Source organism: Methanothrix soehngenii GP6 (genome assembly GCF_000204415.1).
Lineage (GTDB): Archaea > Halobacteriota > Methanosarcinia > Methanotrichales > Methanotrichaceae > Methanothrix > Methanothrix soehngenii.
The window spans coordinates 2,344,265-2,399,793 of sequence record NC_015416.1 but is presented as its reverse complement, the minus strand read 5'-3'; the positions used below and the strand labels follow the sequence as shown (position 1 = coordinate 2,399,793).

Genomic DNA, 55,529 nt, shown 5'->3' with positions numbered 1-55,529 from the left:
CCGCCTTATTGTGGAGAGGCTGAAAAATATCCTGAGATAGCTACTGCCTTGGGGCTAGACTATTTTTTAAAAAAATTTGTTGAGATCAGTATGTGCTGAGCTCTCCCCGGAAGAGCATCTGCTGCAGCTTTGGTATACTCCCCAGCCACTCGTCCAGAATCTCTGTGGCCCCATCCTGCAATGACTTTATGTCCACTCCTTCCTTGGGGACGATCTGCACGCTGGCGATATGGGGCTCGTCGATGGGCTTTCCTATCTGTGATAGGATCTTAATGTAGACCTCTTCGATTCCCTGGACCTCGGCGGCGATCTGTTTTGCTGCCTCGATGGACAGGAGGTTATAGATCTTTCCAACGTGGTTGATGGGGTTCTTTCCGCAGGTCGCCTCCAGGCTCATGGGCCGGTTGGGAGTGATGAGGCCATTGGCCCGGTTGCCCCGGCCCACTGCACCGTCGTCTCCCATCTCCGCTGAGGTTCCAGTGACTGTGATGTAGACCGATCCCTCTTCGATGTTGTCCGCCACATTCATCTGGGCAAATACCCTGCGGGAGGTGAACTGCTTGGCGAAATCAATCACATGCTCGACAATTTCCCTTTTCGTGTCTGCATACTCTTTCATGTTAGCCACATACCTGTCCACCAGGGCGCAGGCGATGGTGAGGTTGATTTCATCTCCCTGGCGCATGCCCATGACCTTGATGTCTTCGCCAATGGCGGGAATGCTCTTCTTGAGATTCATCAGTTCTCGCTCAGTGTTATAGACGATATTCTCCGTCTGGGAGAGGGGGGCATAGCCAACGCCAAAGGAGGTATCATTGGCGGAGGGGACCTTCCGACCGAAGACGTCGCGCAGATCAGAGGAGCCCATCCCTATCTTCGCATCGAGGATGACGTGGTTGTTGACATCCAAATTGGAGAGGGACTCAACAAGGAGCTTGCGCGCCGCTTTGATGGCAATGGTGTCCACCGGGATCTCCTCCTCCTTGAAGACCCTTGTGGCCCTGCCGGTGAGCAGAATATACAGCGGGCAGATGACCTCGCCGCCTCCAAATGCCGGTTTAGACCTTCCAGCCACTATCTGGGTTTTATCAGTGTTGTGGTGCAGCACCGCTCCAAATCTATCAAGGTACTCCTGGCATAGAGCCCGACTGATGGACTCTGCGAGGCCATCTGCTACGCTGTCCGGATGGCCTATTCCCTTGCGCTCTACCAGCTCTATCTCCTGCTGCTCCAAAGGCCTTTGATTGAGGCGTTCAACCTTGATGTTTCTCTTCATGTCATTTCCTCGAATGCCGTTTCATTGACAAGCTTTTAAGGCAGTTCCACAAATTAAAGAGGTGCACTGTCATATTAATGCTTTGCACTGCAGCCCAATTGGAAAATAAGCCCAAATGGCCAGATGGAGGAGGTGGCTTCCTCTCCCCTGATTCTTTGGCCTACTGAGTCAGGCCCACCTGCCACTTGAGCATTCTCTCCTCCACCACATAGCGGAAGGTACGATCTATAGCCAGGCCCAGGAGACCCAGGACGATCATGTACATGAATACCTCGTCCATCCGGTAGTGGCCATAGGAGTCCCAGATCTTGAATCCCAGGCCATTCTTGCTGACCCCGAACATCTCGGCGGCGACAAGGCACATCCAGGCAATTCCCATGGCAATCCTTATGCCTGCTGCAATGGAGGGCAGAGAGTAGGGCAGAGCAACATACCTGATCAGATCGAGATCTTTGGTTGCACCCAGAACCTTTGCTGACTCGACATACACCCGGGGAAGGCTCTTGAAGCCCATGTAGGTGTTGGTCAATATGGGAAACACAGCCCCTATGAATATGATAAATCCTGCTGCAGTATTGGTAATGCCAAACCAGATGATGGCAAATGGGATCCAGGCCAGTGGCGGTATGGGGCGCAGTATCTCCACGATTGGATCAAAAATGCTGTCCAGAAACTTAAACCATCCCATTATCATTCCAATGGGAAGGGCAATTAAAAGACCGCCCGCCATGCCGATGGCGAAATGAAGTGCGCTGACTGGCAGGTCATCCAAAAGAATAGACCGCCAGTTTTCCATAAAGGCAAAAACAACCTGGGAGAAGCTGGGCAGAATCAATCTGTCATCAATGAGAAATGCTGCCGTCTCCCAGAGAGCAATCAACATAAAAATGGAAAGGACAGGAATGCCCTGGTCTCTCAGGACACGCGAGATCCTACTCCCACTAGCTTTTCTCAGTTCAGCTCACCCTCTCGTAGAAGCTGGTATCGAAGAGATCTTCCTCTGTCAGCTCCCTTTGAGTATACTTCATCTCATAGTCGACTCTTGCATATTCTACCGTTGAGGGTATTTGCAGATTTGGATCGCTGACCCACTCGCCGTCCCAGTTCTCAATGGAATGCTCAATTTCAGTGATATTCGCATTGGTTTTTCTGGAATAGATCTCTGCGGCCTCTTTCGGATGAGTATTGATGTACTCTGTCGCCTTTATATGGGTCTTTATGATCTGCTCTACCAGTTCAGGCTGCTCTTGGATGAGCTTGTCTGTGACCACCAGACTGCAGCAGGCATGGTCAGGCCACATCTCGCCTGATGCCACCACCACCTTGCCCTTGCCGTTCAGTTCCACAATGGATGGGGCTGGATGGGGAAGGAATACTCCATCTATTCTGCCTGCGGATAGAGCGCTCATAGCAGGTCCTGGGTCCATGGCTTTGATATCCACTTCTGAGACTTCAACTCCATTATCCGTAAGCCACTTCTTCATTACAGTGTCCTGAATTGACCCGGGCGGGAATGTGCCTATGGAGAGGCCTTCCAGGGATTCCGGTCCGCTGTAGGCCAAGTCTGGCCGGACCACCAGGTCTGAACCCTTGATGTTGACTGCGGCCACTATCTTGGCCGGAAGTCCAGCAGCTATGGCTGAAATGGGCGGAGCCGTTCCGACGTAAGCAATATCCAGCTCTCCTGCGACCATGGCCTGCATCTCCGGAACTCCTGTGGGAAACTCAAACTCTTTAATCTCAGTTATGCCAAAGGGCGAAAGGTCCTCCGCCCACCAGCCCATCTCAGAGGCAACCATCTCGGCAATCTGATGGGTGCTGGGCTGGTAGCCTATGCGCAGGGTGGTAATTCCTGCGGAATTCTCTGTGAGATTAGTGCTTTCGGTCTTCTCAGGAGGGGATATGCAGCCCAAGGTTAGTACCACCACTGCTGCCAGGGTGGCTATCAACACGAATTTCCTCAATGCGATCACCTATACCTATCTAACCTGCCTAAACCGTCTATGTCTACCTATGCCTACCTAACTGTACCTTGATTATACCGACTTATGGTCATCTGGGGAAAGATCGGTATAAAGCATTTTCCGGTCATGCTACAGCAATTTCCCCATCTGGACAACTGAGTGGACATATACTACAAAATGGCCAAAGAATGAGGGGACAATCGGCAGATTGAAAGGGAAATGCGGATGATGAAATAGTATGGTATGCAAGGAACTCCGTTCGAGCATCCCAAGCGAGCAGGCCAGACAAGGAGAGCGGCAGAGCAGGTCGCGCAGGTGAAGAATGGCAAGCATAGTGGTCGGAAAAGAATTCTCCGAAATACTGGAGAGGATAGAGCGGAGCGATGCGGTTGTCCTCACCGCAGAAGAGGTATCCCGTCTGGTGGAGGATGAGGATAGGTCAAGCCTCGAAGAGGTGGACGTGGTAACCACCGCTACCCGGGCGGTGATGAGCGGGACATATGCCATTCTCTCCTTTCCGGTTGCCGAGCCGGGATCCTTCCAGAGGGCGAGGAACGTTTGGCTGAACGGCATATCAGCCCAGGTGGGTCCCTGTCCTAATGAGAACCTGGGGCTACTGGATCTGATCGTATTCGGGACCGCCTGCAGCCGCGACCGGCCGGATTACGGCGGAGGCCATCTATTTCGGGATCTGGTGGAGGGGAAGACGATTCAGGTGGAGGTCCAGACGGACGAGGGAGGATTGCTGCAGGCGGAGGCGGGGCTGGAGGATATGCCCCAGGCCCGCATGTTCGGCTCCCGCCATGCCTTCAAGAACTACTCCGCTTTTGTCAATCCCGGCTCCCGGTCGGTCAGGACCATCTTTCATGCCCGGGGCTTTGAGCCTCACTGTCAGGGGGCCACATTCTCCGGCTGCGGCCAGATCAATCCCCTGAAGTGTGACCCCCTGCTGGAGACGATTGGCATTGGGACGCGCATTCTCCTCAACGGGGCAGAGGGCTACGTCCTTGGCACAGGAACCCGCAGCAGCCGCGACAAACCAAATCTATCCGGTTTTGCTGATATGCATCATATGACCGCGGAGTACATGGGCGGATTTGTCACCGGCCTGGGGCCGGAGTGCATATGCTCGTTGGCTGTGCCCATCCCCGTGACCAGCCCCACAATACTAGAAGAGATCGCTCGCAGAGATCGGGAGATCGCCCTGCCGGTAAATGACATCAACACCCGGACGGTGATAGGCCAGGCCAATTATGGGGATGTCTGGGAGGACGTGGACCTGGAGGTGGAGTTTGATCCGCAGCGGTGCAGGGGATGCAAAAAATGTCTGGTGGAGAGGGCCTGCCCCATGAGGGCCGTCCGCTACGATCAGGAGGCGCGGGTGGCCATCCGGGATGGGTCGCTCTGCTTTCATTGCGGCCTGTGCGTGACCGAATGTCCGAACGGCGCCTTCCGCTGTCGTCTGGGAGCGTTGCGGATGAAGACCTCTTCGGGAAGCGTCCGCTCTGTGCCGGTGGTCCTGCGCCAGTCGGACAGGCTCAGAGCTGTGAAGCTATCCGGGGAGCTGAAAAGAAGGATTCTGGAAGGATCGTTCAGGATGGCTCCGCCGATAGAGCGGATCGGGTGAACCTTTCGATTATCTGCTCTGGGCCAAGGTCAATTATGGGGACGATGGCATTGCCCGCCTCCACCTTCGCCACCACCACGCCCTGCCCTTGAAGGGCCCTGGTCAAAGCTTCGGGATCATCGACCTTCTCCACCTCTCTGATCCCTGCCCCCCGGGCGACGGCGGCAAGGTCGGTGCAGTAGCAGGTGCAGGTGGGCTGCGAGCCGGTAGAGCCGTAGCAGCAGTTGTCCAGGATCACCAGCAGAAAGTTTTTCGGGCCGTGAAGGGCAATTGTGGCCAGGGTCCCCAGGTTCATGAGAACTGAGCCGTCGCCGTCAAGGACCATCACCCTTCTCTTGGGCTTTGCCAGGGCCAGGCCCAGGCCGATGGAAGAGGCCATGCCCATGGAGCCGAGCATATAGAAGTTCTCCTGCCGGTCGCAGATGGAGTACAGCTCCCGGCTGGGAAAGCCGATATTCGAGATCAATAGGGCATTTTGCCCCTGGGCGGATTCGGCTGCTAAAGCGATGGCCTCTATACGCTTCATGCTCGCCTCCAGTAGTCCAGGTCCAGGAGAACGGCTGCTGGATGACGCTTTTCCTGGGCCTCTTCCCAGGATGCCACCACAGCCTCCTCACCCTCTCCGCTTGCAGGAGCTTGGTAGGGGATATCCAGGGTCTGCAGAAGGGGGACAGTGAGCCGGCCCATGGGCACCTGGCCAACTATCGGCTCGCCCTTGCCGCCGCGGTGGCTGATGATTATGAGCAGAGGAATGCCGTAGAGCATGTCAAGCGAGGCCAGGGCATTGATGCAGTTTCCCAATCCCGAGTTCTGCATGAGCAGAGCGGGCCTTCGTCCTCCCATCCAGGCACCGGCGCACAGGCCTACCCCCTCCTCCTCCCGGGTGGCGGGAAGGTGGATGATATCCGGGTCTTCGCCCAGCAGTGTCAGGAGCTCTTGCAGGTTGACGCAGGGTACAGAGGCGGCGAAGTCTATCCCGGCACGCTTCAGGCCGCGGTAGATGGCGAGGCTGGGGGACATATTTGTTGCATTGGCGCTGATTGGGGAAAAAGGTTATTGCACAATTTATATCGTCCCATTCACTTTTTCTTGCTCTCCAGAACTTCGATAAGCTCTTTCAAGGTGTAATGATTCATTAGCTCCATGACTCTGTCCATCTCTTCATAAAACTGCCTTGTCTTGCGCATTATTGCGCTCGTCTTCTCAGCCTCCGAGCTATGAGCCGCGAGATTTTTTTCTACTTGATTGAGAGCCCGCAAGATAGAATGAATCTCCTCTCTTACAGCAGACAGGACCACCGGCCTCATCGCTTCGACGTCAGTTTCCAGAGCATAGCGATGCTGCTTGTCGTGACGCCGCTTGCCCGCCAGGTCCACTACACGATGGGCCATGCCGAGGTTTTCAAGGAAGTTCATATTGGAGCGCACTGTCGTTTTGCTGTAGCCGGTCTTCTCGGCCAGCGTATCAAGGGACATGGATTCGCTTTCCAAGAAGAGAGTTCCTCTGAGCAATCCCATAGCATCGCTCCACCCATTTTTCTGGGCGGATTTAATGCATGCATCAATAATAGGCCTCTTTAGCGCCAGCATTTCTTCATCGTTCACACCACTCAGATCAGTCACAAAGTTTAAGTATTTTATGTTTATTTGGTCTATTCGGCAAAATCCGAACAGAAGGTTTTATTGGCATGATAGGCTTGGAGCGACTCGGGGTGTGGATCACCAAGAATCCTGTAATAATCATAGCCGTAGCAGTTCTCTTGACACTGGTATCAGTTCATTATGCTCAGCAGATAGAGAGTACCGGCATGACTACAGAGAGCTTTGTGTCAAAAGATTCGTCCCTTTATCAGTTATATGACCATTTATATCAGGAAAACTTCGGCGCAGATGGCAATATAATTCTGATAGAAGGCGATAACGTGGCAAAAGCAGATGCCCTGTCGGCCAGCTTGCGCTTATCCGATCACACGAAGATGATTCCTAATGTAATCAGCGTCCAGAGCATAGCCGACATCGTTGCCGATGCTGAATATCAAAGCAGTGGCATCCGCCGTATTCCTTCTCAGGAAAGGATAGACGAGATCCTGGCTGATGCTGGCTCCTCGGTCCAGGGACTCATGCCTGACAGCAGGCATACCAGGATGATCGTGGGGATGCCCACCACAGCTACCCTGACAGAGTCACAACGTGGTGAGCTTCTTGCAGAAATAAGTAGTGCAGTTGATTTTGCAGAATTTCCCGCAGGCTATAGCACCACCGTCACGGGCGATCCCTCTTTTCAGGCCGCTATTCAAGAGGTGATGAACAACAGCAATGGCTCGGTCCTTCTCCTGTGCGGGTTGCTGATGATAGTCGCTTTGCTCCTGGTCTTCAGACATGTCAGATGGCCTCTGCTTCCTTTACCAATAGTCCTTCTGGGCATAATCTGGACCGTCGGAGCTATGGGTTTTTTTCATATACCCATGGGCATGGTCACATTTGCTGCTTTCCCCATCATGATTGGACTCGGCATAGACTATGCCATCCAGTTCCACAACCGGATAGATGAGGAGTTGATCAAAGGCAAGTCCTCTGTGGAAGCCGCCATCAGTACGGTCAACCACGTGGCCATTCCTGTGGCCATCGCCGTGACTGTAACCGAAGCAGGCTTTATCGCACTTCTCAGCTCCACCGTCCCCTCAATCAACGATTTCGGAAAGGTCTGCATGATCGGTCTTGTCATGTGCTATCTCTCCGCCCTCTTCGTGAATACAACGGTTCTTTATCTGTCAGAAAGAAAATCACCCAGAAAAAAGAAGGCAGAAGGCCATTCGGAAGATGGTTCGGCAATTGGCGCTTTCATAGAGAATGTCGCAAATTTCTGTGTCGGAAGATGGAAAGCAGTGCTGGCTGTGGCTCTGATTCTGGCCCTAGCGGGAAACTATGCCGATACGATGGTTCCCATAGAAACGGATACGAAGAACTACATTCCCCAGGACTTGTCTCCGCTGATCGATTTAAATCACATGAAAGCGTTCTTTGGCGGAACTGACTCGCTCAAATTCTTGGTTCAGGCTGACGACGTTACCGATCCGCATAATCTCAGGTGGATGGATGATTTCAGCAACTATTTGCTGACATCCAGAGAGGATAGGACTGAAAGCGTTACGAGCATAGCCACCTATGTTAAAGAGGCTGGCGGCGGGGAGATACCTGATGATAGAACCCAAATACGGGAGATAATTGCCTCCCTGCCTGAGGCCGTGCAAGATACGTACCTGAGCGGTCATAACCTGGCCATTGTGGATGTAAATATCGGCGATGCCCAGACCAACTTGGGTACGGAAGGTATGGCCCGGCTAATCAAGTCGTACGAAGACGACCTGGCCTGGATGACTCCGCCTCCTGGAGTTTCAGTTCGGATAACGGGCCAAGCAGTGCTCATGGCCACGGTTATGGATGCACTGATATCCGGTAGAGTAGAAATGTCGCTGCTGGGCCTGGTCTTGATTTTCATCCTGCTCTTAGCGATATACAGAGACCTGATCAAGGCCCTCTTGCCAGTGCTGCCCATGCTGGTAGTGATAGGCTGGATGGGATTGGTCATGTATTACGGTGGACTGAAGTACACACCCCTCACAGCCACACTGGGTGCTCTGATCTTGGGAGTAGGCTCGGAATATGCCATACTGATGATGGAGCGCTTCTATGAGGAGTTGCATAATGTTGGTGATCCTTATGAGGCGCTGAAGATCACGGCCAATCGCATAGGTTCTGCTCTGGTGGCATCGGGAGCAGCTGTCATTTTCGGATTTGCCGCTCTGATGTCATCGCCCTTCAACATCATCAGCAACTTCGGGCTGGTGACAGTGTTGTCGATTGTCTTTGCTCTCATCACCACATTCACAGTATTTGTGGTTTTAATGATTCGCATGGAAATTCACCGTGAAGTGGTGGAGAACGCTAAACAGGAACTTAAGAAAGCAATTGCGCTAATTAATGATCAATCACGGAGAAGAATCAATGGAAATTAAGTTTGCGATAGCTTTGGCTATCATGTTGACACTCCTGGCTCCGGTATTAGCCCAGAACAGCTACATACCCCTGGAGCTTGGCGGGGACAATTACTATACCATGTACGGCAGTCCGGACATATCCGCGAGCATCTCCGGCACAGATGAGTTCAAGCGGGGGGATACCGTCACCCTCTATCTTGATCTGACCAACTACGGCCGGATCATTGGCTTCAAGCAGGACCAGATGCCCCAGAATTCCAAGGAATATGCCCTTGCCAGTGCAGAGCTGGAGGAGGAGAACAAGAAGCCCACTGCTCTGGGGATTACCACTACCCTGGTCTCCCGGGCCCCTCAGATCGAGGTGAAGTCAGGCGACCAGGTGGTCGAGTCGCTCAAGTCAGGCGACAAGACCCAGTTCCCTCTCAAGTTCACCATAAAGATCGGGGAGCATGCTCCTGCCGGAGAGTATCCACTCCACTTGAACATGACTTATGACTATCAGGATAACGTCCGGGTTTATGCCTCCAAGCTAGTCACCGAGGGGGGCACGTCCACATTCTCCAACTACCGGGTCTCTTATATCTACCAGAAGGCCAACCAGACGGTTCCCGTCACCATCCGGGTCAAGAAGCAGGCGGACTTCGTCATCCAGAACACCACTGCTGAACTTATGGTCGGGGGCAAGAAGCAGGAGATCCATGCCACCTACAGGAATATCGGCGAGGACCCGGTGAGGGATGCCGTGGCCAGGCTTTCCATCTTCAAGCCCTTCTCCTCCACCGATGATCAGGCCTTCATCGGGAATTTGGAGCCGGGAAATGAGACCACTGTCCTCTTCCGGATGGATGTCGACTCCGATGCTACAACGAAGGATTACGGCATAAGCAGCGAGATCAAATATACGGACCTCAATGGCGACACAGTCATCTCGGAAAGCATGAAGATACCAGTGGTTGTCAAAGCCGCCTCCTCATCCCTGCTTCTGCCTGCGGTGATTGTTCTCATTATCATAGTCGCAGCCGGTGGATACATGTACCGAAAGAAGCAGAAAAAGGCCTAAGGAGGCCTGCTGAGCGCCAGGCCCCCCTCCGTTTTTTTGGGGGCTAAAAGATCAGGTCAAATCACGATATAAAAATGTGAAAATCTGGATACAACGAGCGGGATCAGGTTATCGAAGGGAGCTCTTATGGATGAGATAATAGTATTGTCAAGCTGGGGAGATCGTTTCTGGGCCTGGTTGATCGATGTCCTTCTTATCTGTCTTATATGGTACAAAATCATAATCGTCTTAGAGGTAGGAGTTTTCACCATTAGTGGAATATTGCTTCTATCTTCTCTGTTGTTCATTTATTGGACTTCACTGGAAGGCTACAGAGGTCAATCGGTGGGGAAGATGTTCCTTAAGATAGCTGTAACAGGACCTTATGGAGAGCAAATTCGGTTTAGAGATGCGGCTGCAGAGTCATTTGGAAAGGCATTTCTGCTTCCCGTTGACGTCCTAATGTCTTTGATTCTCTTTCAAAGGAGCAGGCAGCGCTTGTTCAATAAGATATCTAATACCATCGTCATCAACCGGACGGAAATAGAATAGACAGAACCGTGATTTAAATGGAAGGTGAGGCTTCGAATCGGGATATAAGGAGGCATATCATAAATGCCTGTATCCAGTGGGCCAGGATCAAGGGATATAGCGACTCTGCGGGTTATCTCAGGGGTTTGGCGATTTCGGCCAAAGATCCAGTGACTTTAGATGAACTGGTGCAGGACACCGGCTACAGTAAGTCAACTGTGAGTTTAAATATGAACCAATTGAAGAACCTGGGATTAGTTAAGCGTGTTGTGATACCCGGAGATAAAAGGCATCTATATGCACCGATTACTGATCCGGAAACCATCAAAACTAATATGCTGGACGCCATTACCAAAGAGGTGCAGCTCTTTTGCGAGGCCCTAAACAAGACAGAATCAGACATATTGGCTGGCAGAGATGATGCAAAGTATCTGCTGGAGAGAATTGCTTCTCTTAGGCAATCCTATGAAATGGGAAAGAAAGCGATAGACTTCCTGAGAAAGCAATCTTTGGATGAGATAAAGGAATCGTTGGAGTGATCTAAGGCAATTGAAGCTCTAAAGAAAGTTGAAGAGGCTTTAAAAGCTGCTGGGTGAGGAAATGATTGGCGGATCTGATAGACGGATGCTCCAAAGGGCCCGCAAAAGAGGAACTGAGATGAGAGTAGGTATATTTTCCTGGGAGAGTTTGTATTCAGTAAAAATCGGTGGAATAGCACCTCATGTGTCTGAGCTGTCCGAAGCACTGGTGAAAAGAGGCCACGAGGTACATATCTTTACCCGTCGCGGTGACTTCGATGTCTATGATATAATCAATGGGGTCCATTATCATAGGGTTGCCATAGAAAACTTGGGAAACATAGTTTTCCAGATGGACAAGATGTGTGATGCTCTCTTTGAGAGCTTTGAGCGTGCTCAAAAGATATTCGGAAAGTTCGATATAATCCATGGTCACGATTGGCATCCTGTTAAGGCCCTAAACCGCATAAAGAGCGACTACGGCCTTCGGTATATCCTTACTTTACATAGCAGCGAATGGGGAAGAAATGGAAACTATTTTGGCGATGACATTTCCAAGGAGATATCTCACAGAGAATGGCTCGGAGGTTACGAATCACAGCAGATGATCGTAACAACAAGGCGCATGCAAGACGAACTCATGCAGATATATTCTATTCCAGAGAGCAAGATCACCATTATACCCAACGGCATTATCAGGAGAAAGACCCCGCAAATTCTTGATGCAGGAAGGGTGAAGGAGAGATATGGCATCTCTCCAATCACGCCGATGGTATTCTTTTGTGGCCGGATGAGCATTCAGAAGGGACCGGATTTGCTAGTGGAGTCAATTCCTCTCATACTCAAGAACCGCGGTGATGTAAAGTTCATTTTCATCGGAGAGGGGAGCATGAGGACTGAATGCGAGCGCAGGGCCTGGGAGTTGGGTATCGGTGAAGCTTGCAGATTCTTGGGTTATGTCAGCGGTCCTACGAAGGAAGAAGTCTTGAATGCCTGCGATCTTGTATGTATTCCGAGCAGAAATGAACCTTTTGGAATTGTAGTTTTAGAGGCATGGGACGCCTGCAAACCAGTTGTCGCTACTGAGGCGGTCAGTATAATAAATAATTTCGAAGATGGACTGTTGGCCTACGTCCAACCTGAGTCCATAGCTTGGTGCATCAACCGCCTGCTCGATAGTCCAGATGAAATGAAAAAGCTGGCCTATGAAGGCTACAACCGGATCGACGCCGAATTCAGATGGGATAGCATCGCCTCGAAGACGGAAGATGTATACAACGAAGCCTTAAAGCGATATAATACGAGTGATCTCCAATCATCATCTAGCCGCAGAAGGCCGGAGTTATAATATGCATAATATTAAAGATGTGATTAATATACATAGTTTTCAGGAAGCTAAAGAGACAGATCCAATGAATGGCAAAACGCCCCTCATTGCCAGAACCGTCTCGTCCCTATGCCCTGTCTGCTTGGAAGTTATATCCGCTCGCATATTTCAAGAGGATGAGGCAGTCATGATCGAGAAGCATTGCGAGGAGCATGGTGATTTTAAAGATATCTACTGGTCAGATGCAGCCATTTACAGAAGGTTCATGAGCTATTGGTCCGATGGCTTAAGGATCAATAAGTCCAGCAAGACAAGTCATGGCTGTCCTCTGGATTGCGGTTTATGCGAGAATCATAAATCTGGAACTCTCTTGGGGATCATCGATGTTACCAGCAGGTGTAACCTTTCTTGTCCGATATGCTTTGCCGATGCTGGGAATGATAAGAATGAGCCTACTATAGGCCAGATAGCATCAATGATGCAGGTTCTAAGGGACCAAATACCAGTACCCTGTCCTGCAATTCAGTTCTCTGGCGGCGAGCCTACAATGAGGGTTGACCTACCTGATATTGTCTACCTGGCAAAAACGATGGGCTTCGCCCAGATCCTGTTGGCAACTAATGGACTAGTGCTTGCTTCCAGGCCAGATCTATGCCATGAGCTTATCCAAAGTGGGCTTTCTACAGTCTATCTGCAGTTTGACGGCGTCACTCCAGAGCCCTATGAAGCTATTAGGGGCGTAAACCTTCTGCCTCAAAAGCTTCGCGCCATAGAGAACCTGCGTCAGGCAGGGAATTTGAGCACAGTGCTGGTTCCTACTCTAGTCAAGGGCACAAATGACGGCCAGGCAGGAGATATAGTTAGATTTGCATCTAAAAAACTTGATATCATCAAGGGTGTAAACTTCCAACCGGTTTCCTTTGCCGGCAGGATCGATCAGGAAGAGAGGACGGCTAAGAGGATTACCATACCCGATGTTCTTGCACTCCTGGAGGATCAGACGAACAACGAGATAACTCGAGATGACTTTTATCCGATTCCCTTTGTCAAACCCATATCCCATTTAATAGAGGCTGAAACGGGCATATCTCAACCGGTTTTTATGGCCCATCCCTGTTGTGGTGCCGGCACATACATCTATTGCCAAGGCGGCCACATGATTCCCATCACCAGGTTCCTGGACGTTGAAGGACTCATGGAGAACGTCAGACAGAGGGTGGCGGACTTCGATGGATCAAGGCTTGGAAGGCTCAAGATGAAAGGATGGATACTCAAGGATGTTCCCAGGTTTATAGATGGAGCCATGGTCCCAGATAACCTGAATCTCAAGAAATTGATCCTGAATGTGTTCATAGAGGGTGCCAGAGAGGCTTTGATCGATTTCCACACTAGATTTCTCTTCATTGGGATAATGCACTTCCAGGATCTATACAACATGGATTTGGAAAGGCTTGAGAGGTGTGCCATACACTATGCTCTGCCTGATGGAAGGCTCATTCCCTTCTGTTCTTACAATTCTATTCACCGTTGTGATCCCTTAGGAGGAAAAAGTTTTGCAAAGATGTAGATTTCAAGGAGCCTATCCACTATGCATGAAACCACCGTGATGACATCGAAGGACCTTTTGATCATATCCGAGGCTCTATCCCATTACTCCATCGGCCACCTCGATAAGGCCGATAGGATCGTAGTTGGGATGATGAACGATAACTGGCCTGCCGACACTCAGACAGGCAGTTACTTCCTCCGGAAGGGACCCCTTTTTCGATACCATTTCAAAAGACTTCGAGCTGGAGCTGATAGGAAGACTCGCAGTATCGGGTTTTTCCACCCAGGATCAATTCAACATGGATTTGGGAAGTTGGAGCAGTGTGGGATTAACTATGGTCTGCCGGAAGGCAGAATAATCCCTTTTTGTTCCCATAATATAGTTCAACGCCTTCGATTAAAAATGATCAGAAGAATTAACTAAGTGATTGTTATGGAATTTTCAGTCATTGTGCCCGCACTAAATGAGGAATCTTATATAGGGGCTTGCTTAGAATCGATTTCAGAGCAAACATTTCCACGAAATGGTTATGAAATAATTGTTTCAGACGGGGGAAGTAATGACAACACGGTCAAGATTGCCGGGAAATACGCTGACAAGGTAATTGTATCAGAAAAAAGGGGGATTTGGTGGGGCCGGAATCAAGGGGCAGAGTTTGCGAAAGGCAAATATTTAGTATTTATAGACGCGGATACGAGGATTAAAGAGGACTACCTTGAGACCGTTCACAGGTACCTAGAAAGCGGCGTGGTCGGGCTGACTACGGCGTTTGAATTAGACGGAGCTGACATCAAAACAAAATTCTACGAATATATTAGCAATTGCTATCTAGGGCTAAATTCAAAAATTGACAACGTTAGTCTCATTGGGATAAATCTATGCGTGCCAAGGGACGTCTTTTACAAGGTCGGCGGCTTCAAAAATTATGCCCTCGAAGATGCTTTTTTTAGTCGAGAGCTAAGAAAAGAGGGTCGGACATATTTTCTGATCCAAAGAAAAGTGGTGACTTCACCAAGGCGACTTGAGGCATATGGAGCGATTGGACTATGCAGGTATTATTTCGAGCTTGGGATGATGGACAGCGGAAGGATTAGCAATTTGTATATATCAAAATATTTAAAATATAAAAAATATGTTCCGATACGTAACCCTGATCAAAGAGCAATAGATAGCTTGGAGAACTTTAAAGCGTTAAGCAAGTTCCTTTCTGGTATTCAGAGATACGTTTACAAATGAGTGATCTAAAATCTTCAGCTAAGGCAGTATATGCATAGATTTTCAATGAACTTCGGAAACGGACAACTCAAAATCAGGTGACTTATGAATAAATACGACGTAGTAGTGATAGGCGCAGGAATTAGCGGATTATTATCTGCCCTTGCAATTTCGGAAGAAAACAAAAGTGTATTGGTATTAGAAAAAGAAGAATATATCGGCGGTGTATGCAGATCTTATGAAGTCGATGGGTATCGTGTAGACACAGGCCCTCACACAATAACTAGGCTGGAAAGAGGACCACTAAGGGAATTAATGGATCGCTATTTTGATGTTATCCCCCAGTTCGTCCCTTTTTGGAAGTGCTATGTGAGAACTGGTGGCAAGATAAAGCCGTTTCCTTGGAGCATTAATGCCTGGATGACATTCAGTTTGCTTCCTACCACGGATAGATTATTGCTAATCGCGACTTTATTTAATATATTGTATATTCTTCCCGCAAATATCTCTGTCGCGACGAGAAGATTTTTGGACTGGATTTGTTATTTCATGGTTAGCACTTCGATTGAAAATGCCCCAGTTTTAAGATTTATTGATAATAAAACTCACAATACAAGTCCGGTTCCCTGTATTGGAGAGTTATATGACTTGCTAATATCCGATGGAGCCACAGATCAAGGATATCCAAAGGGTGGACTTCAATACATAGTTAATTCCATCCTATCATCGTTTCCTAAGAACAGAGTGAAAATAATAACGATTGCTAATGTTTTAAAGATAGGAAGCGATGAGCGAATAGAGCAAGTCTGCACTAATGACAACAATTACGGATGTGAAACAGTTATCTACTCCGGATTCGTCTCAGATTTACCAAACCTAGTCAATGGCTTGCTAAAAGAGTACATAAAAAATTTGACTTCTATTAAAAGGGCTAAATCGCTAACGATCTGGGTAGGTCTTAAAGGAGAGATCTTTACGAAATACGGTTCCGAGATGTGGATTGACTCAGAGCCATATGCCTGGTTTGTTCCTACTTCAAATTATGATTCGTCACTGGCACCTAACGGAAAGCAGCTTGTAAGTTTCGCATTTACGCGTCCCAGCGAATATAATGGGTCAATGATACGGAAAAAAGCATTCGATGAAATAATCAAAACAATTCCACACATCGAAGAAAATATGATACATTACCAAGAATTAATTCCTGAAAATGCATCTTGGGGCATTAATTCTGGTTTTGGGGATATAATTATTCCAATAAAAAATTTATATTGCGTTGGAACCGACACCGAAAAGAGATGTGTTGGGGGTTAATAGATCGGCATATTCTGTTTTAAGGTGCTTGAATATGATGAAATCAGATGGTGAATTATAATATATTCGCTTTTTAGCGTGGCCTAATCTGCATTTCGAACCAAGGAGATGAAGTATGTCTTTCAATTATAGAAAAAGTGGAGCTATGGGTGTCCTCATACCATCACTCATAAGTTTCTTCGTTATCATTATTATTCTAAAATTAACAAACACTGTTATAACTTATGATGTACTTACAAGTATTGGAGTCAAGTTTGTGCTTTTGGCCTTGTCTCTTCATTTACTCTCATGGCTTTTCGGGTCTTTGAGAATACAGCTTCTGGCATTTATCATTGGACACAAGATCAGTTTCTATTTGGCTTTCAAGACAACGCTTGCCTCAAACTTCCTCGCCTCGCTTACCCCATCATCTGTAGGTGGCGAACCAATGAGGATCAAAATGCTTGCTGATAACGGCCTTAGCTATGGCTCTGCGATGGCTATCGTATTGGCAGAGCGACTTCTCGATAGCATTCTCCTCCTATCAGCATTGGTCGTCTGCTTCTTCCTGAAAGAGTTGGTGCCGGGACTTGGGTTAAAAGTAGGAGCGGCTTTTCTTGGAATTCTAATTCTTCTAATGATCTTCCTCTGGATGCTAATCCACAACCCAGAAAGCATAAAACAACTAATAAATTGGGTTCGAGGAAAGACGAAAGGTGGAAAGACTCTAACTGCCGTGGAAAAGCAAATCTGGTTATTCCGGGAGGCGGTCATCACGCTTGCAGGAGAAAGAATCAGGATGCCAACTTTATTCGTTGTTACTATAATTCTATGGGCTTGCGAGTTTCTTATTCCGTCTGTTCTGCTCGTCGGTCTGGGCAGAAATCCCAGCTTAATTTCCTCAATCACTGCTCAGATAATAGTATCATTAATCAGTTTGGCTCCCTTAACCCCGGGAGGGAGTGGTATAGCTGAGGTCAGCATGAGCTATCTTTATTCCATGTTTGTTCCCAGTTATCTTCTTGGAGTTCTGGTAGGACTCTGGAGGCTCATAACCTATTTCACAAATCTTACCGCTGGAGCGATCTTCGTTGGAGCCGAATTCGATCGCATAGTCAAGAGATGTGATACTTTGGAGAATTCCGATTAACTTAAGGTCGATGGTCCCCATAACGAACACCGCCAATATTTTTACGCTTTCGATCTAGTTTTCTCTGTTCTTGCCTCCGGAATCTCTCATTTTCATCAGATTTTTCATACTTTTTCGATAGCTACCGCTATGCCTGCAATTTGCATTTGGCCGAGGCCAAATGATAAGCATTGAAAACGATACCTGTGATTATCATCTTGACTCTAACCCTTGGAATCGTGGTAACAGCGACATGTCCCGACTTGCAGACACATTTGATGAAAGCGTAGAACCTCTCAACAGGCGATCTTTTGCTTGAGATCCGCTTGTTGCGCATTTCATCTTTGTAATTTAAAGGATGCCCCCGCGTTGCCTTTTTCATGGCTGCATCATATCCTTTTGTCTTCGCTCCATAATATCCTTTATCAGCATATCGAACTTCGCCTTCTTCTGCTAAATCTACTTGACTATCATGGACATTGGCAGCCGTGACCTCGATCCTTCTAACCAAACCAAATTTCTCATCCATGGCATCATGCAGCTTATAGCCGAAAAAGGATTTAGTTCCTTTCTTCGCCCACGCTCCATCTTTACTTCGCCGGGTTTTGGCCTCATCGCCGCGAGGAGTATCTGCGTTCTATTGAAAGCTCCAAACATCAACGCTTGGATGACGCGGGTTTTGGCCTCATCGCCGCGAGGAGTATCTGCGTTGGCATGGCCAGGATCCGATGTTATGAAAGTGGCATCCTGCATGATTCCCTTTTGCACCTTGAGTTTCATGGCATCAAGCTGCCTTTGCATCTCAGCCCATATTTTCTGGTCTACTCCTTTCTCAGCAAGGCGTTCTCTAAATTTCCAAATCGTTGTGGAATCTGGAACAGTCTCCGTTGTCCCAAGAAACACTCTAAACGAAATGCGATCGGCAATTTCGCGTTCAAGCTACTCATCGGATAGATTGTAAAGCTGTTGAAGGAAAAGCGACTTGAGCATCACGATCACATCGAGATTCGGTCGACCGCCGCATTCGGTATTGTTTCTGTACATAGCTTCGAGCGGCGGTCTGAAGCTTTCCCAATGGACTGCACCCCTGATAATGGACAAATAGTTAAGCAATGGTATTTAAGGCAACCTCCACTTCGAACTGAACCGGAGATCTGTAATTGAGAGCTGAATGCAGCCTCTTATGGTTGTACACATTTTCAATAAAGTTGCATATGTTCCTGAATGCATCTTCAAATGTCTCATATTCATTGAGATATACCTCCTCGACCTTCAGTGTTTTTATAAAACTCTCAGCAAAAGCATTGTCATAAGGATTTCCTTTTCTCGACATGCTGATCTGGATGTCATGCGCCTTAAGACAGTCTACATAATCCTTGGACGCATACTGAACGCCTTGATCAGAATGATGAATAAGACCCTCAAGGGATTCCTTGGAACGGTTCTTCAATGCCTTTGCCAGAGCACTCATGGCCAGATCGCTTCTTATGCTCCTGCTCAGCTCCCACCCGATGCACTTTCTGCTGTAGAGATCCAGGATAACCGCGAGAAAGATATGCTCGTGCTGCAGCTGGACATAAGTGATATCAGAAGCCCATGCCTGGTTCAGTCCCGTGATTTCCCTGCCTTTTAGAAGGTTAGGATAGACCGGCAGACCATGAGTGGAATCGGTTGTTACCGGCTTGAACTTCTTCTTATAGCAAAGCAACTTCTCCTGGCGCATGAGCCTCAGCACGCGCTTATGGTTGACCGCATAGCCGCGATTTTGAAGTTCTGCTGTAATTCTCCTGTACCCGTAATAAGGAAACTCCAAAGCTATCTCTTGAATCTGGTTAACCAGATCCGAAGATTCGCTATTCTCCGCAGTGAACTTTTCGGACCGCTTCAACCACTCGTAGTAACCGCTGCGACTCACATCCAGCGCCAAGCAGGAGTGAGATATTGGCAACAGAAGGCCATCTGATTGAGCTTCCTGAATGATCATATGTCGTCCCTCAACATCGGCTTTCGTCTCTCCTCGCGGACCTTCTTCTGGGTCATGGCGAAGGCTTTTTTTAAAAGGTCAATTTCAGCATGAGCCTGGCCCAGAAGTCTCTCCAATTCTGCAATCTTCGCCTGATCTTTGTACTTGTTTCCGTTACCCATGAATGCTTTTTCGGGATTTTCAGCCAGCTCTACCTTCCATCGGCAAGGAAGACTCGGATGGATGCCATATTCGCGGGCGATCTGAGCAAGTGGCTTGCCTGCCTCAAGTTCGGCTAATACTGATATCTTGAAGTCCCGGTCGTAACGCCGCCTGGTCTTCTTCATGCACTTCCCTCCATGAGTCGGCATTGCTTAACTTTTTGTCCACTCGGAGGGGTTCACTCCACTTTTCCAGCAAGCATGATAACTCCTGGAATGGCATTTCTTCTCAGGAAAGAGAGTGTTAACGGCATCTTAGATGACGTTTGATTTTGCTCGATGCAATTTTCTTGATGTCCTGATCCTGAATATGGGAAAAAACTGGAGTGAACCTCCGAGTGGACAATGAGTTAAACTCTCATAAACAAATTGCTAATGCAAGAAGGATGAAAAACCTGAAAAGTAGCTTTTTTAACCAATTGCTTGATATGATGCAAGAATGCGTCTATAGAACGCGAATGCGAATGAGCACCCATCGAGGATTAAGTTATCCGCCCATATCTGGGCGGCACACCATCTTTTCGGGAATCGCGGGGGGCCTGCCAGATTTCGGGCCTGAATAAAGAAGATGTGATCATCGCCCTGCCCCATCGGCGAGGGAATGAGATTAATGCTATACTCCTTATATTTCACTCATTTCTTTGTCCTTTCGATCCGGACGCAACATACAGTTATAAGGCAACGGATTGGCCCTTTATAGCAATTCAATAAATTGATCAACAGATAGTCGTGCTTGCTTTAGGATATGGGAAAGGGTTGAACGGAGAATGGGATTATGTGAAGGGACGGTGAGCTTGAGAATTTCGTTATCGTTAGAGGTGTGCTTCTGGAGACGGTTATGACTTCTTTTCTGCCTAACTACAATCCAACCGTCTCTCTGCAGCGCTCGCACGACTTGGTCGTATCCAAGGCTGGGAACTTTGGTCATACCACAAGCTCCAAAAGTTCAGCTTCCGATTGCAGTACCAGGTCATCTTCCACAGGTTCAAGATACAATTCAATAGCTTCTTGAATGTTTTTCAATGCCTCTTCGCGGGTACTCCCCTCGCTAATACATCCGGGAAGGGCAGGAAACAGCACAGTAAATCCTCCTTCCTCACTTGGTTCAAGCATCACGGTCAGCTTCATTGTGCTTCTCTAAATCATTTGTTATTACTGTACTTTCCAAGTTTTTCACTTCAACCACCAACTTTATAAACTGAATTCAATTTTTACATAATTGACTAGCGATAAATATCTCTTTTGTGCTAATATTTTGCTATTTAATAACATGTGCTTTACCTCTTTACTGCATTGCGTATGCAAAATCAAAAACTTGGAAACTACAGGTTATTATATCTATTTTATCTTTCTGAATTTAAATTTTGCGACTCACCGTTCAATTAATCGATCCGGATCCAGATAATTGAAAAATTATCAGAATGCCCTCTATAAACTCCTTGCCGTTCCCAGGGTCCTCCATTGCAGGCCTCTTGGCAATTGACATCATTTCTGCGACCTCAGGATTATCATAACAAGCCAACCAACTACTCCGCCATTAGATATGACATACTATGCCAACTATTTAATCTTCCTGCTGGCTTTGCAGCCTTTACGATGTCACTGGATCCGCTCCTCGTTGTTTGTGGCAGCGAGGTCGATCTCTGCACGCTTCAGGCCGCGGTGGATGGCGAGGCTGGGGGACATATTTGTTGCATTGGCGCTAATTGGGGAAAAAGGTTATTGCAGATAGACTTGCGAAAAGGGCAGAGCTGCGAAGAAGGAGCGCGCTTTGGGCTGGGCACAGCTGGCGTAGAAATCAATTCGATCCCTCTTTGAATATTCTATTTCTCGATAATAAACTATAAATCCTAAAAATTATGCAGTACTAAAAATAGGTATATCAAAAGATATTTAGGATGATATGAATGGCATTCTTTTTGATAAAGGGGACATTTCACGTCAAGGGCTACAGCCCTGATGGCGATTCAATCCGCTTTCGAGCCAGGAATCCTGATAACTGGAAAAAGCTCTCCGGCCCGGCGGCGGAATTGAATGCTCGCGGCCATGCCCAGCTGCGCGTAGAGGGGGTGGACGCCCTAGAGACTCACTATCAGGGATACCACCAGCCCATGAAGCTGGCGAGAGCGGCCTGCCGATATCTGCTATCATATCTGGGAATCGATGAGGTGGTGTGGGATGAGAGCCAGAGCAGGGTAATCAAGGCCCAAGACGAGACCGAGGGCTATATCCTGGCCAGAAGCACCGAGGCAAACCGGCGGCCTGTGGCCTTCGTCTTTGCCGGCGGAATCGAACATAGAGACGGCTCCGAGGTCATCTTAGATGAGTCGATACTGAAGCGGAGCCTCAACTACGGCCTCATTGCTCGGGGTCTCGCCTATCCCACCTATTACAACGGCCTCTTCTCCGACCTTCGCCTTCCCCTGACCCGGGCCATGGCCCACGCCAGGTCCGAGGAACGGGGGGTATGGCCATTCGACCTGACCACAAAAGGCTTCTCTGTACCTGGCCTGGAGCCCCTTACCGAGAATGTGGTGATCCTCCCCAAGCTCTTCCGTCGCCTGGTGGACTACATGGGAGACGGAGGGATGATGGACGGATTCCGGGCTCACCTGCAGGCCCGATGCGAGCCCCTGGTCAGGGTGTCTCAGGTCCACTTCACCCGGCTGGACGCGGTAGTTGATGTGAAAGGAGATCGGGTCCGACTGACCGAGTCCCCGGAGAACCTGATATTCCTGGACAAGGTGCTCTGCAAGAAGAGTTGAGGGTAACTATCAATCGATCTTTGGACGGTGGTGTTTCGCGCGGCGGTGTTCCCGCCTCCACGCAATGCCTCATTGTATGGGCGATGTACTGCAGAAAGTTTTTCTTTGTGCCTTTGCGCCTTTGTGGTGAGGCCCAAGCATCCCGATTTTACTAGAGAGACAAATAGGCACAAAGAAGATAGAGGCTCCTCGCTATTTGGTGTGGGTTCGTGCGCTAGTCACAGGAATTCGAAATTTTTCATGATCCTCTGTGCGCTCTGTGACTCTGAGGTTTTATTCCGTAACTACCATGTATTTGAATATTCAGCTACGAATATTAACCCCACATTCCGCACTTCGCATAAAATAATCCAAGAAATAGCCTGTGATTAAAATAGGAAAGATTATTTAATAGCAGCTACAGCTTCTTCCCAGAAGGGAAGCAGCATGGAGATGGATGTCCAATCTTACTTGATAGGCCACCTTGGCATTGTAGCAGGCTCATTCGATGCATTGAATCTCGCGGATGTAATTGATCGGGTTCTTCCAAAGAGAGGCTCGCGAAATCTTCCCCATTCAGTAATTATTAAAGCTATGATCCTGAATGGCTTGGGTTATACTGGTCAGCGACTTTACCTCTTTCCTAATTTTTTCAAGACAATCCCTACCGAAAAGCTACTTGGCAAAGGAATTTGTCCGACTGACCTCAATGATGATGTCGTTGGAAGGACACTCGATGCGATCTACAAATACGGTGCTACCGAGCTTTTCAATGAGATCTCTTTGCACATCATGAAACAATTTTCCTTTGGAACTCAACTGCTTCATGCAGACACAACAAACTTCGGAGTTTATGGAAAATATGAGAATGATGCACCAGACAGTACCGATTCTATTAAAATTACTTTTGGCCATGCCAAAGATGGTAGAATGGATCTGAAGAGGTTTGTCCTCGGCATGGTCACAAATCAGTTTGGCTTGCCTCTCTTCACTGAAGCTTACTCTGGGAACAAATCTGATAAGAAAAGCTTAATGGAGATGATACAAAAAACGCAACAAGCGATCGATTTAGATGATGATAATTTTTGGGTCGCTGATAGCGCTCTGTATACTGAAGAAAATATTAAACTAATGGGTACAGAAACAAAATGGATTACACATATGCCTGCTACGGTGGCAGAAGCTCAAGAGCTCCTCAGTTCCAACTTAAATATGATTCCTGGCAGCGATCCACGATACGCTTTTTATGCTACTGATATCAATTATGGCGGCGTCCCTCAGCGTGCAGTTGTTGTTTGGTCCAAAGAAATGAACGAGAGGAATGAAAAGACATTTGAGAGAAAAATAGAGAAAGAAACTATAGAAGCAGGAAAAGATCTCAAAAAGCTAATGAGAAAGAAATTTGCCTGCATACCGGACGCTGATAATGATTTGAGATTATGGCAATCCTCACATCCACATCATCTCCTCGATAATGTGCGGGTTGTGCCTGTTATGGAAAAAGCAGAAAAGAAACGAGGAAGACCGAAAAAAGATGAGCTTTTAACTGCGAGCTATATGATTCAGGGAGAAATTAAATTAAATGAAGAAGCTCTGATCGAAGCTCGCAAGAACTTAGGTCGATTCGTTTTAGCCAGTAATCAGGTCGATCTTGATCCCGAGGTTATGCTAAATTATTATAAAGGACAGCAAGCGGTGGAACGTGGATTCAGATTCTTGAAGGACAAAAGTTTCCATGTCTCTGAGGTCTATCTCAAAAAAGAGGAGAGAATAGAAGCACTTTGCATGATTATGGTGTTAAGTCTTCTAATATATTCATTTGCTGAATGGAAGCTCAGGCAAGAACTCAAGAAAACCGGCCAGACTGTGCCCAATCAGCTAAATAAACCAACACAGCGACCCACAATGCGCTGGGTCTTTGAGATTTTTATGGGCGTTATAGCATCGGCTATTATGGACGGTGAAACAATCATAAAAACAGTTATACATCTAAGCGATCCCCAGAAAACCATTCTGGAATTATTAGGTAGTGAGTGCAAAAAGTATTATGTGATGGGGTGAACTGCGGAATGTGGGTTAACCGCAGAGACGCAGAGTTCGCAGAGACGTGGAAATTTACCTTATTACCAGCACTTGAAAAAAATAGCATATTTATGAGCAAATAGTCGTCTCCGTTCGTTCGTACTCCGTGCGCTCTGCGCCTCTGCGGTTTTATTCCGTATTCCGTAAACCACCAGGGTTAATTATCCCGCTACCCACTCGATACAGCGAAGAGCCAAGAGAGATAGTGGCAACCCTATTTATCCTATCCCGGCCATATCAGATCTCATGGCCATACTAAGAGATGACAAAGACCTGAAAGATGCCCTCACCAGCTGCCGCACCATCTGTGTAGTCGGCATCTCTCCTGACCCATACAAGCCCAGCTACTTCGTATCCGAGGTCCTGAAAAGGCACGGCTTCAAGCTCTATCTGGTGAACCCCAACTGCGCCGGCCAGACCATCCTGGGCGAGAAGGTCTTAGCCTCCATCCAGGACGTCCCGGAAGATATCGATATCGTCGATGTCTTCCGTCGGCCCTCTGCCGTCCCCGCACTGGCCGAGGAGGCGAAGAAGAAGGGCTTTGGGGTATTCTGGATGCAGCCGGGAACAGAGAGCCCAGAGGCCATAAAGCGGCTGGATCGGGAGGGATTCCGGGTGGTTGCGGGAAGGTGCGCAAAAATAGAGTCTAACAGACTACTTTGATTTATGTTTTAAAAAAAATGAATATTTAATGGAAGATCAAATAAGAATGCTGCATTCTTTTTCTATGATCGTCCTGGTCTTTGATGGGCTGGTAGAGGTGGGGCGGAAAGTGACGCTGGCAGTAATTCCTGTATCCTTCTTGATGATGAAAGGTCCTGCTACACTATTTCTTGGACGAATATTTCCCCATTTCTTGGATTCAGTTGGATCCACATTGAACTCAGATACTACATTTCTATCTGTCAATACATCGAAGAATTCAATTTTCCCTACTGCAGCACTGCTTGCTCTAGTTCCGCTATTATATACATAAACATATATATTCCTTACAAAGAGGAAACCTCTTCTCGCCAAGACATCTTCAAAATCTCCAGTATAACAATCCACCCATAATGCAGGTCTGAGATCTGCTCCCGCAAGGGGAGCGACTGCTGATGCTTGAGCAGTATCAACCACTGCAATCGCTGAAGGGACTTTGGCTGGTGTGGCTGAGGCAGCTAAAGAGTCTGGAGCGGAAATTTCCTTCATCAGAATATTCTTATTGAGTTCTGCTGGCTCTTGGGCCATTGAATTTGCTGCAAAAACCGCACAGGTGATGAGCAAAAGCAATATCATTTTTTTGTGCATCTACTCCTCCTCCCAAAATTTTCTTAAATATCAAGGTGATTGATTACTATTAATAGTTATTGATATTCGATCCATCGCCTCAATGTCTTCCTCAGCAAAAGCTAAATAACCTGGCCGAGACTACTTGGATCGATGTTCTCCGCCCGGGATGAGTACCATCTCATCAATAAAGAGCTTGCCGCACTGGTGAGGGACCTGCCCGATTCCCCTCTGGGGGAGATACTGAGCTATGTGCTTTCCGCGCCGGGAAAGAGGGTCAGGCCGCTCATTCTTATTCTCTCTGCAGAGGCTCTCGGCACCCCTCCTGCCCAGTCCATAAGCGCTGCTCTGGCCATTGAGCTGGTCCATGCTGCATCCCTGGTGCATGACGATATTCTGGATCATGGCATAGAGAGAAGGGGCTCGCCCAGTGCTCTGGAGCGTTTTGGTCCGGAGGCTTCGCTCCTGGCGGGCGACTGGCTCATCTCCAGGTCGATCGACCTGATATCCGGATACAGCCAGCCGGTGATAAGGGCGTTCTCCCGGGCCTGCATGGACATGTCCGAGGGGGAACTGATGGACCTCTCCTGCGCGGGCTCGCCTGAGGATTACTATCAGTGCATCACCAGAAAAACGGCCTCCCTCTTCTCCGCCTCGGCCAAGATCGGTGGGCTGATCAGCGGGGCAGGGGAAGAGGATGTGGCCAGGCTGGAGAGCTATGGGCTGCATCTGGGCCTGGGCTATCAGGTCCTCGATGACCTGGAGGAGTTCCTGGGCCTAGATCAGGGGAAGTCCTCCCAGAAGACCTCGGTCACCCTTCCCAAGATCTATGCCAGCCGAAGCTCTCGTTCAGCTTCTCATGATACCGATTCTGATGCTGGTTTTGATGCTGATTCGGACATTGGATCTGATACCGCCAACGTGGTGCAGATGTGCATAAAAGTCACCGATGATCACTGCAACCAGGCCAAAAGCGCCCTCCAGGCCCTGAATGGAGATGAAGAGAAAAAGCTCCAGCTCCGGGAGATAGTGGATGAGATGACCTGCCGGGGACTGCAAAGATGCAGATCGCAAAAAAGCCTCTGCTGAAGATCGAGGCCTCGGCTGATGGAACGGGGGAAGGAATCCGTCTTTCTGCCCGCGGCCCGGCTGCCCTTCTGGCGAAACCGATAATCGACCAGATCAATAAGGTCTTTGCCACGGAGAAATCCATCAGCTCCGGCCCGGACAGGTTCATCTTTTCCACCTGGATTCCTCCCGCCCCAAGCGTTGCCTTCGACCGCATGCTCAATGCTCAGGTGGGGGCGATGATCCGCCGGCCGGTGCCCGACCAGTTCTCCATTGCGGTAGTGAAGGCCTGCCCCAACGATTGCCTGCACTGTTCCGCCCCCTCCCGTCAGGGGCAGATACTCTCAAGCGACGTGATCAAGGGGGCGATCTCCCAGGCCCTGGATATGGGCTCGTATCTGGTGACCTTCGACGGTGGAGAGCCCATGCTCCGTAAGGATCTGCCCGATCTGGTTTCTTCTGTCGACCAGCGAGCAGTGGCCACCAGCTTCACCAGCGGCTATCACTTAACTTTAGAGCTGGCCAGGCAGCTGAAAGAGGCGGGACTGTATGCGGTGAGGATTAGCATAGATAGCCCCATCGAAGAGCAGCACGACCGCTTCCGGGGGCGCAAAGGTGCTTTTCAGGACGCCTTATCCGGGGTTCGCAATGCCCTGGAAGCGGGCCTTTTGGTGGACCTGTTCATGGTGACCTCCCCCCACAATATCGATTATCTGGAGGATGCATTCAGTCTGGCTGCAGAGCTGGGGGTGCAAGAGCTATCCCTCTACGAGATTGTGGCTGTAGGCCGCTGGGCAACCCATGAGGATGAGGTGCTTACATCTGGGGATGTGGCCAGGCTGGAGAGCTTCCACAAGGAGAAGAACAGAATGGAGGGCCCCAGAGTCTCCGCACTGCCGTATCTGTTGAGCCCGGAGATGTTCGGCTGCTTTGCCGGGAGAAGATGGATTCATGTTGATGGAGACGGAGTGGCCCTGCCCTGCGCCTATATGCCTCTGGGCTTTGGAAACATCAAAGAGAAAAGCCTGGAAGAGATCTGGAGAGAGATGACCCGCTACCCCTGGTTCAAGGGGAAGTGCTCATGCCAGATGAGGGACCCCGGATTCAGGGAGGCGCATAAGGAGATACTGGGGAAGTAGTTGAAGAATCAGCAATGCAATGGAATTCAACATTATCATAGAGAAGGACGATGAAGGCATATATGTTGCCGAGTGTCCAGACCTTAAAGGATGCCTTTCTGAAGGAGAGGGCCTTGAGGATGCTCTGGAAAACATAAACGAGGCAATAATTGGGTGCCTGAAATCCCGGCTCAAGGACGCAGCGAGGCGGCTTAAGATAGCATAATTCGATCGCAGGCTGGACAATAAATCATATTGAAGGCAGTCACTATATCTTTATCAAAGAAGGAAGCGACATCCATTTATCAATGCCTGTTCATAGAGATAGAGATCTTGGAGTTGGGCCTTCTTAAAAGGCTGATAAAAAGGCAGGATTCACAAACGAACAGTATGTAGCTTGCTTCTGCAATAAATGAAAAAGTGGTTGCCCTGTCTCAGGGATGGCTCCTCCTGCATGAAAGAGCTCTTTACGAGACTTTTCTACCTCTGCCACTCCGCGAGTTGCAGCCGCACACGCTCCGCAATCGGGCTCTTGATCTGCTCGTAGATGGCCAACGCCTCTCCTGCTAGCTTCACGGCCTCGGCTCGATTCCCTAGGCCATTCAGGACCAAGCTCATGTTCCAGATGGAGTTTCCTTCGCCCCTCCAATCCCCGATCTCTCTAAAAATGGTCCGAGCCTGATCGTAGTGCTCGATGGCTTTGTGCGGTTCCCCTAAATTTTTATAAGCTGTGCCCAGGCTGCCCAATGAATTTCCTTCGCTCCGTCGATCTCCGATCTCCCTGGCAATGGCAAGAGCCTGTTGGTAGTGGTCGATGGCTTTTCGGATCTCGCCTAGATTGATATTGGCTTGGCCCAGGCAGCCTAGGCATATTCCTTCATTCCTTCGTTCCTCAATCTCCCTAGCAATGGCGAAAGCCTGCTCGAAGTACTCTATGGCATTGTGGATTTTGCCCAAGGCGGCATAGGCAATGCCTATATTGCACAACGTAGTACCTTCGTCCCGCCGGTCCCCTATCTCTTTAAATATGGTCAGTGCCTGATCGTGATGTTCGATAGCTTTACGCGGCTCTCCTAGATTGGCGTAGGCCCGTCCCAGGTTGCCTAGTATAGCACCTTCGTCCTGTCGGTTCCCTATCTCCCTGGTGATGGTCAGGGCCTGCTGGTAGTAGACGATGGCTTTTCCCGTCTCGCCTCGGTCGGCATAAGCCAAGCCTATGTTACCAAAGTGTGCGCCCTCAGCGCCTCGATCCTGCATTTGTTTTGCCGCATCAGCGGCCGTCTCCAGCCAACGAATTTGTTCCTGAGGATGCAGGCGCAGATTCAGCACATATGCTCCTGCACCTGGGTAGGAGCTGCAGAGCGAGTCGGCAGCACGGCTATCCTTAAGGTTCCTCTCCGCCCAGCTCCATCCTGCCAGGATGTTGGCTCGTTCCCGATCGAAAAGCGCCAGACCTGCTAGGAGGTTCTCCCCACCCTGCTTGTATTGCTCATTGGAAGCAGAGAGTACTCTCCAGTAGTGTTCAGCATGGCGCTCTTCCGCCTCCCCCATCTCCCCGGCTTGCAAGCAGGAGGCGGCATAGATTCGCACTATGTCATGCAGGTGATATCTCCCGTACTCTACGCCCAGTGATTGGTACTCAACCAGGCTCCAGCGCATCAGCTCTCTCAGGTGCCGGTGACCCTCGTCCCGGCAGACCACCTCTTCTGCAGCGGCATCGAAGCCCGCAGGGAAGACGGAGAGCAGGAGAAAAACGCGGGCGGTCTCTTCAGTCAGACGGCTGTAGCTCAGGCCGAAGCTGGATTCAACATCCAGGTCCACGCCCTCCTTGCCGATGCGCTTCAGCCGGGTGCGCTCGTCCCGCAGATCTCGGGCTAGCTGAGCCGGGCTCAGGTCAGGGCTGTTGGCCAGCAAGCTTCCCGCTGCCCTCAGCGCTAGAGGCAGGTAGCCGCAGAGGCATGCAATTCTGCTCAGATCTTTGTCTTTAAGTTGTTCTGTGGATGGCGATGCCTCGGGATTCCATAATCTCAGCAGAAGCTCCACCGCCTTATCCTCCGGCAGGACATCCAGGTCCATTGGCACCAGACCGGGGAGGGTGAACTTGCGGCGGGAGGTTACAATCACTCCGCAGCCCGCTGGCGGCAAAAGAGGACGCACCTGTCGGTCGTTAAAGGCATTGTCCAACAGCATCAACACACGCAAGTCGTGAAGGAGAGAGTGGTAGATCCTGGCCAACTCCGCCTCGCTCCCTGGCAGCTTAGCCTCCGGATAATAGATCCTCACAACCTTGGCCATGGCCTCGGCTGGGGTCATGGGCTCCGGGCCCGTGCCCCTCAGCTCGACCAGGATCTGGCCGTCAGGATAGCGCCTGGCAAGCTTCTCGGCTAATTCGTAAGCTAGAGCCGTCTTGCCGATGCCTCCCATGCCACGCAGGCCGGTGATGGTGGCTCCCCGATCAAAGTCTGCCAGAAGGTCTTTTAGCTCCTCGTCCCGGCCGGTGAAGTCCCTTGGTGGAGCGGGCAGGTGAGGGACGAGGACCAGAGGAGGAGGCGGGAGAGTAGCGTCCCCTGCCACATTGATCTGCTGGCCGATCACCTTCTGGCCACGCTGGTCGAAACGGGATTTATTATCTGGCATGGTTCGCTTTTACTTGGATTTGTCCGTGTTCACCGGGCCGCTGAAGTTTCCAGAGAGAACAGGCCTGTTGACATTTCCCGCAATATTGGTCTGCGAGCCGTGCACAGTCTGGCCCCGCTGGTCGAAGGCCGTCCTGCCGCCGCCTCCTTTCTGCAGATCGTCCACCAGCCTCTGCACCTTTGCTGCGAAATCCTGGTCGTCCTTTAGCTTCTCCGCCAGAATCTCTTCGAGCGCACTCTGCTGCCCTTTGGAGTCCGGCCTCTTCTGGGCGAGGGCCAGAGTTTCCTCTGCATCGGAGTCGCCCCTGAACTTGTCTATCACCGCCTGACATAGCTCCCCGACCTTTGCGCCCAGCTTATCGCCTGCCGAGCTGGAGAAGGCTTCCGCCCCTTTGGCCACAAACGGGGCGGCTATGACGGCCAGCGTTAATGGATCCATCTGCATCACATCCTTGATGGTGTGTTGAGAGGGCTGAAATGATAAGCCTTTCTGGATTTGATGCTCAGGTAGGATGATCTGGGTAGCTCTGACCGGCTCAGGTCCAGGAACTCGCTCAACTCTCGATAGCAGGCTATTTTCCACCCATGTTTTAAATATCAAGAATCCACAAGTAGTATCTATGTGTGAGAGTTCAGGGGAGACCTCGCAACTTCCTTGCGATCTGTCGGAGCTTGGCGAAGACAGAGCAATTACCAGAGGCCTTATGAGACTATCCGAGAGGGCTTTAGCCTCGCTTCTCGAAAATGAGCCTGATATTTATACCGTAGAGGATCTTAAAGTCAGATTCAGGTAGCATGCAAGTTCCCAGAATGCCTAAGGGAAGCATAGTTTTAGTTCACTTTCCTTTTACAGATCTCAGTTCCACAAAGCTGAGGCCTGCTTTAGTCCTTCATGAAGGACATTTGGATGTGACCATAGCCCCCATGACTACACAACGTCCAGATCCTCCATTGCCATCGGATTTGTTAATACGCAAAGGCACGCTCTCCTTCAAAGCAACAGGATTGAAAGAGGAGTCTTGGCTCCTAATCGACAAGATAGCGACCCTGGAGAAGATGTTCATTGAGGGCATACTCGGGAAAGCAGATGATGATCTCAAACGAGATGTAAATGCGAAATTGGCTGAATGCTTGATGTTCAACGACGTTTCTGCTATCTAGGGCCATAATTATAGAGCGGGATAGTCCCTGGACATGCCCTTGCCACCTTATCCCGGCCATTCCGCCAGCTGCCTCCGCACACGCTCCGCGCAGGAGCTCTCGATCTGCTCGAAGATGGCCAGCGCCTCTTCTGCTCTTGAACAAGCCTGCGGGGCCGGCCCGCAATTATCACATTAACTATATAAAAATATTATTAGAACTATTATTGGATTATATCCATTTACATTTGCGTCTGCGCAAATGCAGTCGATCCGCCAATGATCTCAATATCTGGTGGCTCAATCGTAAGCAATTCCCTCCCTTTTGAACTTATCTCAAAGAATTTGTAGAAAAGCTCCAATTGAACTCTGATTATGTCTGCAGCTGGTATGGATGGCGTATTTCCAAAATATTCGCTCTCTTTATCCCATAGCTCGGTGCCGGGAAGTATTTCCAAAACGTTAGGAAGCACTCTTCCCGATGGCATAGTCTCTTCAACAAATCTGATCATCTCGTCTATCGATTCCACGGTCTCGTTCGGCAAGCCTAGGATAAATGAACAATGTGTTTTTATTCCCATTTTCTCAGTGAGCTTTACCATCTCCTTTGCTTTCTCAATGCTAAAGCCCTTCTTAACCGTATCAAGTACCCTTTGAGATGCGGATTCTATACCGAAAAATATATTTTTGCAGCCAGAGGAATTCATCACCTCCAATAAATCCTTTGATAATAAGTCCACCCTGGCGCTGCAACCCCATTCAAAATCGAGATGTCTTTCTTTAATGCCTCTGCATAGTTCGATAACTCTATTTCGTTTCATGGTGAAATTATCATCTGCAAAGCTGATTACATTTATTTTGTATTTATCTTGTACAAATTCCATCTCATCTAAGACATTATTTGCGCTTCTTGTACGGTATTTGCGACCGTGAAGTGCTGCTGTGGAACAAAATATGCAATTGAAGGGGCATCCTCGAGTAGTTATTATGGGAAAGCCCTTCTCTTTTCCCTCCCCTATGTAATGCTCAATCGAGGGCTCCAATAGATGAAAAGCGGGGAATGGTATGCTATCAAGATTCTCTATCCTATGCCTAAGTGGTGTGGAAAATACCCGATTATCATGGCGAAAGCTGATTCCTTTGACATTTTCTAGCTTTCTTCCCCTATCCAGAGCATCACAGATTTCGCATATCGCTCGCTCTCCTTCATATCGAACAACTATGTCCACTTCAGGAATCGTGTGCAACACATCTCGATGGATGAATGTAGCATGTACGCCACCGAATACTATTTTGATATTAGGATTGTGCGATTTTGCTGCTTTGGCAATGTCCACAGCATTTGCATAATTGGAGGTGAAGGATGTTATTCCTATGATATCAGGATCGAATTTCGATATCATATCGACTAATTCCTCTTTGGAAAAACCACCCCAATCCATGTCAACGATCTTAGCAGTTATGCCTTCAGATTCCATAGTTGATGCAAGGTAGCCCAAACCCAAAGGCACCGATGGCACTAGATCGTAACCTAACGGGATTCTATCTCCAACCCAACCAGGGGGATTAATGAGCAGTACCTTCAATTTTCCGCCCCACAAATTCTATTAGATTCATCTCTTCCAGCAGCATCAGGAAGGATAGTCCATCCCTTAATAATACATCATCGGCAACTGAAAACCAGATTTCTTTGAGCTCTTTTTGTATCTCTTTAATACTATTTTTTCCTGTGCAAAGGCGACAAATGATTGAGCCAGAAGAGTTAATAAAAAAGGGAAGACTGGATTTAGGGTGTACGCCTGCAAGATGATCTCCATCATCTACCCAACATGAGGGATGCAAGCGAATAGGATGAGCAAATGCGTAGTCCGGATAATTTACCACCAATTTCTCCTTTTTGGGCAATACCACCTCGCTTTTGATCAACTTTCTTTCGCTTAAGATGGAACCTATATTATTGATCAGATCTCTATACGGATCTTCAGCATCCTTAGACCTCAGAGGCGAAAAAGTGGCGACTGCGGGTTGATCGTACTCGATCTCTTGCGGCATTTAGACTGTCCTCTTCATCAGCTTTTTATCTGGATCATCCTCTTCGTCGGCTTATTATCTTCTTCGTTGCCTTCTCATCTCCAATCCTCGCGGCTGAAACTCAATACCCTCCCCAGACCAATAATAGCCGTAATCCTTGATTATTGGTGGCATTCTATATCTAGGCCACCATGGCCACCATGGGCCTAATACGATGTCGATATTCCTTTCGAGCTCTTCTTCTGGGATTTGCTTTATGTTCTCAGTCAAGGTCCTAAGCACATTTTGTCTCAACTCATACTCTGCAAAATCCCTTTCTTCCTCCGGTGCATTGGATGCTTCCAAGTATTCATCACCCAATTTCTTAAGGACTTCCGGCTTTTCAGAGAGCATGTTTAAAATAGCCGCTGCGGTTTTCATATCTTTAAGCTGTGCCTTTGTTGCTCTGAATTTCGGAATCTTTCTTCTGGGAATGTCCCCAGACGCTTCACTTATTGACATATTTAATACTTGCATTATTCGTATAAGTATTTATCTAAATTTGGGTACGCAAGTGTTCTAGCTATTTATATATAATCAAGCGTGTGATTTTGTAATATATAATTTTTATTGCATAACATGGACCATTTTTCAGCTCAGATATTATTGACGACTTGACGAGAAGCAAGGGGCTCTTCATAGCGCAGATATCGATTTGATTGGATTAGCTATGCTTTAAAAAATGATCTAATCGATCTAAACGATCATAAAATGCCGTATTGACGGCTTTGCCTATGTCCGGCCGCCAAACAGCAACCGTTCGGATTCATTTCTCATGGACAACAGGCTTTCACATAAACACAGGCTGGAAGCCCCGCTCTTCAGGGCGGGGAGGAAAGCCGTAAGTAGCCCACCAAAACCTATATATCACTTAGTGACTATACTGCCTACTGATGACTGAGCAGGTGTTAACCGTCCGATGCAAGTTAAGTCCAACAGACTCCCAGGCCGAAGAGATGGAGGATACTCTGAAAGCCTTTGCGGATGCCTGCAATTGGATAAACCAGAATACGCCTGCTAAGCTTAGAAATAAGGTCCGTATTCAGGGCATTGTATACCAAGATGTTCGAGCTAAGTTTGGTCTTTCTGCCAATCTGGCAATCAGGGCTATCAATCGCGTTGCATCTAACCGTAAGACTGCCATGAAGGATCATTCATCAGTTAAGAACTTTGAACCAACCAGTGAGGGTTTCGATTTAGCACCAATTAGAAGAGCTTTAAATTCCTGCGTTAATATTTTCAATCTTTATGGTTGTTTTTAGGTCAATTCATCCATTATGTAGCCTCTTTTTCTGCATTTTGCCTTGCTTTTTCTCTATTCTCTCGTGCACTTTCATAGCCTCCGCTATGTTGAAGGAACACGCCCTAAATATTTCAACTGCTCTATGTTGTAAACGATTGAATTCATCATGAATTTTATCCCTGCTCTGGCGATAGTCGTTACAGAAACATGACCTGCATTATGGGCTCGTTTCATAACCGCAAAACATCTTTCGATTTGCGATCGCTTTCTACTGATCCTTTTATTTCTCAGAATGTCTTTGATTCCCAGCTTATGACCTCTTGCAGCTTTTTTCATCGCAGCATCGTATCCTTGTGTCTTGGCACCGCTATATCCTTTATCGGCGTAACGTGGTAATCCATTGATTCCAAGGTCCACCTGACTATCATGAAGAGATGCTGTTGTTGTCTCGATTTTTCGGATAAGATGGTACTCGGTATCGATTAGAATATGGCCCTTATAACCGAAAAATGATTTGCTGCCCTTTTTTGCCCAAGTCCCCTCATTTATTGGACCATCATCGAGTCTCTTTGGTTTGGCATTGCTGCTAACGATATTATTAGAAATATTGAGCAAGTCTTTATCAAAATCAGGAGTCGGTCTCGCCTTGATGGCTTCTAAATTGGGATCCTTTTTATCTTGGTCTTTCTGATCTTTTTTATTCCTCTTTTGCCCTGGATCAGATGTTATGAAAGTAGCATCCTGAATTGTGCCCTTCTTTACGGCAAATCCTTTCTCATCAAGCTGATTCTGGAGCTCTTTCCAAAGATCCTCGTATCTGCCACATTCGATCAGTCGCTCGCGAAATAGCCAAACTGTGCTGAAATCTGGAATCACTTCTGTGGTGCCAAGAAAAATTCGAAATGAGATTCTGTCCGTAACTTGGCGTTCCAGTTCTGGGTCTGATAAACCAAACCAACTCTGAAGTACAAGTGCCTTCACCATAATTACAATATCAATGTTTGGACGACCTCCACGGCTAGTTTTATTCTTATAGATCAATGGTTCTAAAAATCTGAATCGATCCCAATTGATTAAAGAGTTAATATCGGAGAGATCATCGCCGAGAGCTTTAACCCGAGAATATTCTTCTCGCATGGCAAAATCTATGAGCGTCCTCATACATCAAATATTATGATATTAATAGTATATAAACATTTCGATTGATTAGTTTTTCGAAACCCTCCCTTATCTGGGCATGATCGTGCTGATTGTATCGATTGGCGGGATCTTTTATCCCAAGCTTGGCTACATCCTCCTGCTGGTCTTCGCCACCCTTCTGATCATTGCCCCCTTCAGAGGCAGATGGTTTTGTGGCAACCTCTGCCCCCGGGGCAGCTTCGTTGACTTCTGGCTGGCCCCCCTTAGCCGAAGGCTGGCGATCCCTCTTTTCCTGCGCAGCATGTGGATCAGGATTCCCATCTTCATCGCCCTGATGGGCTTTATGATCTACCGGCTATTAGGAACCCAGGGGGTGGTGGACCGAATCGGAATGGTATTTGTCACCCTATGCATAATCACCACCTCCATTGCCATACTCTTTGGCGTGATCATCGCCCCCCGGACCTGGTGCACATTCTGTCCCATGGGCACATTGCAGAGGATTATGGGAGGCAGCAAATACCAGCTCAAGCTGGACGGGGATTTATGTATTGACTGCAAGAGGTGCCAGAAGGTCTGCCCCATGCAGCTTCGGGTATTTGAGCTGCAGGATTTGCCGGATTGCATAAAGTGCGGCCGCTGCGTAGATGCCTGCCCAAAGGACGCCCTGATCTTTCACTGATTGTCGAACTTTTGACGCAAGTTTAAATAGGATGTGTCGAAACCCATTTGCGGGTGAAATGAGATGAAACAGGTCATATTTCTTATCTGCATAATGGCAATCAGCCTTCCATTACCGGCTTTTGCCGCAGATACAGGCTACTCGAATCCCAACATCGGCCAGTCTTATGGTCGTGGGACTCTGGACGAGGGCCTGGCGGGAATGCTGGACTGGCTGGACCAGCCCGTGCCCAGCGCCAGATATCCCCTGCCCTCGGACGCGTCCCTCTACATTGCGGGTGCAGCACAGAGCGCATTCATTCCCTATAGCGAATATTTTGCCGCTGCCACAAAGACTGCCGAGGGCGGAGTGATCGGCAAACCTGCTCAGTATGATATATCTGGGAAAGAGCCGATAGCAGTCTATTATGGCGATGGTCAGGGACTGGCATATTCTCAATATGCATCTGCTATGGCCACCAGAAGCGATCTATGGATAAGGGGAACAGCTAACTGGTCGCAGTATGCAGTCGTGCCCCTGGGAAGCAAGCTGGAGCTGGTAGCCTATGTACCCCAGAGAGGAGATGCCGGATTCTACCAGACCATTCAGACAAATAGCATATTTCACGATTACGGCGTCTATCAACTCAATCCTGGCTACAACAATATGAGCTTTGATGCCGATCAAGCAGGAAGACACATGCTCTACTTCGTGATCAACAACCAGCCGAGCAACGTGGTCATAGTGGACGTATTCCCCCCGCAGGCTGAAGTGGCATCATCCAAGCCCGCCCATACGATATCGTAGAGATCTAAATATCTGGAGATCCATAGCCATATTCTGGAGATGGTCCATGAGTGGGGCTCTGAGGATTCTGGGTCTGGCGGACCTGCATGACTGCACTGAGGGGATCAGGAATCTAAAGGACCTCAAGTACGACCTGATTGCCTTTTGCGGCGACCTCCATAATGCCAGTTCAACAGAGGGAGCGAAGCCTGCTGCCATGGCCCTCGCCCGCCTTGGTCCGCCAGTGCTGATAGTTCCCGGCAATATGGACCACAGAGATGTCGTCCCTGATCTCTGGGAGAAAGCGGGTTTTATTGTCCTTCACCGATCCTCTTTTCGCCATAAGGAGTACGGATTTCTTGGCATGGGAGGAATGATAGCCCGAGATCCCCGCAGACTTGGCGATCCCAATAGGTACTACCATCGCGATGATGAGGTCTATTCCGTTCTGGAGAAAGCCTACCAGGAGGTGGCTGGTACCCGGGCCAAGATCGTCATCGTTCATCAGCCGCCCCGGGGGGCTTGTGATATTCTTTACAATGGCGAGAGATCCGGCTCCTCTGAACTGCGCCGATTCATAGAGAACTATCAGCCCGATCTGGTCTTATGCGGCCATATTCATGAGGATCGGGGAGAGTGTCATATCGGCTCCACCCTGGTGGTGAACGTAGGAGAGCTGCGTCGGGGCTATGGAGCAGTGATCGATCTGAACGATGAGATAACAGTCAAATGGATCTGATTAATCTGAGCCCTGCTTTTGGGCGATGATGATGATGGAGTAGGATCCATCGACATCCTCCACAGATGGATAGGCGGCAACATAAGACAGCCAGCGGATCATTTCTTCAGAGTGCATCACCGTCTCGTCGCTCAGCCTCCGCCTGATCCTCCTGGCATTGAAGAGCTGCTGCTCTCTTCGATAGAGCATTCTTGAGCGTGACTGGCCCAGCCGATATATCACCCTCATGCCGCGTCGTTCCACCATCCGGCAGAGCGAGGGAAAGTTAAACCACTGCTTATGGGACCTATTCTTTGGCAGGCCGGCGTCATCTCCCGACTCCGATATAACATTAGGGACGGAACAGATGAAAAAGCCCTCCGGCATGAGGATTCTGGAGAACTGATCCACCGCCCGGCCCGGATCGTTCAGATGCTCCAGGGTCTCAAAGCTGACCGCTGCCCCACAGGAGCCTTCCCGGATATGCCTGCAGAGATCGTCCTCCTCCAGGTTCAGGCAATTGAAGCGAATATTGGGCTCTTGGCATCCAGCCATCGCCCGCTCGATCATCTCCGGGCTGCCATCTATGCCCACTACCTCCTCGGAGGCGGTGGCCAGCTCAATCGATCCGTATCCCAGGCCGCAGGATACATCAGCGGCAAGCCTTATGCTCCGGCTGCGCAGAAAATCGGCGGCAAATAGGTATCGGCCCAGATACTCCGCCTTGCGCCACAGATTGCTGTCGCTGGAATCGAAGGGATCCAGCTGATCAAAACCCGTGCCCTTATAGGCGGAGTAGGATGACAACTTATAGCCTCCGAGCTACCCACAAAATGTGAAATCGAAGGCAGGCCAGGAAAAGATGAACAAGCCCGCCTTGGGAACAGGAAGCCGATCGCTTAATCCCTAGCGAATGTCCAGCTTGGTCCTGCCCATCACCGCTAGGTAGGCTACCTCTTTGCCTTCCTCGATCTTGGATTTCTGGTCCTCTGTTATGGGAACATCGATGGTAGCATAGCTGCCCAGGTCCATTAGCTGCACCGATGTGTCGCCGATGGACAAGACCTGGCCGGTCTTGCGCTCGACAGTTGGCACGTAGATCTTGGTGGTGACCGGCTGGACGATGGATTTCTTCTGGTTGTCGAAGATGCCAATGGCATCCACCCTCGCCTTGGCCGAACCGTGCTTGCCGGGCTTGGAATGGGATATGCTCTTGATTATGCAGGGCTCTTCATCTATGATTACATACCTTCCTTCTTTCAGCTCTCTGACCTCAACCTGCTCCTTCATTTCATCACTCCTGAGGGCGAATGCGACTCACCTATTTAAAGGATATCTTTCATCCTCCGCAGCGCTTCCTCGAGATTGGCCCGGCTGGCGGCATAAGATATCCGGATATGCTCCCTTCCGCCCTCTCCAAAAGCAGATCCTGGAACGGTGATGACCCCTGCTCTTGCCAGCTTGCTGGCCACCAGGTCGCCGTCTCCCACCCGAGGGAAGAGATAGAAAGCGCCATCCGGCTCTGTCAGGTCCACTCCCATCTCCCGGAAGCCTGCTACCAGAAGGTCTCTGCGGCTCATAAACTCATCCCTCATCTGACGAACGCAATCCTGGGGTCCACAGATCGCCTCCAGGGCTGCGGCCTGGGAGATGGAGCTGGCGCAGGCCTGGACATACTGATGAATCTTGAGATGCTGCTCTATCGCCTCGTTCCGGGCGGCGAGATAACCCAGCCGCCAGCCGGTCATGGCATAGGTCTTGGAGACGGCATTGACGGTGATCACATTATCTGAAAACCTAGCCGGGCTGATATGCTCTCCCCGGTAGATGAAATGCTCATAGACCTCATCTGAGAGGAGGGCGATATCCTCGTCATCGGCTATTTCGGCGATAGCCCTCATCTGCTCCTCGGTCTGGACCGATCCGGTGGGGTTGGAGGGGGAGTTGATGATTATCATCCGGGTCTTTTTTGTTATTCGCTCCCCAATTGCCTCCGGGGTTATGCGGAGGTCCTCGTCTAAGGGGACGGAGACGGGCCTTGCCCCCACCAGCCGAGTCAGCTCGGCATAGGAGAGGAAGCTTGGATCTCCCACCAGCACCTCCTCGCCCCGGTCTACCAGGGCGACGATTGCCAGGAATAGGGCCTCGCTGGCACCGCTGGTGACCATTATATCATCGGCGGTGCAGTCGATCTGGTTTTCTCTCATCAACTTCTCTGCCAGTGCCTCTCTGAGCGCCGGCACTCCGCAGTTGGGGGTGTAGCCGCACTGCCCCATTTCTATGGCCCTGATCGCAGCCCTCTTTATGTGAGATGGAGTGTCGAAATCCGGCTGGCCCAGTCCCAGATTGACCGAGCCGGGCATAGCCGACTCGAAGCATTTCCTAATTCCTGATATCTCAATCTCCTCTGTACAACATGCAAACCTCATGGCTTCTCCCTCCTGTTTTGCTCTCCGATCTGATCATCCCTATAGATCACATTGAGAATGCTAAAGCAGCCGAGCGTGCTCAGCTCCTCTTTCATGATGTTCATCCTGACCCTCCCCCCTCTCCAGTAAAGGGTGATCTTCACATCCTCTTTCTCGGTCTCCGTGGATACGGACTCCATAAACCTTTCCAGCGCCCTCTTATTGGAGAATGGGACCACGAATATCGCCCGGTATCTGTCCTTTTTGCGGGCATATGATGTCAGAATATAGCCATTGCTCTCAAACTCGCTGATCTCCTCAAAGCGGCACAAGACCTCCTTCTCATGCTCTGTGGTCGAGTCGACCTTGGAGATCATTAGCAGAATCCTGGATAGAAGCAACTTATCGAATTTTTTGCCGAACCAGATATTGATGGAGCCCTGAGTGAGCAGGATGGATACGGAAGATCCACTGATCTCTATGGAGACCGGTTCCGGCCTTGGGCCTTGAGAAGAGGGCATTATCTCTAGATCCTGGCGGAGCAGATATAACCGTTTCGAGAAATGGTCCCTGGAGAGGAGAGATTTCCATGGACCAATGTATAAAGTCTCTAAAGGAGGAGTTTGCCCGTGAGCCTTATGCCCGGATGTTCGGGATAGAGATCCAGGAGCTGGAGGCGGGGCACGCTATCTTGAAGATGAAGACGAACGAGATGATGAACAACCTCTTCAGGACGACCCATGGTGCGGCAATCTATTCACTCTTAGATGCCGCCTTTGAGCTGACCGTCAACTCCCATGGCACAGTGGCAGTGGCACTGGGAGTGAATGTCAGCTACCTATCTCCTGCTCGTCCCGGAGAGACTTTGCGGGCCGAAGGGAAAGAGACGAATCGGTCCAGAAAGATCTCCTCCTGTGAGATCAGAGTAACGGGAGAGGACGGGCGGCTAGTTGCCACCTGCCAGGCCCTGGCTTATAGAATGAGAGACCGCCTTCCGTTCCTTCCGCCCGAGGCCCCACCGAGCTCCTGAAAAGAGCTCTTGATCAGTGCTCTTGAACAGGGTTTATATTCCATAGCTCCCCAAGGATCTGGCGATGAAGCTAGGGCCCTGCATAAAGAGATACAAGGAGGACACTCACCGGGCGGCATCCCCGGAGGAGACTGAGAAGCGAATCGAGGCCAAGCTGCCCGCTGCCGGGATCACCAGAGTGGCCGATATAACCAATCTGGACCGAATCGGTATACCAGTCTTCTCCTCCATCCGGCCGATGGCCGATCGGGGAGCGGTCTCCGTCTATAATGGCAAAGGGGCAACTCCTGTCGAGGCCAGGGTCTCGGCGATGATGGAGGGGCTCGAGCGCTACTCTGGAGAGGTGCGAGACAGGGAGCTGACAATTGCCCGCTATTCCAGCCTGAAAGCCGAGGCTCTGAACCCTGTCGATCTGATACTCCCCACAGAAGCAGTCGCGGATGCAGACGCTGAGATCCCCTGGGTTTTGGGCTGGGATATTATGAATGACGAAGAGATACAGGTCCCAGCCAATGCGGTATTTCATCCTCTGTCCTCTGACTACAAGAGGCTCTTTCGGACCAACACCAGCGGTCTCGCCTCAGGGAATATGATGGAAGAGGCGATATTCCACGGTCTAGCTGAGGTTATAGAGAGAGACGCCTGGGCAATAGTGGAGGCGACGAGGCACATGGGGCCGCTGATATCTGATGTTGTTGACGAACAGGCACAAGGCCTGCTGGAGAGGTTCGCCGCAGCAGAGGTGGATGTCTACCTGCGGGATATCACCAGCGATATCGACATCCCCACCTGCGCGGCTGCTGCCGATGATATAAAGCTGCGCGATCCCACTCTGCTCACCACTGGGATGGGTACCCACACCAGCGCCCGGGTGGCGGTGCTGCGCGCCCTGACTGAGGTGGCGCAGAGCCGGCTCACCCAGATCCACGGGGCAAGAGAGGATACCGTCACCGCCGATTTCCGCCGGCAAATCGGATACGAAAGGACCAAGAGGCTCAACCGTTATTGGTTTGATATCGGGGAGAAAAAGAGCTTTGCTGATATTCAGTCTTTTGAGAGCAATGACTTCCTTTTGGATATCAAGTTCATGATCAGCAAGCTGGAAGAGGCGGGCCTGGAGCGAGCAGTGGTGGTCGATTTAACCAGAGAAGAGATCGGCGTTCCGGTGGTGAGGGTGATCGTCCCGGGTCTTGAGATCGCTGGGGTGGACAGGGAAAGGGTGGGCAAGAGGATAAAGAATGCCAGAAGTCGTCGTCTTCCTAGGGCCAAGCCTCTCCAGAGCTAGGGCAGAGGAGATTCTGCAGGCTGAATGGCGGCCTCCTGCCCGGCGGGGTGACGTTTATCGGGCTGCCCAGGATGGAGCGCGGATCATCGTTCTCATCGATGGGGTCTTCTTTCAGGACTCTTCTGTGGCGCATAAAGAGGTCATATACGCATTGGACGCAGGAGCGAGGGTCCTGGGGGCGTCGAGCATGGGAGCCCTGCGGGCCTCGGAGCTGGATGTTTATGGCATGGAGGGAGTAGGGCTCATCTATCAGGCCTATAAGAAAGGAATGCTGGTATCAGATGATGAGGTGGCGCTAACCTTTGATCCTTTCACGTTTGAGCCGCATTCAGAGCCTCTGGTGAACATCCGCTTCAATCTGGAGCAGGCCTGGCAGAAGGGAGCGATCGGCACCGTCGGAAAAGACAGGCTCCTTCGCTGCGCACAGGCTCTGTACTTTCCTGAGAGGAGCTATGAGATGATGATGGAGAGGGCGCGGGACTTTGTGGCAGAGGAGGAGATAGAGAGATTTCGCGCATTCCTGGCCTCCAACCGGCGAGACTTCAAGATGGAGGACGCCATCCGGGCCCTGGAGAGGGCAAAGGAGATAGCTATTGATGAGGATTAAGATCAGGTCGTTTGCCGGATTTCGAAATATTCTGGGAAAGGAGAAAGATATCGATCTTCCAGGCGAGGGGGCAATGATAAGAGATCTTCTGAACCTGTTATGCCATGATCACGCCTCGCTGGAGCCGCTTTTATTCAAGGAAGGAAGGCTGCGCGAGGACGTAAACATCTTTCTCTCGGGAAAGAACATCGAGAGCCTGCAGTCGCTCGAGACCCCGCTGGCGGATGGGGATGAGCTGGCCCTGTTCACTGCTGTTATTGGTGGATGATATTCCGATGGTATTCGATAAGTTCAAATGATGCAGATCAGGATCAATTACAGTTTAATTGAGCTAATAATATTCATAAAACCTATCTAAATAGATTGAAATAATAGTTTCCCATTCCCTGGGACTGTTCTCGATGGCTATGATAGAAGAGATTCAAGCTTTGAAGAAGGAACGCCGGGCGACGATTCTGGCCCACAATTATCAGATACCGGCGGTTCAGGATATAGCGGATCTGGCGGGCGACTCCCTGGAGCTTTCCCGGGCAGCAGCGGCCCTGGACTCAGAGGTTATAGTCTTCTGCGGAGTGGACTTCATGGCGGAGACGGCCGCTATCTTATCCCCGCAAAAGAGGGTGGTCCTGCCGGTGAAAGGGGCTTGGTGCCCCATGGCCCACATGATCACCCCCCAGCAACTGGATGAATTGAAGGCTCTCTATCCTCAGGCAGCGGTGGTATGCTATGTGAACTCCACTGCGGAGATCAAGGCGAAGAGCGACATCTGCTGCACATCTGCTAATGGGGTGCAGGTGGTAGAATCGCTATCTGAAGACGAGGTCATATTCGTGCCGGACAGGAACCTGGCTGCCTATGTGGCCCGCCATACGAAGAAGAAGATCATACCCTGGGATGGCTACTGCTATGTTCATGACCAATTCACCCCGGAGATGGTGAAGGCAGCTCGCAAGCTTCATCCTCAGGCGGAGGTTCTGGTCCATCCGGAGTGTCGGCCGGAGGTGATCGACCTGGCCGATTTCGTCTACAGCACCGCAGGAATGTGCAAGCATCCCGATATCAACCGGGCGCGGGAGTACATCATCGGCACGGAGGTGGGCATGATCTACCGGCTGAAGAAGGCCCATCCGGATAGAGAGTTTTATCCTCTGAGCGATGAGGCCATCTGCCAGAATATGAAGAAAACCACCCTTCCCGATGTCCTCCGGGCTTTGCAGACGCTCGAGCCGCGGGTTGTTGTGCCAGAGGAGATCGCTGTGCGGGCGAGAGGGGCGATCGAGAGGATGCTGCGGGTGAAGGTTTGAAGGATTGTGAAAGAAAGGCAGTGTGCAAACGAATCTGAAACTCTTTTTGCCAGCTTTGACGTACTTTATGCCTCGATTGCTGCTCTTAAGGTTTGGCCTTCAATAACCGGGATGGGTAAATCGAATCTCAGACTGAACGCAATCCAGTCTTCTATGGCCATCCTCAAATTATCCTGGTACTCTTGCTGAGTTTTGCCAGTTGCCCAAATGCCCTTTAATTCGGGCACTTCGCCGGAATAAGGCTCTTGGTCATCTATGACTTCATATACCGCCTTGGAGATTGCAGCCTGGATATATTCGCAGAACATACCCTTTTCGCTGCCATGTCCGCTGAAATGCACAATCTGGGGTTTGTGCTGGTTTACCAATTCGAGCAGATCATCAGGCCTGATAGCTCAGGCGGATGAGTGATCGATAGAATCGCGATACTTCTAAGCCCTAATCATAGCAGTGATCTCCCAGATCTCCTTGTCCCGCTCTAAAAGTTGAGTGCCCTTCGGATTGGCTGCCAGAAATATACATTTTATCCTTCTCTGGCCTTCGCTTTTGCTGGATACATCCCGCGCCTTAGAATAGTATCGATATTGCTGGTTGACCGGTCCGGAGGGTTTGTAGATTGCGCCCGTCGAGCCCCGCATGTCTACCGCTTCTCTTCCTAGAGATACTGGACCATTGAACTGGTTGAAAAGAACATTCCCGCTGAAGCTGCCGGCAATATTGGTCTGGGAGCCGTGCATGGTCTGGCCTCGCTTGTCGAAGACCGTCCTGCTGCCTCCTTTCTCTAATTCATCCACCAGCCTCTGCTCACTGACGGCGAAATCCGGGTCAGCCTCCAGCTTCTCTGCCAGGACCTCCCGCAGAGCATTCTCTTGCCTTTTTGAATCCGGCCTCTTTTTGCCAAGGGCCAGGGTCTCCTCTGCATCGGAGTCGCCCCTGAACTTGTCTGCAACTGCCTGACACAGCTCGCCCACCTTTGCGCCCAGCGTTTCACCTGCGCTCTTGGAGAAAGCCTCCGCCCCTTTCGCCAGGAAGGGGGCGGCTACTGAGGCCAGGGTTAACCGGTCCATCTGCAACACATCCTTGGAGGAGTGTTTGGCGGGATAAAAAGATAAGTCTTCTGGATCGGTTTCTCGGATCGTTGAAATTTTTCAGCCCATGCTTTAAATATCAAGAAATCCAAAAGCAGTATCATGGGTGAGAGTGCCAGAAGCTGCATGCAAATTCCTGGTGATCTGTTGGAGCATGGTGAAGATAGAGCAATTACGAGAGGCCTTATGAGGCTTTCCGAGAGAGTTCTAGCCCAGCTTCTGGGAAATGAGCCTGATCTACGCGGTCGAGGATCTGAATCTAAGATTTAGATAGCAATCCTGGTTGAGATAAGAGATCCTGAAACCTGCTCGATTGGATGGTGGCAACTAAAATGAAAACCCTTCAAGAGATCGAGAGAGTCCTTAAAGATCAAAAGCCAATCCTCAAAAAAAAATTTAAAGTAAAGGAGATCGGCATCTTCGGATCTTTCGTGCGAGGCGAGCAAAAGGATACCAGCGATCTCGATTTGCTGATTGATTTTGAGGAGCCAATTGGCCTGGTACAATACGTGGGTTTGCAGAATTACTTGAGCGACAAGATTGGTGAGAAGGTAGATCTGGTCACAAAGTCGGGCCTCAAACCGAGGGTAAGCGGGCATATCCTCAAAGAGGTAATTTACGTATGAAGAAACGGGATTATGGGAGTTATCTCGAGGATATCATTGAGCACATGAACTACGCTGAAGAATTTATTAGAGATATGACATTTGATGAATTTAAAAGCGATAAAAAGACTGTTCTTTCAGTGACAAAGTGCATAGAGGTTGTAGGCGAGGCAACAAAACATATCCCGGATCAAATTAGAGAAAGATACCCAGAGATTCCCTGGCGCGATATGGCAGGAATCAGAGATCGGCTCGTCCATGGCTATTTCAAGGTTGACCTGTCGATCGTCTGGACAACTGTGACCATAGAATTTCCTGAGCTTCGATCCATGCTGGAAAATGTATTGGCTGATATGGACCGGTAGCGAAGTCAGATGAATGCAAGAAATCTTCATCTCCTTATTTATGCAACGGCCATTTGTCTTTCCCTTGGCCGGGCAGGATGTCTTCGGGGAGGGGTGGCATATCTCAGTTAAGATGCATTAGCCTTTCTTCGAGATATAAGTGGAAGGTATTTTCCCGAGCATCTCTCATTATTATCCCGCGAGGTACAGGCACCTAGATCCATCATCCTCTCAGCCTAACCTCCCGAAAAGTTCAGGCGCACAGGTTTAGCGCCTGAAGTATTTCCCTCTGTTTTTTTGTCATTTCGGTGACTAATATCTGTCCGTCCGCCAAAGTGATTTTTCTCAATTTCTCCAATTGCAGAAGCAAGAGTTCAACAGAATACTTATCCAGTAGCTTCGCTTCTCTCATCATATTGATCAACCTCGTCCTAATGATTAGACTCAGGAAAGCGACGAAGATGAAGCCTCTTGTTGTCTTTTCACTATGAGTATTCAGCGGAAGGATATCGATTTCGTTCTTCAGAGCCTTAAAGCTTTTTTCGATTTCATCGCGCTCCCGATAAAGAGAAAGACAATTTAGCCAGTCGAAGTCCCCTGAGTAGAACAGGATATACTTACCCATTTTATTCATTCTTTGAGTCACAGCATTCTGTTTAATCGAAACATCAAAGCGATTATCTACCACATTCCATTCAAAGAAGTTTCCGAATCCTCGCGCTTTCTCTTTAAAAGCCACTTGAGGACTGCTGTTCTTCTTCAAGCGAACCTTGAGCAGCTCTTCTCGAATATCGTACAACCTGCTAAGAAGGGTCTGCTTCTCGTTTTGCTCCAATTTAGGATCATAATACACGTACCCGCGGACTTCCATATTATCAATATTATATGTAATTGGCTTAGCAAAAATTGGCTCGTTGTTAAACTTATGCAGGTATTTTACGTCATCGATGTCCTTTTGCGCTTCGGTCATTAGTTGCTTCAGATCATTCAACTGCAACTTAGCAGCCATGACAAACGAAATTTTATTGTCCAACAACTCACAGAGATTGCCCAAGCTAAAGAATCCCCGATCCATCACAGCAACATAGTTTTGGACTCCGTGAGCTTTAATCTTTTTCAAAGTGCCGGAAAGCGTACTGACATCAGAAATGCTTCCAGGGAAGATGTCATACATCACAGGGATTCCTTTGTCCTTATCCATAATCAAGGACATATTAATTTGCGGAAGATCCGCTCCATCGCGATTATATCCATACTCAAGAAGGTTGATAAGTTGAGAGTAACTTGATAGGCTTGTAATATCGTAAATGAGAGTGCTTTTGGTGCTGGTTCCTTCAATCAGTTGGGACATAAAGCGGTCAGGGATATTGCTTTCACCCACCCGGCAGAGAAGTTCACTTACTCGCTGGCTGGCAAGGTCGATTTGAGGAGATTCAAGAGCAAGAGCGGTCCCTTCGTACCATGAATCGACGTTCTTCATTGCCGTAGGTCTTATGATTCGGTTGAATGCCAATGCGCGAATCATGGACGCCTCGGTTGAGGGTAATAGGTTCTCTAGATAGCGATCTAAGTTAAGTTCTTCCATTATTGACTGGAGCACAAGTATAGAACCATAATCAAAAGATGACTTGACTTCTGCAGTTTTCTTCTTTGTCTTCTCTTTGATCTCAGATGGAGCGGAACGCATCCGGACCGGCTGGCCATCGACATTTCTGCCTAAATATTTTGATCTATGTCTGATCTGCTTCTTCTCCTTATCATAATAGGGTGTTTCTTCATACCAATATTCGATACCATTTTTCACTTTGATTCTTCTAGTGGGTTTCATTATGTGCCTCAATATAAGTAGGCGCATAAAGTATAAATACCTTTCGCCACGCAAGGCTAATATGAGTTATTTCTCAAAATAGAGGCTTCATAATTGATATTGATCGGTTTATGCTCCTATTTGATCCGGGAGGTTAGGTCTCAGCCTTCCCAAGAGCTCGCAGGCCTTGCACCTCTTCCCCACACATGGCTCGCCGCATTCCCTACACTCCGCCAGCTCCATCTGCGCCCAGTCTCCTCGGCACAGCTCCTCGATCCTCTCAAATCCCTGCAGCGTCTTCTGCCGGGTTCCGGGAAAGAGGCTCTCCATCCGGTTCATCATATCCCGCACATCTGCTCTTAAAGAGAGCCGGGCATAGGGGCACTCCCTGGACTCGAAATAGATCCCGTTAACCATGGCATAGAGGGCGATCTCCTTTTCAGGAATGTCTCGCAGGGGCTTGATCCTGGGAATCAGCCCCGGCTGCTCCCTTCTGGGCCGAAAGCGCATCAGACGCTCCATATCCCCCTTCAGATAGTTCATCATCACCGACTGGGCCTCATCGTCCTGGTTGTGGCCGGTGGCGAGCTTTGTCACCCCCAGGCTTTTGGCAGCGCAGTTCAATGCGTTCTTGCGAAATACCCCGCAGTAGGTGCAGGGCGCGACCTCTGCTCCCACCACCATCTCGTCCAGGCTCCAGCCGTACTCCTCCTGGAATGAGATGATCACCTGCTCCACTCCCATCTGCCGGGCGATCCTCTTTGCAGCCACGATGGTATCATCCCGGTAGCCTGCGATGCCTTCATCTACAGTCAACGCCACCATTTCCACCTCTTTTTCGGCTAGAACCCGGCTTAAGGCAAATAGAAGGGCAGTGCTGTCCTTCCCTCCGCTCACCGCCACTGCGATCCGCTCTCCCTTCTCGATCATCCGGTTCACAACGATTGTCTGGACCATTCGCCCCTCAAAATCCTGGATGAAATGATCCTGGCAGAGGTGCCGGCCGAGGTAGCGCTGGGAAACGATCGCCCGTTCCTGACAGAGGGAGCAGATCATTTAGGCGACCTCATTCAGTCAACCTCAAATCACAAACCTCTCCGGATTGGCATAAACGGACAGCCTCTTCCCCCGCAGAAAACCGATGATGCCAAGACCCGTCCTCTGAGCAATGGTTATGGCCAGGCCCGTCGTCGCCCCCCGGGAGACGACTATGGGGATGCCGGCTACAGAGCACTTCAGGGCCATGTCCGAGGAGACCCGGCCGGTGCAGGCGGCAAACGCCCGGCCCAGGTCGAATCTCTCCCCTTTGATGATCAGGCTGCCTATGGCCTTATCCAGGGCATTGTGCCTTCCTATGTCCTCGATGATCGATACAGGCCCGGATTGATCGAAGAGCCCAACTGAGTGAACCCCGCCCGTAGCGATGTGCGTCTCGGAGAGGGATATGGCCTTCATCGCCTCCTGAGCTTGTTTTTTATTGATCGTCAGATCGGATTTTATCCGGGGGAGCTTTGACTCATCGAGAAATGAGGCTATGCCCCCGCAGCCGCTCACAATGGGCCTCCTGGGGACTATCGCTCGAATGGGATTGGCGACTATTGCCCTGGCCACATCTCCCTCCACCTCTATAGATTCTATCTCCTCGACGGCAGAGACGATCCTCTCGGAATAAAGGTGCCCCGCCACGAACTCTTTTCTCATCTGGGGGCTGATCATAGCGGTGGCGAAATGGCGGCCGTTGATGAAAATAGATAAGGGAACCTCCTCCGCCACCGGGCAGATGGCTTTCTCGACCTTGATCTCGTCCACCTTAAGGCACTCAAAGTCTTTTATCATCTTCTCATGCGTTCCCTTAAGCCATCCTGGCGATTTGCTCCAAATTCCCCAGGAGCTTCTCGATCTCCTCATCGGTATTATAAAGATACAGCGATGCTCGGGCGGTGCCATGCTTTAATCCCAGGTGCCTCATCAGGGGGATGCAGCAATGGTGCCCCGAGCGAATGCAGATGTTGGAGGCCTGGTCGAGCATCAGGGCGATCTCATGGGGCAAGAGGCCCTCTATCCCAAATGAGACCACTCCTCCCCGCTCCACGGGGCTATCAGCCCCCGGTCCGTAGACCTCCAGGCCTCCGATCCCATCCAATCCTTTAAGCAGCCTCCTGGTGAGACTCATCTCATGATCGTGAACTTCATCGATCCCTATCCGGGCTAAGTAGTCCACTGCAGCGCCCAGACCAATGCCGGCGGAGATGTCCGGCGTTCCCGCCTCATAGCCCTCATAGCCCCTCTTAAAGGTGAATCCGTCGTCAAAGACGTCCTCTACCATCCCTCCTCCTGCCAATAGGGGCGCCAGTTCCGTGCCACCCAGCTTCTTCCCGGAGTCCTGGTTCTTGCTGGCATGACTGCTCATTCTCTGCCCTTTTGCCCTCCTCTGCTCTCCATTCCTCTTGCCATCCTCCAGCTCCCTGATCCAGAGCACTCCCGATCCCGTGGGCCCGAGCATCTTGTGGCCGGAAAAGCATAAAAAATCGCAATCTATGTCTTTAACATTCACTGCCATATGGGGCAGGGACTGGGCGGCATCCAGCAGAAAGAGAACTCCCCGCTCACGGCAGATCCGGCCGACCTCTCTTGCAGGCAGAATGGTGCCAAGGGCATTGGATAGATGGCTCATGGCGACCAGCCTGGTTTTCTTGTTTATGGCTCTTTCAAGGTCGGCCAGATCGATCCTCCCCATTTTATCCGGAGCTATGACCTCCAGATCGATCCCCACCTCCTTCAGCCTCATCCAGGGCAGGAGGTTGGAATGGTGTTCGAGCAATGTGGTCACAATTCGGTCCCCCCTCTTCCAGTCCAGGCCCCTGGCCACTAGGTTGATCGACTCGGTTGTGTTCCTGGTGAAGACGGCAGTTCCATCTTCTCCCCCCACAAAACCCGCCACCTTGAGATGAGCGTCTCTGTACCTCTGGTCAGCGATCTGGGCCTGGCGGTAGACCCCCCGGCCCACATTGGCCCTGTAGCTGCGGTAGTAGCTCAGGACAGCTTCTAAGACGGGCTCAGGAGTAAGGCTGGTGGCGGCGCTATCCAGATAGATGAGATCATCGAGAATGGGAAAATCGGATCGAATCTCTTGAACTTTCACAAAACCTCGTTTAAGCTACCGCTTCTATAGCCCTCCAGGTCCAGGGTCACATATTCAAAACCAATGCACTTCAGCCTCATCACTATCTCCTGCCTGCAAGCCAGCGCCCTTTCCAGCTCCTGCTCTTCCAGCTCGATTCGCGCCGTCTTTCCCTGCGACCTCACCCGCAACTGGCCAAATCCCAGGCTCTTCAAATATTCCTCCCCCTCTTCCACCATTCGTAAGCCTTCCCGTGTGATCCTCTCATTATAGGGAATGCGCGAGGCCAGACAGGCGGAAGAGGGCTTGTCCCAGACGGGCAGTCCCATATCCTGAGCCAGGGTGCGAATATCCTTTTTAGTGATCCCCGAATCGACAAATGGATGCCAGATCCCCTCCTCGCTGCAGGCCGCAATGCCCGGTCTATAGTCATCGAGGTCGTCGGCGTTCACCCCATCGGCGATGCAGCTCATACCCTCTTTCTGAGCCACCCTCTTGAGAATGGCACTGGACCTCTTTTTACAGATATAGCAGCGAGTGGATGGATTTTGAGAAAAAGCCTGGTCATCGAGAATAGAGAACCTCTCCACCCTCAGCTCCAGACCGAGGGATTCTGCCAGGGCAACCGCCTCCTCCAGCTCGCTTCTGGGATAGATCTCGCTGTCCAGGATCACTGCCACCGCCCCCTCACCCAAGACATCATGAGCCAGCTTTGCCAGGAGGCTGCTGTCCACCCCACCGGAATACGAGATAAGCAGCCGTTCTTTCTCCCGGATACGATCTTTGAGATCTTTTAGCTTGCCGTCATGGCTCATTTTTAACATTCCAAAAACATTCCTTCTCCAGAGGGCATAGAGAATATGGAGATCTGGGATTCATTGGAGATCTATTTGGATTTGATTCTTACTTCCCTTTGCATCGACCTGAGATGCAAGCGCTCTCGTCATCTTGAAGCATGCAGCAGATATCGCAGATCCTCCTCACCAGATCATCGACCTTTCCATCGATAAGATCTTCCGCAAGCCCTCCTATCGCCTCCCTGATATCCTCTCTGAACTCGATATTGTAGCCCCTCTTCTTCGAGACATACTGGGATACCGCAGGGGGGGTGATTCCCAGCATTTTGGACACATCCTTCTGAGAAATTCCTCTTTTGATCAGTTCTTCGGCAATAGCCGCTCTGATGCTGGGAAGCACATTCCAGACGATCTCCTCACATGGCGACTTCATCTATCATAAACCTCAAATCTATGTTTGATCGATCATTATCTTTGGCTTTCTATCATAACCTATACCCATATAAATGTTATAGCAGTCTGTGGATGATGCATCCCCGGATGAAGGAGATGAATGGGGCGATTCATTCTGATCGGTCCGGCCCAAAGGTTATCAGCCAGGAGGGATAAAATAGGCGATGCGGAGGTCTTTCATGCATCAGACTCATATGATAATCGACGGGGAACAGCTCCCCATTTCATCCCATAAGGTGGAGACGATTTGCAATCCAGCAAACCAGGAGCCTGTGGCTCTGGTCTCCGTAGGAACTCGCCAGGATGCCCGGATGGCTTTGGAGGCGGCAAAGAAGGCATTTCCTCTCTGGTCTGAGACCGCCTGCGAGAAGAGGGCAGAGCTATTGCATTCTGCCGCGGATCTGGTGCGAGAGAGGGCGAAGTCCATAGCCCGACTGCTGACTCAGGAGCAGGGAAAGCCCCTGAAAAATGCTCGAGCGGAGATCCTATCATCTGCTGGTATCCTGGACTATTATGCAGAAGAGGGCAGGAGGAACGTCGGGGAATGGCTGGCCACATCCCGTGGCCGGAGCGTTGTCCTCCGCCAGCCTGTGGGCGTCGCTGCCCTCATCACCCCCTGGAATTATCCGGTGGACCTTCTCTCCTGGAAGGTGGGGCCGTGCCTGGCTGCGGGCTGCACTTTTGTGGCCAAACCGCCCAGCCGCGCTCCCGTCGCCGCCACGGAATTCGTTCGGGCGATCTATGACGCCGGTCTTCCTGCAGGAGTGGTCAATGTGGTACACGGTCCGGGTAGTGAGGTGGGAGCAGAGCTGGTGGAAAACCCCATCTCCAGGAAGATCGCCTTCACCGGAGAGACAGAGACCGGACGATGGATAATGGCCCAGGCTGCCCTTCATATAAAACGCGTCTCACTGGAGCTGGGAGGGCAATCGCCCTTCATAGTCTGTGGCGATGCCGATATCGAAAAAGCGGCTGCTGCCTGCGCTCAGCGAGCTTTTTCCAATATGGGGCAGATCTGCATCAGCGTCAACCGGGTATATGTAGCAGATGAGGTGGCAGAGGAGTTCACCGATAGACTGGTCCATCAGACCGAGCGGCTGCGGATTGGCAACGGCCTGAAAGAGAATGTGGACCTGGGGCCGATGTTCAGCAATGAGCAGCGTGAGAAGACCAAAGAGCATATGAAGGACGCCCTTGATAGGGGAGCAGAGCTCCTCTGCGGCGGCCGGGAGCCGGAGGGGGAGGCATTCGAAAAGGGCTACTTTTTCCTGCCCACCGTCCTGGATCGGGCCGACCACAAGATGAAGATCATGAGAGAGGAGACTTTTGGCCCAGTAGCTCCGATTATGAGATTCGAGACCGTTGACGAGGCCATAAAGCTGGCTAACGACTCGAATTACGGCCTGGCCGCATACATATACACTAGCGACATTGCCACGGGCATTCAGGCAGCAGAAAGGCTGGAGGCGGGAGGGGTGGGGGTTAACATAAACAATGTGATGGACTATCAGATGCCTTTTGGTGGCTGGAAGGAGAGCGGCATCGGTCGGGAGCTGGGGCACTATGGCCTGGAGTCATTCCTGGAGATAAAGCACATCCGTCTGGGGATTTGATAAGAGGGGATGAAGCAACAGGGCCCCTTTGCCCGATCAGACCCAATCGCTCTTCTTTTCGATCGCCAATATCAGACCTGCCACCTGGTCCGGGGTCAGCTCTTCGGGCCGCATATTGATCAGAGACTGGTCCAGCTCGGCCAGAGTCATCTTATCTACCCCGTATGCTGCCAGGCCTTTTTTTACCTTCTTGCGCCTGTTTCTGAAGAGAATATCCGCCAGCCTCATAAAGGCCCTGGGATCCACCTGAGGCCTCTCTGTTCGCGGGCGGAGCCGGACTATCGCCGAATCTACATCGGGAACCGGGCGGAAGGCCTTTCTGGAGACGTTCTGCAGGATCTCGATATGACTGAAAAAGCCGGCGACCATCCCCAGCCGACCGTAAATTTTGCTGGCAGGCTCGGCCTTCAATCGCTGGGCAAACTCCTTTTGGAACATCAGCACCGCCAGGTCAAAGGGCCGGCTGAGCAGGCGGTAGGTGATCTTGCTGGAGATATTGTAGGGAAGGTTGGAGACGATCTTATTGTACTGGGGCAATCGAACGGTCAGAGCGTCGGCATGTATAACCATCACATTTGGGGCCGTATTGCATAGACTGGCTGCCAGATCGGGATCGATCTCTACTGCATATACCCGGCCGGCCCGGGCAGCCAGCTCTCGTGTTAGGATGCCTTCCCCGGGCCCTATCTCCAGCACCCAATCCTCCAGCCCAAGATCGGCATGGCTCACGATAGAATCCACAAT

General features: G+C 50.1%; 60 protein-coding genes and 3 pseudogenes (1 of these 63 cut by a window edge). 31 read left to right on the top strand and 32 right to left on the bottom strand.

Annotation, left to right across the window (positions count from 1 at the left end; translation table 11 throughout):
• Positions 1–40, top strand: the end of a protein-coding gene (locus MCON_RS12005) for an Mrp/NBP35 family ATP-binding protein (RefSeq protein ID WP_013720225.1). The gene continues 812 nt to the left of window position 1, outside the view; the window shows 40 of its 852 coding nt (coding positions 813–852); the start codon falls outside the window, past its left edge; it ends in the stop codon at positions 38–40.
• A 45-nt stretch (positions 41–85) separates the two neighbouring features.
• Here the strand turns inward: MCON_RS12005 and MCON_RS12000 are convergent, their stop codons facing one another.
• From MCON_RS12000 to MCON_RS11990, 3 genes are all read right to left on the bottom strand, one after another.
• Positions 86–1,276, bottom strand: coding sequence for a methionine adenosyltransferase (locus MCON_RS12000; protein WP_013720224.1), 1,191 nt, complete (start codon positions 1,274–1,276; stop codon positions 86–88).
• Positions 1,277–1,436: 160 nt separating this feature from the next.
• Complete coding sequence (locus MCON_RS11995; RefSeq protein ID WP_013720223.1) at positions 1,437–2,159, bottom strand: ABC transporter permease; 723 nt, start codon at positions 2,157–2,159, stop codon at positions 1,437–1,439.
• A 73-nt stretch (positions 2,160–2,232) separates the two neighbouring features.
• Positions 2,233–3,240, bottom strand: coding sequence for an ABC transporter substrate-binding protein (locus tag MCON_RS11990; protein WP_052297612.1), 1,008 nt, complete (start codon positions 3,238–3,240; stop codon positions 2,233–2,235).
• A 322-nt stretch (positions 3,241–3,562) separates the two neighbouring features.
• Between MCON_RS11990 and MCON_RS11985 the strand changes: the two genes are divergently transcribed.
• A complete protein-coding gene (locus MCON_RS11985) occupies positions 3,563–4,867 on the top strand; it encodes a methanogenesis marker 16 metalloprotein (RefSeq protein WP_013720221.1) in 1,305 nt (434 codons plus the stop codon).
• On the opposite strand, the gene comE is transcribed toward MCON_RS11985, so the two are convergent.
• Genes comE through MCON_RS11970 form a run of 3 tightly spaced genes read right to left on the bottom strand, consistent with a single transcriptional unit; the run spans position 4,833 to position 6,384 of the window.
• Positions 4,833–5,393 carry a sulfopyruvate decarboxylase subunit beta gene (gene comE / locus MCON_RS11980; RefSeq protein ID WP_013720220.1) on the bottom strand — a complete coding sequence of 187 codons (561 nt, stop codon included), beginning with the start codon at positions 5,391–5,393 and terminating at the stop codon, positions 4,833–4,835. The genes MCON_RS11985 and comE overlap by 35 nt on opposite strands.
• The gene (comD, locus tag MCON_RS11975; RefSeq protein ID WP_013720219.1) at positions 5,390–5,887 is read right to left on the bottom strand and encodes a sulfopyruvate decarboxylase subunit alpha; all 498 of its coding nucleotides are present in this window, start codon (positions 5,885–5,887) and stop codon (positions 5,390–5,392) included. The genes comE and comD overlap by 4 nt, the downstream gene beginning before the upstream one ends.
• Before the next feature lie 59 nt (positions 5,888–5,946).
• On the bottom strand, positions 5,947–6,384 hold the full coding sequence (locus MCON_RS11970; RefSeq protein ID WP_157863805.1) for a GbsR/MarR family transcriptional regulator: 438 nt from the start codon (positions 6,382–6,384) through the stop codon (positions 5,947–5,949).
• Between the two features lie 170 nt (positions 6,385–6,554).
• Between MCON_RS11970 and MCON_RS11965 the strand changes: the two genes are divergently transcribed.
• From MCON_RS11965 to tes, 6 genes are all read left to right on the top strand, one after another.
• Positions 6,555–8,882 carry an efflux RND transporter permease subunit gene (locus MCON_RS11965; protein WP_013720217.1) on the top strand — a complete coding sequence of 776 codons (2,328 nt, stop codon included), beginning with the start codon at positions 6,555–6,557 and terminating at the stop codon, positions 8,880–8,882.
• A complete protein-coding gene (locus tag MCON_RS11960) occupies positions 8,872–9,924 on the top strand; it encodes a COG1361 S-layer family protein (protein WP_013720216.1) in 1,053 nt (350 codons plus the stop codon). The genes MCON_RS11965 and MCON_RS11960 overlap by 11 nt, the downstream gene beginning before the upstream one ends.
• A 126-nt stretch (positions 9,925–10,050) precedes the next feature.
• Positions 10,051–10,455, top strand: a complete 405-nt coding sequence (locus MCON_RS11955; protein WP_013720215.1) for an RDD family protein — start codon at positions 10,051–10,053, stop codon at positions 10,453–10,455.
• Between the two features lie 17 nt (positions 10,456–10,472).
• Positions 10,473–10,973 carry a GbsR/MarR family transcriptional regulator gene (locus tag MCON_RS15335; RefSeq protein WP_013720214.1) on the top strand — a complete coding sequence of 167 codons (501 nt, stop codon included), beginning with the start codon at positions 10,473–10,475 and terminating at the stop codon, positions 10,971–10,973.
• Positions 10,974–11,091: 118 nt separating this feature from the next.
• Positions 11,092–12,300: a glycosyltransferase family 4 protein gene (locus MCON_RS11945; protein WP_048133275.1), complete on the top strand. Its 1,209-nt coding sequence runs from the start codon at positions 11,092–11,094 to the stop codon at positions 12,298–12,300.
• A gap of 64 nt (positions 12,301–12,364) precedes the next feature.
• On the top strand, positions 12,365–13,846 hold the full coding sequence (gene tes / locus MCON_RS11940; RefSeq protein WP_013720212.1) for a tetraether lipid synthase Tes: 1,482 nt from the start codon (positions 12,365–12,367) through the stop codon (positions 13,844–13,846).
• A gap of 75 nt (positions 13,847–13,921) precedes the next feature.
• On the opposite strand, the gene MCON_RS16955 is transcribed toward tes, so the two are convergent.
• Entirely contained in the window at positions 13,922–14,053 is a 132-nt protein-coding gene (locus MCON_RS16955; protein ID WP_269798806.1) for a hypothetical protein, read from the bottom strand.
• A 207-nt stretch (positions 14,054–14,260) separates the two neighbouring features.
• On the opposite strand from MCON_RS16955, the gene MCON_RS15330 reads away from it, so the two are divergent.
• The 3 genes from MCON_RS15330 (at position 14,261) to MCON_RS11920 (ending at position 17,486) form a co-directional block, all read left to right on the top strand.
• Positions 14,261–15,064 carry a glycosyltransferase gene (locus MCON_RS15330; protein WP_013720211.1) on the top strand — a complete coding sequence of 268 codons (804 nt, stop codon included), beginning with the start codon at positions 14,261–14,263 and terminating at the stop codon, positions 15,062–15,064.
• A gap of 84 nt (positions 15,065–15,148) precedes the next feature.
• Positions 15,149–16,357, top strand: coding sequence for an FAD-dependent oxidoreductase (locus tag MCON_RS11925; protein ID WP_013720210.1), 1,209 nt, complete (start codon positions 15,149–15,151; stop codon positions 16,355–16,357).
• 115 nt (positions 16,358–16,472) lie between these two features.
• Positions 16,473–17,486, top strand: a complete 1,014-nt coding sequence (locus MCON_RS11920) for a flippase-like domain-containing protein (protein ID WP_013720209.1) — start codon at positions 16,473–16,475, stop codon at positions 17,484–17,486.
• 127 nt (positions 17,487–17,613) lie between these two features.
• On the opposite strand, the pseudogene MCON_RS17190 reads toward MCON_RS11920, so the two are convergent.
• The 5 genes and pseudogenes from MCON_RS17190 to MCON_RS11895 form a co-directional block, all read right to left on the bottom strand.
• Positions 17,614–18,009 (bottom strand): annotated as a pseudogene (locus MCON_RS17190) (transposase); the annotation flags it as partial.
• Positions 17,925–18,509, bottom strand: a pseudogene (locus tag MCON_RS17185) (transposase). The pseudogenes MCON_RS17185 and MCON_RS17190, both read right to left, overlap by 85 nt.
• 61 nt (positions 18,510–18,570) lie before the next feature.
• A pseudogene (locus MCON_RS11910) lies at positions 18,571–19,775 on the bottom strand (IS3 family transposase).
• A gap of 568 nt (positions 19,776–20,343) precedes the next feature.
• Positions 20,344–20,577, bottom strand: a complete 234-nt coding sequence (locus MCON_RS17180) for a type II toxin-antitoxin system HicA family toxin (protein WP_048132431.1) — start codon at positions 20,575–20,577, stop codon at positions 20,344–20,346.
• Positions 20,574–20,777: a type II toxin-antitoxin system HicB family antitoxin gene (locus MCON_RS11895; RefSeq protein WP_048132427.1), complete on the bottom strand. Its 204-nt coding sequence runs from the start codon at positions 20,775–20,777 to the stop codon at positions 20,574–20,576. Before MCON_RS11895 ends, MCON_RS17180 begins: the two co-directional genes overlap by 4 nt.
• Before the next feature lie 779 nt (positions 20,778–21,556).
• Between MCON_RS11895 and MCON_RS11890 the strand changes: the two genes are divergently transcribed.
• The 3 genes from MCON_RS11890 (at position 21,557) to MCON_RS11880 (ending at position 25,138) form a co-directional block, all read left to right on the top strand.
• Complete coding sequence (locus tag MCON_RS11890; protein WP_013720207.1) at positions 21,557–22,414, top strand: hypothetical protein; 858 nt, start codon at positions 21,557–21,559, stop codon at positions 22,412–22,414.
• A 426-nt stretch (positions 22,415–22,840) separates the two neighbouring features.
• Positions 22,841–24,454 (top strand): IS1634 family transposase, encoded by a 1,614-nt coding sequence (locus MCON_RS11885; protein ID WP_013720206.1) that lies wholly within the window; start codon positions 22,841–22,843, stop codon positions 24,452–24,454.
• 267 nt (positions 24,455–24,721) lie between these two features.
• Positions 24,722–25,138 carry a CoA-binding protein gene (locus tag MCON_RS11880; RefSeq protein WP_013720205.1) on the top strand — a complete coding sequence of 139 codons (417 nt, stop codon included), beginning with the start codon at positions 24,722–24,724 and terminating at the stop codon, positions 25,136–25,138.
• 36 nt (positions 25,139–25,174) lie between these two features.
• Here MCON_RS11880 and MCON_RS11875 read toward each other — a convergent pair whose 3' ends face one another.
• Positions 25,175–25,765, bottom strand: a complete 591-nt coding sequence (locus MCON_RS11875) for a hypothetical protein (RefSeq protein ID WP_013720204.1) — start codon at positions 25,763–25,765, stop codon at positions 25,175–25,177.
• A 132-nt stretch (positions 25,766–25,897) separates the two neighbouring features.
• Here MCON_RS11875 and MCON_RS11870 point away from each other — a divergent pair, with 132 nt between their 5' ends.
• Genes MCON_RS11870 through MCON_RS16950 form a run of 4 tightly spaced genes read left to right on the top strand, consistent with a single transcriptional unit; the run spans position 25,898 to position 28,283 of the window.
• Positions 25,898–26,833 (top strand): polyprenyl synthetase family protein, encoded by a 936-nt coding sequence (locus MCON_RS11870; RefSeq protein WP_013720203.1) that lies wholly within the window; start codon positions 25,898–25,900, stop codon positions 26,831–26,833.
• Positions 26,806–27,951 carry a radical SAM/SPASM domain-containing protein gene (locus MCON_RS11865; protein ID WP_013720202.1) on the top strand — a complete coding sequence of 382 codons (1,146 nt, stop codon included), beginning with the start codon at positions 26,806–26,808 and terminating at the stop codon, positions 27,949–27,951. The genes MCON_RS11870 and MCON_RS11865 overlap by 28 nt, the downstream gene beginning before the upstream one ends.
• 19 nt (positions 27,952–27,970) lie before the next feature.
• Entirely contained in the window at positions 27,971–28,156 is a 186-nt protein-coding gene (locus tag MCON_RS11860) for a type II toxin-antitoxin system HicB family antitoxin (RefSeq protein WP_013720201.1), read from the top strand.
• 4 nt (positions 28,157–28,160) lie between these two features.
• Positions 28,161–28,283 (top strand): type II toxin-antitoxin system HicA family toxin, encoded by a 123-nt coding sequence (locus MCON_RS16950; RefSeq protein WP_157863987.1) that lies wholly within the window; start codon positions 28,161–28,163, stop codon positions 28,281–28,283.
• Positions 28,284–28,410: 127 nt separating this feature from the next.
• Here the strand turns inward: MCON_RS16950 and MCON_RS11855 are convergent, their stop codons facing one another.
• Positions 28,411–30,567, bottom strand: coding sequence for a tetratricopeptide repeat protein (locus MCON_RS11855; protein WP_013720200.1), 2,157 nt, complete (start codon positions 30,565–30,567; stop codon positions 28,411–28,413).
• Positions 30,568–30,576: 9 nt separating this feature from the next.
• Entirely contained in the window at positions 30,577–31,005 is a 429-nt protein-coding gene (locus MCON_RS11850; RefSeq protein WP_157863804.1) for a hypothetical protein, read from the bottom strand.
• A 371-nt stretch (positions 31,006–31,376) separates the two neighbouring features.
• Between MCON_RS11850 and MCON_RS11845 the strand changes: the two genes are divergently transcribed.
• The gene (locus MCON_RS11845) at positions 31,377–31,727 is read left to right on the top strand and encodes a type II toxin-antitoxin system PemK/MazF family toxin (RefSeq protein WP_013720198.1); all 351 of its coding nucleotides are present in this window, start codon (positions 31,377–31,379) and stop codon (positions 31,725–31,727) included.
• 220 nt (positions 31,728–31,947) lie between these two features.
• Here MCON_RS11845 and MCON_RS11840 read toward each other — a convergent pair whose 3' ends face one another.
• Genes MCON_RS11840 through MCON_RS11830 form a run of 3 tightly spaced genes read right to left on the bottom strand, consistent with a single transcriptional unit; the run spans position 31,948 to position 34,237 of the window.
• Entirely contained in the window at positions 31,948–33,291 is a 1,344-nt protein-coding gene (locus tag MCON_RS11840; RefSeq protein WP_052297575.1) for a B12-binding domain-containing radical SAM protein, read from the bottom strand.
• Positions 33,272–33,757: a PqqD family protein gene (locus MCON_RS11835; protein WP_013720196.1), complete on the bottom strand. Its 486-nt coding sequence runs from the start codon at positions 33,755–33,757 to the stop codon at positions 33,272–33,274. Before MCON_RS11835 ends, MCON_RS11840 begins: the two co-directional genes overlap by 20 nt.
• Before the next feature lie 54 nt (positions 33,758–33,811).
• Positions 33,812–34,237, bottom strand: a complete 426-nt coding sequence (locus MCON_RS11830) for a hypothetical protein (RefSeq protein WP_013720195.1) — start codon at positions 34,235–34,237, stop codon at positions 33,812–33,814.
• Between the two features lie 431 nt (positions 34,238–34,668).
• Here MCON_RS11830 and MCON_RS11825 point away from each other — a divergent pair, with 431 nt between their 5' ends.
• The gene (locus tag MCON_RS11825; protein WP_048132422.1) at positions 34,669–35,037 is read left to right on the top strand and encodes a transposase; all 369 of its coding nucleotides are present in this window, start codon (positions 34,669–34,671) and stop codon (positions 35,035–35,037) included.
• A gap of 83 nt (positions 35,038–35,120) precedes the next feature.
• Here the strand turns inward: MCON_RS11825 and MCON_RS11820 are convergent, their stop codons facing one another.
• Positions 35,121–36,179: an IS5 family transposase gene (locus MCON_RS11820; protein WP_013718487.1), complete on the bottom strand. Its 1,059-nt coding sequence runs from the start codon at positions 36,177–36,179 to the stop codon at positions 35,121–35,123.
• 76 nt (positions 36,180–36,255) lie between these two features.
• On the opposite strand from MCON_RS11820, the gene MCON_RS11815 reads away from it, so the two are divergent.
• The 3 genes from MCON_RS11815 to MCON_RS11805 all read left to right on the top strand — a co-directional run bounded on the left by MCON_RS11815 (position 36,256) and on the right by MCON_RS11805 (position 38,344).
• Positions 36,256–36,840 (top strand): 4Fe-4S binding protein, encoded by a 585-nt coding sequence (locus MCON_RS11815; RefSeq protein WP_013720193.1) that lies wholly within the window; start codon positions 36,256–36,258, stop codon positions 36,838–36,840.
• A gap of 63 nt (positions 36,841–36,903) precedes the next feature.
• On the top strand, positions 36,904–37,626 hold the full coding sequence (locus tag MCON_RS11810; RefSeq protein ID WP_013720192.1) for a hypothetical protein: 723 nt from the start codon (positions 36,904–36,906) through the stop codon (positions 37,624–37,626).
• 46 nt (positions 37,627–37,672) lie between these two features.
• A complete protein-coding gene (locus MCON_RS11805) occupies positions 37,673–38,344 on the top strand; it encodes a metallophosphoesterase family protein (RefSeq protein WP_013720191.1) in 672 nt (223 codons plus the stop codon).
• Here MCON_RS11805 and MCON_RS11800 read toward each other — a convergent pair whose 3' ends face one another.
• The 4 genes from MCON_RS11800 to MCON_RS11785 all read right to left on the bottom strand — a co-directional run bounded on the left by MCON_RS11800 (position 38,345) and on the right by MCON_RS11785 (position 41,252).
• Positions 38,345–39,130, bottom strand: a complete 786-nt coding sequence (locus MCON_RS11800; protein ID WP_013720190.1) for a class I SAM-dependent methyltransferase — start codon at positions 39,128–39,130, stop codon at positions 38,345–38,347.
• A gap of 99 nt (positions 39,131–39,229) precedes the next feature.
• Complete coding sequence (locus tag MCON_RS11795) at positions 39,230–39,613, bottom strand: translation initiation factor IF-5A (protein WP_013720189.1); 384 nt, start codon at positions 39,611–39,613, stop codon at positions 39,230–39,232.
• Between the two features lie 35 nt (positions 39,614–39,648).
• Entirely contained in the window at positions 39,649–40,752 is a 1,104-nt protein-coding gene (locus tag MCON_RS11790; RefSeq protein ID WP_013720188.1) for a pyridoxal phosphate-dependent aminotransferase, read from the bottom strand.
• Positions 40,749–41,252, bottom strand: coding sequence for a hypothetical protein (locus MCON_RS11785; RefSeq protein ID WP_013720187.1), 504 nt, complete (start codon positions 41,250–41,252; stop codon positions 40,749–40,751). Before MCON_RS11785 ends, MCON_RS11790 begins: the two co-directional genes overlap by 4 nt.
• Positions 41,253–41,320: 68 nt before the next feature.
• On the opposite strand from MCON_RS11785, the gene MCON_RS11780 reads away from it, so the two are divergent.
• The 5 genes from MCON_RS11780 to nadA all read left to right on the top strand — a co-directional run bounded on the left by MCON_RS11780 (position 41,321) and on the right by nadA (position 44,957).
• Positions 41,321–41,761, top strand: coding sequence for a PaaI family thioesterase (locus MCON_RS11780; RefSeq protein WP_013720186.1), 441 nt, complete (start codon positions 41,321–41,323; stop codon positions 41,759–41,761).
• Positions 41,762–41,825: 64 nt separating this feature from the next.
• A complete protein-coding gene (locus tag MCON_RS11775; RefSeq protein WP_013720185.1) occupies positions 41,826–43,046 on the top strand; it encodes a YcaO-related McrA-glycine thioamidation protein in 1,221 nt (406 codons plus the stop codon).
• Entirely contained in the window at positions 43,000–43,653 is a 654-nt protein-coding gene (locus MCON_RS11770; RefSeq protein ID WP_013720184.1) for a TfuA-related McrA-glycine thioamidation protein, read from the top strand. The genes MCON_RS11775 and MCON_RS11770 overlap by 47 nt, the downstream gene beginning before the upstream one ends.
• The gene (locus tag MCON_RS11765) at positions 43,643–43,921 is read left to right on the top strand and encodes a ubiquitin-like small modifier protein 1 (protein ID WP_013720183.1); all 279 of its coding nucleotides are present in this window, start codon (positions 43,643–43,645) and stop codon (positions 43,919–43,921) included. Before MCON_RS11770 ends, MCON_RS11765 begins: the two co-directional genes overlap by 11 nt.
• Positions 43,922–44,060: 139 nt before the next feature.
• Positions 44,061–44,957 carry a quinolinate synthase NadA gene (nadA, locus tag MCON_RS11760; protein ID WP_013720182.1) on the top strand — a complete coding sequence of 299 codons (897 nt, stop codon included), beginning with the start codon at positions 44,061–44,063 and terminating at the stop codon, positions 44,955–44,957.
• Between the two features lie 65 nt (positions 44,958–45,022).
• Here nadA and MCON_RS11755 read toward each other — a convergent pair whose 3' ends face one another.
• Together MCON_RS11755 and MCON_RS11750 are read right to left on the bottom strand one after the other, a co-directional pair.
• Complete coding sequence (locus MCON_RS11755) at positions 45,023–45,325, bottom strand: type II toxin-antitoxin system HicB family antitoxin (RefSeq protein WP_269798805.1); 303 nt, start codon at positions 45,323–45,325, stop codon at positions 45,023–45,025.
• 63 nt (positions 45,326–45,388) lie between these two features.
• Positions 45,389–46,033 (bottom strand): hypothetical protein, encoded by a 645-nt coding sequence (locus tag MCON_RS11750; RefSeq protein ID WP_162145019.1) that lies wholly within the window; start codon positions 46,031–46,033, stop codon positions 45,389–45,391.
• A 344-nt stretch (positions 46,034–46,377) separates the two neighbouring features.
• On the opposite strand from MCON_RS11750, the gene MCON_RS11745 reads away from it, so the two are divergent.
• Together MCON_RS11745 and MCON_RS11740 are read left to right on the top strand one after the other, a co-directional pair.
• Positions 46,378–46,671, top strand: a complete 294-nt coding sequence (locus tag MCON_RS11745) for a nucleotidyltransferase family protein (protein WP_013720179.1) — start codon at positions 46,378–46,380, stop codon at positions 46,669–46,671.
• Positions 46,668–47,015: a HepT-like ribonuclease domain-containing protein gene (locus tag MCON_RS11740; RefSeq protein WP_013720178.1), complete on the top strand. Its 348-nt coding sequence runs from the start codon at positions 46,668–46,670 to the stop codon at positions 47,013–47,015. The genes MCON_RS11745 and MCON_RS11740 overlap by 4 nt, the downstream gene beginning before the upstream one ends.
• Before the next feature lie 232 nt (positions 47,016–47,247).
• On the opposite strand, the gene MCON_RS11735 is transcribed toward MCON_RS11740, so the two are convergent.
• The 6 genes from MCON_RS11735 to MCON_RS11710 form a co-directional block, all read right to left on the bottom strand.
• On the bottom strand, positions 47,248–48,822 hold the full coding sequence (locus MCON_RS11735) for an IS1634 family transposase (RefSeq protein ID WP_013718820.1): 1,575 nt from the start codon (positions 48,820–48,822) through the stop codon (positions 47,248–47,250).
• Positions 48,823–48,930: 108 nt separating this feature from the next.
• Entirely contained in the window at positions 48,931–49,857 is a 927-nt protein-coding gene (locus tag MCON_RS11730) for a TIGR00269 family protein (RefSeq protein WP_013720177.1), read from the bottom strand.
• A gap of 24 nt (positions 49,858–49,881) precedes the next feature.
• A complete protein-coding gene (gene fdhD, locus MCON_RS11725) occupies positions 49,882–50,637 on the bottom strand; it encodes a formate dehydrogenase accessory sulfurtransferase FdhD (protein ID WP_013720176.1) in 756 nt (251 codons plus the stop codon).
• Positions 50,638–50,653: 16 nt separating this feature from the next.
• A complete protein-coding gene (locus MCON_RS11720; protein WP_013720175.1) occupies positions 50,654–51,943 on the bottom strand; it encodes an aminotransferase class V-fold PLP-dependent enzyme in 1,290 nt (429 codons plus the stop codon).
• Positions 51,940–52,746, bottom strand: coding sequence for an ATP-dependent sacrificial sulfur transferase LarE (gene larE / locus MCON_RS11715; protein WP_157863802.1), 807 nt, complete (start codon positions 52,744–52,746; stop codon positions 51,940–51,942). Before larE ends, MCON_RS11720 begins: the two co-directional genes overlap by 4 nt.
• Positions 52,747–52,825: 79 nt before the next feature.
• A complete protein-coding gene (locus MCON_RS11710; protein ID WP_013720173.1) occupies positions 52,826–53,152 on the bottom strand; it encodes a transcriptional regulator in 327 nt (108 codons plus the stop codon).
• A gap of 199 nt (positions 53,153–53,351) precedes the next feature.
• On the opposite strand from MCON_RS11710, the gene MCON_RS11705 reads away from it, so the two are divergent.
• Positions 53,352–54,785, top strand: coding sequence for an aldehyde dehydrogenase family protein (locus MCON_RS11705; RefSeq protein WP_013720172.1), 1,434 nt, complete (start codon positions 53,352–53,354; stop codon positions 54,783–54,785).
• Positions 54,786–54,821: 36 nt separating this feature from the next.
• Here MCON_RS11705 and rsmA read toward each other — a convergent pair whose 3' ends face one another.
• The gene (gene rsmA, locus MCON_RS11700; RefSeq protein WP_232844286.1) at positions 54,822–55,514 is read right to left on the bottom strand and encodes a 16S rRNA (adenine(1518)-N(6)/adenine(1519)-N(6))-dimethyltransferase RsmA; all 693 of its coding nucleotides are present in this window, start codon (positions 55,512–55,514) and stop codon (positions 54,822–54,824) included.
• Positions 55,515–55,529 lie beyond the last annotated feature (15 nt).

Bases quoted from the DNA above. Each gene is read 5' to 3' on its own strand.
- MCON_RS12000 (WP_013720224.1), bottom strand. From the start codon at position 1,276: ATGAAGAGAAACATCAAGGTTGAACGCCTCAATCAAAGGCCTTTGGAG.
- MCON_RS11995 (WP_013720223.1), bottom strand. From the start codon at position 2,159: ATGTTGATTGCTCTCTGGGAGACGGCAGCATTTCTCATTGATGACAGA.
- MCON_RS11985 (WP_013720221.1), top strand. From the start codon at position 3,563: ATGGCAAGCATAGTGGTCGGAAAAGAATTCTCCGAAATACTGGAGAGG.
- comE (WP_013720220.1), bottom strand. From the start codon at position 5,393: ATGAAGCGTATAGAGGCCATCGCTTTAGCAGCCGAATCCGCCCAGGGG.
- comD (WP_013720219.1), bottom strand. From the start codon at position 5,887: ATGTCCCCCAGCCTCGCCATCTACCGCGGCCTGAAGCGTGCCGGGATA.
- MCON_RS11970 (WP_157863805.1), bottom strand. From the start codon at position 6,384: ATGGGATTGCTCAGAGGAACTCTCTTCTTGGAAAGCGAATCCATGTCC.
- MCON_RS11965 (WP_013720217.1), top strand. From the start codon at position 6,555: ATGATAGGCTTGGAGCGACTCGGGGTGTGGATCACCAAGAATCCTGTA.
- MCON_RS11960 (WP_013720216.1), top strand. From the start codon at position 8,872: ATGGAAATTAAGTTTGCGATAGCTTTGGCTATCATGTTGACACTCCTG.
- MCON_RS11955 (WP_013720215.1), top strand. From the start codon at position 10,051: ATGGATGAGATAATAGTATTGTCAAGCTGGGGAGATCGTTTCTGGGCC.
- MCON_RS15335 (WP_013720214.1), top strand. From the start codon at position 10,473: ATGGAAGGTGAGGCTTCGAATCGGGATATAAGGAGGCATATCATAAAT.
- MCON_RS11945 (WP_048133275.1), top strand. From the start codon at position 11,092: ATGAGAGTAGGTATATTTTCCTGGGAGAGTTTGTATTCAGTAAAAATC.
- tes (WP_013720212.1), top strand. From the start codon at position 12,365: ATGAATGGCAAAACGCCCCTCATTGCCAGAACCGTCTCGTCCCTATGC.
- MCON_RS16955 (WP_269798806.1), bottom strand. From the start codon at position 14,053: ATGGTATCGAAAAAGGGGTCCCTTCCGGAGGAAGTAACTGCCTGTCTG.
- MCON_RS15330 (WP_013720211.1), top strand. From the start codon at position 14,261: ATGGAATTTTCAGTCATTGTGCCCGCACTAAATGAGGAATCTTATATA.
- MCON_RS11925 (WP_013720210.1), top strand. From the start codon at position 15,149: ATGAATAAATACGACGTAGTAGTGATAGGCGCAGGAATTAGCGGATTA.
- MCON_RS11920 (WP_013720209.1), top strand. From the start codon at position 16,473: ATGTCTTTCAATTATAGAAAAAGTGGAGCTATGGGTGTCCTCATACCA.
- MCON_RS17180 (WP_048132431.1), bottom strand. From the start codon at position 20,577: ATGACCAAAGTTCCCAGCCTTGGATACGACCAAGTCGTGCGAGCGCTG.
- MCON_RS11895 (WP_048132427.1), bottom strand. From the start codon at position 20,777: ATGAAGCTGACCGTGATGCTTGAACCAAGTGAGGAAGGAGGATTTACT.
- MCON_RS11890 (WP_013720207.1), top strand. From the start codon at position 21,557: ATGGCATTCTTTTTGATAAAGGGGACATTTCACGTCAAGGGCTACAGC.
- MCON_RS11885 (WP_013720206.1), top strand. From the start codon at position 22,841: ATGGAGATGGATGTCCAATCTTACTTGATAGGCCACCTTGGCATTGTA.
- MCON_RS11880 (WP_013720205.1), top strand. From the start codon at position 24,722: ATGGCCATACTAAGAGATGACAAAGACCTGAAAGATGCCCTCACCAGC.
- MCON_RS11875 (WP_013720204.1), bottom strand. From the start codon at position 25,765: ATGCACAAAAAAATGATATTGCTTTTGCTCATCACCTGTGCGGTTTTT.
- MCON_RS11870 (WP_013720203.1), top strand. From the start codon at position 25,898: ATGTTCTCCGCCCGGGATGAGTACCATCTCATCAATAAAGAGCTTGCC.
- MCON_RS11865 (WP_013720202.1), top strand. From the start codon at position 26,806: ATGCAGATCGCAAAAAAGCCTCTGCTGAAGATCGAGGCCTCGGCTGAT.
- MCON_RS11860 (WP_013720201.1), top strand. From the start codon at position 27,971: ATGGAATTCAACATTATCATAGAGAAGGACGATGAAGGCATATATGTT.
- MCON_RS11855 (WP_013720200.1), bottom strand. From the start codon at position 30,567: ATGCCAGATAATAAATCCCGTTTCGACCAGCGTGGCCAGAAGGTGATC.
- MCON_RS11850 (WP_157863804.1), bottom strand. From the start codon at position 31,005: ATGGATCCATTAACGCTGGCCGTCATAGCCGCCCCGTTTGTGGCCAAA.
- MCON_RS11845 (WP_013720198.1), top strand. From the start codon at position 31,377: ATGCCTAAGGGAAGCATAGTTTTAGTTCACTTTCCTTTTACAGATCTC.
- MCON_RS11835 (WP_013720196.1), bottom strand. From the start codon at position 33,757: ATGCCGCAAGAGATCGAGTACGATCAACCCGCAGTCGCCACTTTTTCG.
- MCON_RS11830 (WP_013720195.1), bottom strand. From the start codon at position 34,237: ATGTCAATAAGTGAAGCGTCTGGGGACATTCCCAGAAGAAAGATTCCG.
- MCON_RS11825 (WP_048132422.1), top strand. From the start codon at position 34,669: ATGACTGAGCAGGTGTTAACCGTCCGATGCAAGTTAAGTCCAACAGAC.
- MCON_RS11820 (WP_013718487.1), bottom strand. From the start codon at position 36,179: ATGAGGACGCTCATAGATTTTGCCATGCGAGAAGAATATTCTCGGGTT.
- MCON_RS11815 (WP_013720193.1), top strand. From the start codon at position 36,256: ATGATCGTGCTGATTGTATCGATTGGCGGGATCTTTTATCCCAAGCTT.
- MCON_RS11810 (WP_013720192.1), top strand. From the start codon at position 36,904: ATGAAACAGGTCATATTTCTTATCTGCATAATGGCAATCAGCCTTCCA.
- MCON_RS11805 (WP_013720191.1), top strand. From the start codon at position 37,673: ATGAGTGGGGCTCTGAGGATTCTGGGTCTGGCGGACCTGCATGACTGC.
- MCON_RS11795 (WP_013720189.1), bottom strand. From the start codon at position 39,613: ATGAAGGAGCAGGTTGAGGTCAGAGAGCTGAAAGAAGGAAGGTATGTA.
- MCON_RS11790 (WP_013720188.1), bottom strand. From the start codon at position 40,752: ATGAGGTTTGCATGTTGTACAGAGGAGATTGAGATATCAGGAATTAGG.
- MCON_RS11785 (WP_013720187.1), bottom strand. From the start codon at position 41,252: ATGCCCTCTTCTCAAGGCCCAAGGCCGGAACCGGTCTCCATAGAGATC.
- MCON_RS11780 (WP_013720186.1), top strand. From the start codon at position 41,321: ATGGACCAATGTATAAAGTCTCTAAAGGAGGAGTTTGCCCGTGAGCCT.
- MCON_RS11775 (WP_013720185.1), top strand. From the start codon at position 41,826: ATGAAGCTAGGGCCCTGCATAAAGAGATACAAGGAGGACACTCACCGG.
- MCON_RS11770 (WP_013720184.1), top strand. From the start codon at position 43,000: ATGCCAGAAGTCGTCGTCTTCCTAGGGCCAAGCCTCTCCAGAGCTAGG.
- MCON_RS11765 (WP_013720183.1), top strand. From the start codon at position 43,643: ATGAGGATTAAGATCAGGTCGTTTGCCGGATTTCGAAATATTCTGGGA.
- nadA (WP_013720182.1), top strand. From the start codon at position 44,061: ATGATAGAAGAGATTCAAGCTTTGAAGAAGGAACGCCGGGCGACGATT.
- MCON_RS11745 (WP_013720179.1), top strand. From the start codon at position 46,378: ATGAAAACCCTTCAAGAGATCGAGAGAGTCCTTAAAGATCAAAAGCCA.
- MCON_RS11740 (WP_013720178.1), top strand. From the start codon at position 46,668: ATGAAGAAACGGGATTATGGGAGTTATCTCGAGGATATCATTGAGCAC.
- MCON_RS11735 (WP_013718820.1), bottom strand. From the start codon at position 48,822: ATGAAACCCACTAGAAGAATCAAAGTGAAAAATGGTATCGAATATTGG.
- MCON_RS11730 (WP_013720177.1), bottom strand. From the start codon at position 49,857: ATGATCTGCTCCCTCTGTCAGGAACGGGCGATCGTTTCCCAGCGCTAC.
- fdhD (WP_013720176.1), bottom strand. From the start codon at position 50,637: ATGATAAAAGACTTTGAGTGCCTTAAGGTGGACGAGATCAAGGTCGAG.
- larE (WP_157863802.1), bottom strand. From the start codon at position 52,746: ATGTTAAAAATGAGCCATGACGGCAAGCTAAAAGATCTCAAAGATCGT.
- MCON_RS11710 (WP_013720173.1), bottom strand. From the start codon at position 53,152: ATGAAGTCGCCATGTGAGGAGATCGTCTGGAATGTGCTTCCCAGCATC.
- MCON_RS11705 (WP_013720172.1), top strand. From the start codon at position 53,352: ATGCATCAGACTCATATGATAATCGACGGGGAACAGCTCCCCATTTCA.